The following is a 57,671-nucleotide window of genomic DNA, read 5'->3' as shown; positions in this document are numbered from 1 at the left end:
AACTTCTGCCCGAACTGCGGCGCGAAGAATGAAGGGGCGAACTTCTGTCCGAATTGTGGGCAGAAGCTGAGTTGAGTTGCAACGGTAGTCTTTCTAGTTGCACAACATGAGGATATGATATGCGAATTCACTGCAGACAGCACCTCTGCTCATTGAGCGGGGGTGCTGTTCTGTATGGTCGCTAACTTTCTACTATTATATCTTTCCGTCCTGATTTATCCTCCGACTGTCCTGAGTCTTATGTACTCCATCCGCAATTTATATTATTCTATAAATCTATTCATTAATGTAAACGCATACTTATTCATGGTATAATGCATCTAATAGATTAGGCGATTTTAGTAATTTGGGGTTCTTATAATGTCGTAAATCTGGCCTGGGGGTGTTGCGAGGATGAGAAGGTATAGCGTGTGGCGTCCAATTATGCTAATTGCGGTGGCGCTGCTTACGAACAGCTTGGTTACGAATTTGGCTGGTGTATTTGGCATGACGCCGGAGTCGGCAAGCAGTTTGGGTGTAGTCGCCATGATTATTGCCGGATTAATTACGTATAATCGCATGATGAAGTCCCGTCGCAAATGAATAATCATTCATAACGTTCATCGAAATGAGCAGCATGTTGTAAGCACCTTGCCGAGGTGCTTTCTTTCATAAAGCGCTATTATTTTTTTCCAAATGGAAGGGTCTGATCACTTGCGCGCTTGGCGTATCACACTCACTGTAACTCCCATGTTATCTATAAAAACCGTGATATCAACAGCGTGTTAACTGGGGGTTCCTATATCTACTAGAATTGGAATAAAACATGTCTTAAACGTTTCACCGCGGCACAGATGCAGTTTGACAGATTCACCCAAATTTATGTTGAAAAGGGTCTGTTTTATTAATATATTGTAAATAGCGCGAATCTAGTATTCGGGCATATATACCTAGGAGGGTTATCCTTAATGAAAAAAGGGGTCATATCTTTAATCAGTTTGGCGTTATCTGTCACAATGCTGGCAGGTTGCGGCGACAAGCCAGCGTCGGAACCAAGCGGTGGCGCAGGCGGCGACGCACCTAAGGCAAACTTCAAGGTAGGGATGGTTACGGACGCAGGAACCATTGATGACAAGTCGTTTAACCAAGGAACATATGAAGGTATCGTGAAGGCCAACGAGGACTTCAAAATGGAGTATAAATACCTGAAGCCAGCCGGAACGACAGAAGCCGACTATTCAAAAGAGATCGGGAACCTGTATGATGCCGGATTTAAGTTCATTGTAACCCCAGGCTTCAAATTTGAAACAGCCGTGTTTAAAGCACAAGACAAGTATAAAGATGCTAAATTCGTTATTATTGATGGAACGCCTCATTCCGGCGACAGCAATCCAGTCGTTAAGGAAAATACCGTATCCATCTTCTTCGCTGAGCAAGAGTCCGGTTTCCTGGCTGGCGTAGCGACTGCGCTTCATGTGAAGGATGGACAAGCTGGATTTATCGGCGGCATGGAAATTCCTCCTGTACAGAAGTTCAACTGGGGCTTCCAGCAGGGTGTAGCTTATGCCAACGAGAATCTCGGCACGAAACTGGTAATTAACAAAGAGAACGTTGTCTACCAAGGATCTTTTGACGATGTTGCAGCAGGCAGCCAATTGGCGGCTCAAATGTATGACCGCGGCGTCAACGTTATCTTCGCAGCAGCAGGCGGCGTGGGCGTTGGTGCGATTAACGAAGCGAAGACTCGCGTACAGAACGGATCTGAAGTATGGATCGTTGGCGTAGACGTTGACCAGTATCAAGATGGCGTTTATGAAGGCGACAAATCCGTTGTCCTGACTTCGGCCGTGAAGAAAATCGACCATGCGGCTTACGATATGATCAAAGCTGAAATGGAAGGTAAATTCCCAGGCGGACAGACACTTACGCTGGATGCAACTAATGACGGCGTCGGTCTTCCTGAGAAGAACCCGAACCTGAGCGATGACGTTCTTAAGCAAGTGGACGAAGTGTTTGGCAAAATTAAAGCCGGCGAAATTAAAGTAGCCGCTGAGCAAGGCGATTTGATTAAGTAATCCAAGATACCAAGGTCATCTACGACGTGGATAGACTTACTTGAAAAGCAGCGATACCGCATGAAAAAAGACGGATTCCCTCCGTCTTTTTTTAAGGTATTAGAATTTATAAGTTATTTCAGCGAAGCGTAAGCAATTCTGTAATTGCATTTATATGTTTTGGGGCCCCCGCAAAGTATTTGGAACAAGCATCGAATCATAGGCTCCACTTTGTGGGGCTATTTTAGGTATCAGACCGTATCACCGGCGCAAGCGATTGCATCCTGATATGGAATGTAGAATCGATCTATGTAACTGCGTTCTGGCTGTTTCGAAGTGAGTCGATCCGCGTTTTTTAAAGCAGTTTATGCACAGGAAAATATTCAACACAAAAGAAGGAGAGGACCCAAAACCATGGACTATGTTGTCGAGATGGTGGGCATCCGCAAGGAATTTCCCGGGATCGTGGCCAATGACGATATCACGATTAGGCTGAAAAAAGGCGAGATTCATGCGCTGCTCGGTGAGAACGGGGCGGGCAAGTCCACCTTGATGAGTATCCTGTTTGGCATGTATCAGCCTGACCGTGGCGTAATCAAAGTCAACGGCAAGGACGTGAAGATCTCGAATCCGAATGTCGCGAATAAACTCGGAATCGGGATGGTGCATCAGCATTTTAAATTGGTCGAGCCGTTTACCGTGACCGAGAATATTATTCTGGGCAGCGAGACACGCAAGTACTTCTTCGGCTTGGACGTGAGATCGGCTGCCAAACGGGTCGAGGAGCTGTCCAAGCGGTACGGCCTCAATGTAGACCCTTATGCCAAAATCGAGGATATCTCGGTCGGGATGCAGCAGCGCGTGGAAATTCTCAAAATGCTGTACCGCGATGCGGAAGTGCTCATATTTGACGAGCCTACCGCGGTTCTGACCCCTCAGGAAATCGAAGATTTGCAGGGCATTATGAAGAACCTGGTCAATGAAGGCAAATCCATTATTCTGATCACCCATAAATTGAAAGAAATTAAAGCGGTTGCGGACCGCTGCACCGTCATCCGCCGCGGCAAGACGATCGGCACCGTTGAGGTGGCAGACACGAGCCGCGAGGCTATGGCCGAAATGATGGTGGGCCGCAGCGTCTCCTTTAAGGTGGATAAGCAGGAGAGTCGCCCGGGCAAGACCGTTCTCGAGATTAAATCGCTTACGGTAAAGAACAGCAAGAAAGTCGATGCGCTCAAAGGCTTTAGTCTGGACCTGCATGCCGGGGAGATTGTGGGTATTGCCGGCGTGGATGGTAACGGTCAATCGGAACTAATCGAAGCCATTACCGGACTTCGCGAGGCCGAGAGCGGAACGGTGAGCTTGAATGGTAAAACGCTCAACGGTCTTTCTGTCCGTCAACGGAATGAAAGCGGAATCGGCCACATTCCGGAGGATCGTCAAAAGAGGGGACTCGTGCTGGACTATACCATTGAAGAGAATTTGATCCTCGAGGTGTACAACCGCCCACCGTATTCCAAGAACGGGTTGCTGCAGCCAGCAGCGATCCGCAAGCATGCGGAGCATATCATACAGAGCTTTGATGTGCGTTCCGGAACGGGCGGCCGGTCGATCGTGCGTTCGATGTCCGGCGGTAACCAGCAAAAAGCGATCATCGGCCGTGAGGTAGAGCGCGATCCGGATCTGCTTATTGCCGTTCAGCCGACCCGGGGCCTTGACGTAGGCTCGATTGAATATATTCACCGTCGTCTGATCGAACAGCGGGACAAGGGGAAAGCCGTTCTGCTGGTTTCCCTGGAACTTGATGAAGTGCTGAATTTGTCGGACCGCATTGCCGTTATCAATAACGGTGAACTGGTAGGTATCGTTAAAACCTCCGAAACGAACGAAAGAGAGCTCGGACTAATGATGGCCGGGTATCAAAAAGAGGAGGCACCACATGAATAACAGCGTAAAATCGTTGCTTGCCGTCCTGTTCGGACTCATTGCGGGGGCACTGCTTATGGCGCTGACCGGACATAATCCGGTAGAAGGGTATAAGTATCTCATCCAGGGTGGACTCAAGAACCCGGAGCGGATCGGAAATACGCTGGCGACGGCGACTCCGCTTATTTTGACCGGTTTGTCTGTGGCATTTGCCTTCCGTACCGGACTGTTTAATATCGGTGCCGCGGGCCAGATGCTGTTCGGTGGCTTTTGCGCGACGGCTGTCGGCCTCTCGCTGGACCTGCCGCGAGCTCTGCTCCTGTTGATCATGGTACTGGTCGGGTTTATCGGCGGTGCGCTATGGGCGGTTGTCCCCGGTTTCCTGAAGGCTAAATATAACGTACATGAGGTTGTATCTACGATCATGATGAACTGGACCGCCTACTGGACCGTGTATTATGTCATTCCGGGTTATTTCAAAGGGGCGAGTCTGGAGACGGAATCGCGTCAGCTTCCGCCGGAAGCCATGCTGCATCAGCAGTGGCTCAGCGATATGTTCCAAGGCTCCTATGTCAATCTGGGCTTTTTTATCGCGGTCATTGCTGTTCTGGTCGTCGCTTTCCTTATTAACAAAACAACGCTTGGATACGAATTGAAGGCGGTCGGATTCAACCGTCACGCTTCCGAATATGCGGGTATCGCTGTCAAACGCAGCATCGTGCTGTCCATGTTCATCTCCGGCGGCCTCGCGGGCCTCGCGGGAGTTGCACAGTATGCGGGGAATGCCTCCAGCATGCAGATCGGCATTCTGCCGAGCCAGGGATTTGACGGGATTGCCGTCGCTCTGCTCGGAATCAACGCACCTATCGGTGTTTTGGTATCGGCGCTGTTCTTCGGGATTCTCTACTCGGGCAGAGGGTTTATGAATGCCATGACAGAGATTCCGCCGGAAATCGCCGATTCGATTATCGCCATCATTATCTATTTTGCGGCAACCAGTATCTTGATCGAACGACTATACCGTAAATTGAAGCTGCGTCGCGCGGCTAATAAAAAGCAGGGGGAGTAAGGACATATGTGGACAACGATTGAACAGATTTTTCCGTATGCCATCGCTTACACAATCCCGCTTTTGATTACCGCCCTGGGCGCGCTGTTCAGTGAACGAAGCGGGGTCGTCAATATCGGCCTTGACGGCTTGATGATTGTCGGTTCTTTCATCGGAGCCTTTGTCATATTCAAAATGCAGGCCCAATGGCCCGGCCAATCGTGGGTATTATGGGTAGGACTATTGGCAGCGGCTGCAGCGAGTGCGCTATTCTCGCTATTGCATGCCTTTGCCAGCATTAATCTCAGTGCAAACCAGATTATAAGCGGTACGGCGATCAATATGATCGCGGGTGCCCTGACGATTTTCCTTGCCCGTAACATTACGGGGAGCGGAAAGATCAGCATCACGAATGGTTTTGCACCGTTTGATTTCCCGGGTCTGTCCAAGATTCCGATCATCGGGGATTTATTCTTCACGAAAACCTATGCCACGACGTGGTTGGTTCTGATCTTGCTTTTGGTAAGTGCATTTGTACTGTACAGAACGCCGTTCGGTCTGCGGCTCCGGTCCTGCGGCGAGCATCCGCACGCGGCCGAAGCAGCAGGTATTAAGGTGCAGTCCATGAGGTATGTCGGCGTCATGATCTCGGGTGCTTTTTCCGGACTCGGGGGGGCAGTAATTCTGTTAACGTATTCCGGTGAATTTACGGGGAACGTAGCGGGACTCGGGTTCCTGGCGCTGGCGTCCTTAATTTTCGGACAATGGAAGCCGCTCGGTATCCTGCTGGCCACCTTGTTCTTCGGATTTGCCACGACGGTAGCCAACGTATCACAGGTCATTCCGTCTTTGGCGGTAATCCCGCCGGTCATTCTCAAGATATTCCCTTATGTAGTTACACTGATCGCGCTCGTGATTTTCTCCAAATCCTCGAATGCGCCGAAAGCCGTAGGGGAGCCGTTCGATTCAGGTAAACGGTAACGTATTGCGCAAGTTGATGTAAGACAAATAGAACCTCTGATATGCCTATTCAGCTTTGGGTTTAGGTCTATCGGAGGTTTTTTTACATCTAGCATACTTTAGGTTAGAACTCCCAAAACATATCTGGTATATATAGTAAATAAGCTAAGAAAATTTAATAGAATAGAGGAGTGAAAACCTGAATGCGCATTCGATTACATCGGTGCCAAAGACCGTTAAGCATGCTTCTGGCAATCGTGATGCTTCTGAGTATCATCGTTCCTTTCAGCCCTGTAAAGGTGGCGGAGGCTTCCCCCCGGCATGACCAGATTGTGATCAGCCAGGTGTACGGTGGCGGCGGGAATAGCGGGGCCACGTATACGCATGATTTTATCGAATTGTTCAATCCGACTGGCAGTCCGGTCGACCTGACAGGCTGGAAGGTTCGTTATGCAAGCGCTAGCACAGGTGCATTTAACAACACGACCTCTTTAACTGGTACCATTGAGCCTTATGCTTATTATTTGATCCAAAACAGTGGTGGCACGACGGGTGCTATTCTACCGACACCTGATTTTCAAGGATCATTGAGCTTAGGCGGCTCTAACGGCATAGTGGACCTGGTGAACACTGCTGGCGACCGCATCGATCTTGTTGGCTATGGAACTGCGAAAGTATTCGAAGACTCGCCGACAGCAGCTTTATCCAACAGCACGGCTGCGATCCGCAAGGAATTGACCGTTGGTCAAAATGATCGCGGCCTCGACACGGATAACAATGCGGCGGATTTCACAGTTAACACACCGGAACCTCGGAACAGCTCGAGTCCAGCTACGCCGGTCACGGCTGGCTCGGGCTTGGGAGCCGTAACGGCCAATCCGGAGCCTAATGCCTGGCCTGCCGGAACAGAGATTACGCTGAATCCGCCTACGGTGGGCGCTTCCGTTTATGCGGATGTATATCTGTCCAGTGGAAATTCGGGATATCAGTTCGTGAACGGCCCGATCGAGATTAACGAGCCTACGCGGGTGGATGCCTATGCAGTCCAGGATGGTTTACCGGATGGACCGGTCTCCTCGTTCCAATATGATATTTTAACGCAAACGTCCGTCGCTGAAGCCCGCAGCAAGGCAAAAGGCGAGCATGTGTGGACGGAAGGTATTATTACCCATATCGAAGGCAGAGAAACCTACATTCAAGATGACACGGCCGGTATCGTGCTCTATGATTACCCGCTTAATGCCAGCGTTGGCGACCGGGTGAGCGTGGCCGGCGTGATGGAGATTTACAACAATCTGCAGGAGATCAAACCGCACGCCCTGCTGCCCCATGACGTAACGGGTGCAAATGCAGGAGTGCCGCAGGCTCTTCAAATAACCGGAGCTGATTTATCCTTTCCTGCAGGGGAGGCCTATGAAGCAAGACTTGTCTACCTGGACGATGTCACCATCAAGTCCGAAAACAGACCTGGGGAATATACGGCCGAGCAAGGCGGTCATGAATTCATCATCTATTCCGGATTGTCCAAGCTGAAGACGGTGAAGACCTTCAGCCGCGTCACGGGTGTGGTGAAGCAGTTCGGCAACATCTATGAGCTAATTCCTTTAGGCGAGAATGCCTTAATCGAGGACATGTTCTCTGTGATCGCAAGTCCGGGTGCCGGACCGATAATCATCGGGGGAACGGTGACGCTGTCCAGCCCTACGCAAGGGGCAAGCATCTATTATACGCTCGACGGGTCAGTCCCGACGACAGCAAGTACACAGTACAGCTCGCCGATTCAAATTGACCGAGATACGACCATCAAAGCAATCGTTGTCTCAGGTAATGATGTGAGCAAGGTATACGAATTTGCTTACAAAGCTACTCAGCAGCCGCGCATCGCGGATATCCAAGGCGAGGACCATACGTCGCCGTATACCGGACAGACGGTAAGTGATATTGAAGGCGTTGTAACCCAGTACGGATACACGTTCTCTAACGGCAATATCAAGGGATTCTACATCCAGGATCCGCAGCCTGATTCCGATCCGGATACCTCGGACGCCATTTTTGTGTATTCCACGGATCCAAACCGGCCTCAAATCGGAGATTTGGTGAGCGTAACCGGTAAAGTGGCCGAGTATAACGAGGGAAGCTCCAGCAACCTGACTTCCACTCAAATCGAGCTGCAATCCATCAAGAATCTGGGTCAGGGTCAACAACTGCCAGACCCTGTTACCTTAGGTAAAGGCGGGCGCCCGATTCCTGCCGCCATAATTGATAATGACAGCATGACAACGTTCGATCCGGAGGAAGATGCCATCGACTTCTACGAATCTTTAGAGGGCATGCTGGTCAGACTTCCGCAGCCAACGATCATTAGTCCGTATTGGACAAGCGGCGGCACCTACAACATTGCGACCCGTGTCGAGAACGATATCGCGGATGTCATTACGCCAGCCGGCGGACTGGTTCTGAAAGAGCAGGGCAATTTCAATCCGCAGCGTCTCCTGATTGCTTACGGCAATCCGGGACAAGAAGTGGGCACAGGCGATACATTTGCCGATGATGTGATCGGCGTGATCGGGTATAACGGCGGGAACTTCAAGGTGATCCCTGCCAAAGATAGCTTGCCTGCAATCCACAGCAGCTCTTTTAAGCAAGAGGTATCCACCATCGACGTGAATGCCGAACAGCTCAGAGTAGCGACGTATAATATCGAAAATTTCTATCCGGGCGTAAACTCCGCCAAAATCAATAAGCTGGCGGAGTCGATCGTAAACAACATCAAGTCGCCGGATATTATCGGTCTCGTAGAAATACAGGATAATAACGGAGAGCAGAACAACGGAACTACCGCTGCTGATCAAAGCTACCAGACTTTGATTAACGCCATCAAGGCAGCTGGCGGACCAACCTACAACTTTACCGACATTGAGCCGGTGAATAATAACGATGGTGGAGCTCCCGGAGCCAACATCCGGGTCGGATTCCTCTATAACGCCGATCGTGTCCAGTTATCGGACAGTGTAAACGGCAAGAAGGGATCGCCGACGGAATCGGTTGCGTATGATGGGGCAAAGGATCAGCTGACTCTGAATCCGGGCCGGATCGAACCGCTGAACCCTGCATTCAACGCATCGCGCAAGCCTCTGGCCGCGCAGTTCGAATTCCAAGGGGAAAGAGTGATCGTCATTGCGAATCATTTTAACTCGAAATCCGGAGACCAAGGACCATTCGGCAATACCCAGCCGCCGGTTCTCTCCAGCGAAACCCAGCGCCATCAGATCGCAGCGGTCGTGAACGGATTCGTGAAAAGCGTTGTGTCTGCTAACCCTGACGCTAACGTCGTCGTTCTGGGGGATTTGAATGATTTCCAATTTACCGAGACGGCGAACATTTTGAAGGGCAACGAGCTGGACAATCTGATCGAGACGCTTCCGCCCGCGGAGCGGTATACCTACACGTATGACGGGAATTCGCAGGTGCTGGATCATATTCTCGTCAGCAAGAACCTGACTCGTTCTACACAAGTCGATATCGTGCATCTGAACGCCGACTTCCCGGCTTCCAAGGGCCGCGTATCGGATCATGATCCAGTCGTAGCCCAGATTGACCTAAAGGGAGTGGCCGTAAACGGCTTCCCGCTGACCATTTTGCATACCAATGACACGCATGCCAATCTGGACACCGTAAGCTCGCCGGATAACATTGCCCGCCGGGTTACGGCAATCAAGGAAGCCAAAGCGAATGCGGTCAATCCTTTGCTCGTGGATGCAGGGGACGTATTCTCCGGCACGCTGTATTTTAATCAATATTTGGGACTCGCCGATCTGGAGTTCATGAATTTGGTTCAATATGACGCCATGACCTTCGGTAACCATGAGTTCGATAAAGGATCCGAGGTGCTGAACGATTTCATCGAGCATGCGGAATTCCCATTTGTTTCCTCGAACGTGAATTTTTCGGCTGATGCTTTATTGAGCCAGAAATTCAAGAATGAAGTGACCCGGGATGCCAAGGATACAACCATCTACCCGGCCATCATCACGGAGGTAGACGGGGAGCAGGTTGGCCTCATCGGACTTACAACCGAAGACACGGCCAACATCGCTTCGCCTGGAGACGTCACCTTCGATGATGCGGTGCAAAAGGCAAAAGACACTGTAGCAATGCTGCAGAAGGAAGGCATCAACAAAATCGTCGTACTGTCGCACCTCGGTTATGATGTGGACGTCAACCTTGCGAAGGAAGTCGAGGGCATCGACATCATCGTGGGCGGCCATAGTCATACCAAGCTGGATGAGGCGGTCGTGGACCGTTCGGACAGCGAACCGAAGCTGATCGTGCAGACAGGTGAAAAAGGTCAATTCTTAGGCCAGCTTGAGGTCGTATTTGACGACGAGGGTGTTCTGCAAGAGTGGAACAGCAGCCTCATTTCCGTTGATGAGAAAGATAGCGCTGGCCAATACGTGGTACAGCCAGACCAAGAGGCGCTTCAAATTCTGAATACCAAATATAAGCCGGGCGTAGAGCAGTTAAAACAAACGGAGGTTGGCACGACCGAAGTGAAGCTGAACGGCGTCCGCGCCGATGTCCGCACGAAGGAAACGAATCTCGGCAATCTGATTGCCGATGGCATGCTGGATGCGGCGCAAGCCGCCGGAACGAATGCGGTCATTGCCTTGCAGAACGGCGGAGGCATCCGCGAATCTATTGAAGCAGGCAAAATCACGATGGGTGACGTCATGACGGTGCTTCCGTTTAACAATGATCTGGTTACGATCACGCTGACGGGCGCCGAGATTAAAGAAGCCATGGAGAACGGGGTTTCCAAGACGCCTGCTGCGGATGGCCGCTTCCCGCATATCGCGGGTATGAAGTTCTTCTATGATTCGACCAAACCGGCCGGGCAGCGGGTGCTCCGCATAGAGGTGAAAGGCAAGAACGGATACGAACCGATCGACATGAACAAATCGTATGAGGTAGCGACGAACGCATTTACCGCTAAGGGCGGCGATTTCTATGCTTCGCTCGAGAAGGCCTATCTGGAAGGGCGCGTGAACCTGCTTTATAAGCCTGACTATGAAGTATTCTCGAATTACGTGAAAAAAGTAGGCACTATCACGGCCAAGACCTCCGCTGTCGAAGGACGGATTACGGACTTGAAGGGAGCGCCGCTTCCGGGTGGTCCGGGAGAGCCTGGGCCGGGCAACCCTGGAAATCCGAGCACGCCTGGAACTCCAGGTCCGACGACACCTCCCGTGAATCCTTCCAACCCTGGCACGACGCCACCGGCGGAACCAGGCAAGATCAAGGTACCGGTTAAGGTGGAGAACGGTGCGGCAGCAGGCAGCGTGACCGGAGCGGCCATGAAGGAAGCCCTGAAACAGCCTGTTGACGGAAAAGTCACCGTGGAGGTAACAAGCACGCAGCCAATCTCCTCTTCATCCGTTACCATCGAGAATGAAGCGCTGCGGGCGTGGCTTGATCAAACAAACGCACAAGTACTGGTAATAGCAACGCCTTACGGAAGCTATGAGCTTCCGAAGAAGGAGATCGATCTTCAAGCGCTGGCAGACCAAGCCGGCTCGGACATTAGCAGCCTTCAATTGGTCATTCAGCTTGCTATCGATGAGGATGCCCTTAAATCAGCGGCTTCCAAAGGATATAAAGCGCTGCAAGCCGTGAGCTATACCGTGGCAGTGAAGTCCGGCAATAGCAAGACTTTCACGCTGGATTCATTCCGATCGTATGTGAAGCGGTCTCTGAATGTCGACAAATCGCATGCTTTGACGGACATCGCGGTTGTTCGAGTGGACGGTAACGGTAATGAATACACGCCGGTACCATTCAAGGTGAACGGCCAACGAATCGATATCTATAGCCAAACCAACAGCACATACCTGGTGTTGCAGAACCCGGTAACGTTCCAGGACATCGTATCGCATTGGTCGAAGGGTGACGTTGAATCGCTTGCGGCCAAAATGATCGCAGCTGGGCGAACGGAGCAGACCTTTGTTCCGAACGCTCCGGTCACTCGGGCCGAGTTCGCAGCGCTTGTAGTTCGGGCGATGGGCCTTACTGCAGATGCTGGATCAAGCGGATTTAAAGATGTAGCATCATCCGACTGGTACGCTGGAGCGATCCAGGCAGCAGTCGATGCTGATATCATTAAGGGCTACACGGACGGCACTTTTAAGCCGAACCGGACGATCACGCGCGAAGAGATGGCCGTGATGGCCTACAACGCACTGGAGTATGCCGGATACAATCCAGTTGACGCAGCAAAAGCCCATTTTGCCGATGCGTCCTCGATCGGCGCTTGGTCTCAGGCAGCGGTGTATGAATTGGCGGCACTTGATATTCTGAACGGAGATCCGAAACAGCAATTCAATCCTAAATCGAATGCCACCCGCGGCGAAAGCGCCGCTGTGCTCCATCGTTTGATGCAGGATTTGACGTACGTAAAATAAACAGGATCTATAGAGGCTGATGCATGCTAGGTTAGCATTTTTGTGATATACGAGTGGGACAACAGCAAATCTGCGTGAAGAATGCTCCAGCTGATCAAAAAGTAGAAAATAGAAATGGCGGTGCTAAGGATCACATCCTTAGCACCGCCATTCTTGCTTTTTCGGTTCGTTAAACCGTTTCTTTCGTAAATGGGGAGGAACGATTCGTACACGGAGTGTCTCCTAACAGGAGAAGGAGATAGTCCCATCTATTGGGCCCCCCTCTTTTTTTAATCCGAAAAACTTAAAAACAAAATGTGACCGATCCGCGTCCATAACTGTGTTAAGGGTAAAAGGAGGTCTACAGGCGATGCAGATCGATTCGCTCCGGCCGGGCGGAGATATTACGGAAACCTATAAATTATATGGCGATATGCTTTTTAAAATAGCGATGGTGTACCTTGGGAACAAACAGGATGTCGAAGAAGCCATTCAGGAGACGTTCATTAAACTGATATATAAAGCGCCCGACTTCCGGGACCAGGAGCATAAGAAAGCTTGGCTCATTCGGGTGATTACCAACCACTGCAAGAACATGCAAGGGAGCCTGTGGCGCAAGCGGGTAACCAAGATGGAGCATATGAACGATTATTTTGTCGAACCGTCGGAACGGACCCTGATGGACCACGTCATGAGTTTGCCGTTCAAGTATAAGTCGGTCATCCATCTGTTTTATTACGAGGATTATTCCGTTAAGGAAATCGCCGGGATTTTGCAGATTAACGAGTCTGCGGTCAAGATGCGTCTTCAGCGGGGCAGGAAGCTGCTGCGCATGGACTTGGAAGGAGAGGACGATTGATGAATCGGAATGACTACAAATCATTGATAGATCGAATAGAACCTGATAAAGGATTGGAGGAGCGGATTATGAAAGGAATGAAACAAAATCAGCGTCAAACGACAAGAAGGAATCGATGGGGTATGGCCGGCGTAAGTATGGCTGTCATGCTGGGGATAGTCTTGGTTATTTCGATCATAATAGATCGTAAAGATACTCCCGCATTAACGTATACTCCGCAAACGCAAGGGATTGGGGACAATACCCCGCCGACCGCGAAGGTTGGTCACGATCCGGTAACCATTCCGAAAATCGAGCTTCCGGGCGAGAGCAACGTCAAAGCCGACATGATCGGTTTGGTTGTATACCAGGGCAATATCTACACCCAAACTAGTACGCAAATCTCGCCGGAAATCGCCAAGCAGCTGCGGGGCGACAAGCTCGGACGGTCGAAATCAGGAATTACGGAATGGAGCTCCTCCGACGATTATACGGAACTTGCTTCGACGGTCGGCGAAATGGACATCTTCACGGTTAAGGGATATGACGCCGATTTTAGAATCATGTCCTACATGGAGCACGACGGGGAAGTCTACGCCGAATTGTATGAGCATCTAAACGGGATTACGGTGGCTAAAGGCGAGGATATCATTGGTAAGCTGAATCTGATGAGGAACATGACTTCGGTCAAATGGCAGGATTTCGACAGCTGGAACATGGGCGAGAACAAGCTGCGCGAGCTTTCCGCCGATGCGGAGGTGCAAGCCTTCGTTGAGGCTTTATATGAGGCAAAGCCGGTAGCGGCGGATGCTTTGTTTGAGCAAGGGATCTACGAGACCGGGTCGGGCGAGCAGAAGTTTCTGTATATCCAACTGCAGGACGGGACGGAAGTCCAGTTAAGACTGTTTAAAGGCGGCCGATATGTGCGATATGCCAATGCGCCTGTGTTCTTTCAATTGGAAGGTGCGGCATTCATCACGCTGTGGGAGCTAATGGAGGAGTAGGTCGTCCTACCGTTTAACGCAACGAAAAAAAGATAATGTAAAAAGACTAGAGGCTATCCCTAATCGGATAGCCTCTTATCGTTTGACGTAGGATCGCTAATGGCGATACCTTTATCGTTTATCGTATGGAGGTTCCGTGTTATTCGCTTGTACTCGATGATGGGCGGTTCGCTTTCACGAATGCGCTCGGCGTCATTCCGAAATACCGGGTAAAGGCGCGGGAGAACGCAAACAAATCCGAGTAACCCAGGGATAAAGCGGTCTGCGTGATGCTGGTTCCCTCGGCGGATAACAGGCGGGTCGCTTTCTCCATGATTAATTGCTGCATGTAGCGGGACGGAGAGATGCCGTATCGGCGGGTAAACGCGCGGGTGAAGTGGCTTCGATGCACGCCGGCCCAGGCGGCAAGCTCCTCGCCCCGGCGATTATGCTAAAAAGCCCCGGGAACCGGGGCTTCATCATGTGTTGTCGACAGGTGTCCGCAGATTCAAGCAGCTAAGACCCTTAAAAAGGATTCAGCACATGGTAGAACACGTTCGGCGAAGCCATGCGGTAATAATGGCTGCACCAGCCGACACCCTTGTGATTGCTGCGGTTGGTCGTGCTGAATACCAGCCGTTCCTGCTCAAGCTCCTCAATCCGTGCCGTCCGTCCCTCAACGTAATCCAGAATGCGGAACGATGCGGTATCCAGGCGGGTGATGACGCCGCCATAGCGGATGTCGATGACCTCCCAGCCAAAGGGCTTAAACATCCGGTGCCATTGCGTGCGGTGGGCAATGCGCAGCTCTTGCACGGCTTTGGAGATGGCAGGGAGCACGTTCTTGGCCATATGCCTTAAGGTGTCGGCGTCCTTGGCATCATAGGCTTGCTTTAGCAGAATGCCGATTTCGCTCTTTCGTTTGAGAACGGCGCTGAGCTTCTCCGGCATCTCGAACAGATAGTCCAGCTCGGCGGTGCTATCGCGCTTCGCGTGGAGGTTTTGCTCCAGCTCGGCATAGTGGTTCGAGAGGTCCAGGCCTTCGATCTGTTTATCGAACATCCCGAGGAGCACGTCCTGATACAGCAAAAATTTGGATGGGTTGCTCTGCTTGGCGTTGTTCGGCTCCTGGCCGGGAATCTCGTCCAGATCCTTCAGTAGGAGGAACGTATCCATATCGATGCCCGTACAGAATTTCACCCGTTCTGCCAACTGAACCGGGGAAGGCTCCTGTTCCGAGTAGGCATGCTCGGCATAAAGTTGCAGACCGAGCAGCGCCGCGAACGGATTTCCTTCGTTGCCGTCGTCACCCCACATCGTGGCGTATACCTCACGGATTCCTTCCTGCTTGCACACTTGAAGCGCAACATTCGAAGCGTTCAGGGACAGCCCGTAGTTGACGCCGAATGTGTTGAAGATCCAGACGGCTCCCGCAAACACGAGGTTGCAGCCCAGCGTACGGTGATTGGCGATCAGCTTCTCATAGTCCTCCGGCTCCATATGGGTGTAGTCCCAGTACACCATGTCCACATCCTTCGGGATGCGGCGGGCCATATCCTCCGGAATCGAGGTGTCCTTGTCGTAATACGCCGCATCGCCGCCTCCGCCGGCAGCGAGCTTCAGGAACATGTCGCTCCACATCATCGGCTTCAGGCCGCGCTTGCGGACGGCAGCCAGGACTTTGTCCAGATGGGCGATCATAATGTCGAAACGGCTCACATAACCGTTGTGATCCAAATATTTACCTCGTCCGAGCTCCTCCGCTTCGTCCATCCCGATATGAATCTTGTTGCTGCGGAACGGAGCGCTGGCAGCCTCGATCATCCGTTCAATCAGGGAGTCGGTCTGCTCGCTGCCGACGAGCAGGGCACCCTTCGTATCGCGGTAATGCTTGATGGGCTCCCATTTCAGAAACTCCTCCAGGTGCGCCAAGGTTTGGATGCTCGGAAAAGCCTCGATGCCAAATTGATCGGCATAATCGTCTATCGCTTTCAGCTCCGCCTGCGTGTAGCGACCGCGCATATAACCGAAATACGGCTCGTCTTCGATCTCGTAAGTATCCTCCATGTATAACATCACGCTGTTCATTCCCATCAGGGCCATCTTGTTCAGCATGAGTTTGAAGCTGTCCACGGTGAGCACGGCGTTGCGGGACAGGTCGAACATCGGGCCGATCTGGTCAAATTGCTGGCGTTCCTGTAGGAAAAACCTATCGCTTTGGCGGCTGTGTTGAACCAGCAAGCCGAGCCCCCGGAAAAATTGATGTTTTCGACCGTAACGAATATAGGCGTGGTCTCGATCCCTGCCGACCTCCAGATCGCCTTCGGACAAGGCTAACTCAACGGGGATGCCGTCTTCCCCAAGCTCGACGCCAAGCTCATCCAGCAGCAGCTGAATGCCTGCCATAACATCCGTAACAGTGCCCTCGAAACGAAATTTCATATGAAATTCCCCTGCATCAATGATTTTACGAACATTAAACATTATATCATTATAATGTTTAATGTTATGGGAATCGTCGCGGGAAATCAATCTTTTGTTTGCAATACCCGCTTGAGCCGCAACATTCATGATGAAAACAGGTCAAAATGTGGTTGACGAGAAGGAGCCTCGATACTACAATTAATGATGCAAACGTTTCCATTGTAATCGCTTTTATCTATATTGGTTTCATTCTATATTTCGAACATATTCTCTAATCATTGTCAGTAATTGTCGTACTTTACTTGATGGAAGCTCAAACCTGTTTATGCAAGCGTTTGCGCAATGAGTGGCATCAACATCGTAACAGCTGCACCTAATCCAGGAACAGAAGGAGGCTATTTGTTTCATGAGAATGACGGTTTCAAGCAAACGAACGTGGTCCATCATCATGATTGTTTCGCTGATTTTCTCCATGCTCGGCATTCCGCAATCAACGGCCGATGCCGATAGCGCGCCAAGCCAGGTTACGCTGGTGGGGACTCTGCAATCCGAACTAGGCCATAGCGCGGATTGGGATCCGGCGGCCGCCGCGACAACCCTGCACGATATGGGGAACGGAGAATATAGGTTTACCGGCAGCTTGCCCGCGGGATCGTACGAATACAAGATCGCGATCGACGGCAAGTGGGACGAGAATTACGGCTCCGCCCATTATTCCAATCCCAGCGGAGCAAACAAGGATGGCAACATCCTCATAACGCTCGCCCAAGATTCCCAGGTTACCTTTTATTACAATCATGGGACCCACCGGATCGCGGATTCTACATACTATGCTCCGATCGAAGCGGATAAGCTTCCCCGAGTGATCGGCAGCTTCCAATCAGGCATCGGCGAAGCGGCCGACTGGTCGCCTGCGGATGCGAGATTAATCATGCAGGATTCCGATTATGACAACGTATACACGGTGACGGCCGACGTGTACGATGGGGAGCATGAGTACCAAATCGCATTGGGCAGCGAAGCGGCAAGCCCGGTTCACCCCGCTAATCGGAAAGCACTTCAGCTGCCGCAGGACGTGAAGGTTACGTTCAGCTACGATGCGGACAATCACGGCGTTGCCGCTCATTTTACGGTACCCGCTGATCCGGGAACACCGGTGCCGGCTAACCATCTGCGCGTCCATTACAACCGGGCGGACGCGAATTACGGCAGCATCGGACTGTGGATATTCGATGACGTTGCATCCCCGTCCACCAATTGGCCGGCAGGCGCAACGCCATTCCCTGGCGGGCAGCAGGACGCCTACGGGGCCTTCGTCGACATTCCGCTCAAGGACGGCGCCCAAAAAGTCGGCATCGTCGTTGTCGATCGCATCAGCGGCAATAAAGACGGCGGCGACAAGAAATTCCCGCTAGCCTCGCCGGACATGAACGAAGTATGGCTCAAGGAAGGCTCCGATACGGTATACAGCTTTGAGCCTGTTGACCTGCCGGCGGATACCGTGCGCATCCACTATCAACGGCAGGATCAGAACTATGATCCGTACGGTTTGTGGATATGGGGCGACGATGTCGCTGCGCCTTCGAAAGACTGGCCGACGGGGGTTACCATGTTCCCTTCAGGCCAAACCGACCGATATGGCGCTTATGTGGACATTCCAATGAAGCCGGGGGCCCAGAAGATTAACTTCCTCGTGCTGGATCCGGCCAAAGGAGACGCCGGCAAAGACGGAGGCGACAAAGCCTTCACCCTGGTAGACCGATACCAGCATCTGTTTATTCAAGAAGGCGACAACACCGTCTACACATCTCCGTATGGGGAAGTGCCTACCGGGTTGGTCTCGGCCGAGGTATTGGCTCCCGGAAAGCTCCAGCTCGGATTTACCATGACCGATGGTTTGGAAGCGGATACGATGAAGAATGAGCTGCAGATTAAGGATAAGGACGGCCATCCGGTTGCCATTCAAAGCGTAAAGATTACCGGAAACACGACCATCGAAGTGTCGGCATCATTTCAACTGGATCAGATACCGCTAAGCGTAACTTACGCCGGAAAAACTGTATCAGCCTCCACCGGCTGGAGAATGCTGGATGAGATGTACGCTTACGACGGCGATGACCTCGGGGCGACTTATCAGGCTGGAGGAGCCGAGTTTAAGCTGTGGGCACCGACGGCGACCGAAGTCACCGCAAATGTGTACAGCAAGGATGATGCCACGCAGTTTATCGGCAATGTCGCTCTCCAAAAGGGGGATAAAGGGGTATGGTCGGTTCAGTTGAAGCCGGGAGACCTCGGTATCCAAGATTTTAGAGGATATTTTTATCAATACGAAGTGACCAACAACGGCGTGACGGAAACCGTGCTGGATCCATATGCCAAATCCATGGCGCAATTCAGAGTGAACACCAAGGGTGAAGTTGGACCGGACGGCGATTCCGTCGGCAAAGCCGCGATCGTCGATTTGAGCCAAACGGATCCCGCCGGATTTGATTTTGCGGACATTCCGGGCTACGAGCAGCGGGAAGACGCCATCATCTGGGAGATTCACGTCCGGGATTTCACGTCGGATCCGACAATAGAGAACGACCTGCATAACGCGACTTGGGGATCCTACAACGCGTTCAAAGAGAAGCTCGAATACATCAAGTCCCTGGGCGTTACCCATGTTCAGCTGCTGCCCGTGATGGCTTGGTATTACGGTGACGAAGCGGCCATGAAGAACAGGGAGCTGGATTATTCGGCCAAAGACAATGAGTACAACTGGGGGTATGACCCGCACGGCTATTTCTCACCTGACGGTGCTTACTCCGAGGATCCAACGGATCCCGAGCTTCGCATCAAAGAATTGAAGGCGATGATCAACGCCATTCACGAGGCCGAAATGGGCGTCGTATTGGACGTGGTCTACACTCATATGGCCAAGGCAGATCTCTTGAATGATATCGTGCCGAACTATTATGCGTTCCAGGATGCCAATGGCAATTTCATCGGCGGCTTCGGCAACAATCTGGCGACCAACCACAAGATGGCCGAGAAGCTGATGGTGGACTCCGTGAAATACTGGTTCGACGAATACAAAATCGACGGCATGCGCTGGGACATGATGGGCGACGCCACATATGAAGCCGTGCAGAACGCCTATGATGCCGCTGCAGCCATCAACCCGAAAGCGCTGTTTATCGGCGAGGGCTGGGTCACGTTCGGCGGTCATCTATCGGATCCCTCCCTGGCAGGCAAGGGCGCGGACCAGAATTGGATGGATAAAACGGACGACGTCGGCGTTTTCTCCGACGAGTTCCGCAACGAGCTGAAATCCGGCTTCGGCAATGAAGGCGAGCCGCGATTCATTACGGGCGGCGCGCGCGACATCCAAACCATTTTCAACAATATCAAGGCGCAGCCGAGCAACACGAAGGAAGATGATCCGGGTGACATGGTTCAATACATTGAAGCCCATGACAATCTGCCGCTGTACGACATTATTGCGCAGTCCATCAAAAAGGACCCGTCGATTGCAGCGAATAATCTGGAGATCCATAAGCGCATTCGCCTAGGCAACCTGCTCACCTTGACCTCGCAAGGAACGGCGTTCCTCCATGCAGGACAGGAGTACGGGCGGACCAAGCAATGGCTGGGCCCAGGGGTTCCCGAGCAAAAATACCATGAATTAGAGGACGAGGCAGGAAACCGTTTCGGTTATTTCATCCATGATTCCTACGACTCTTCCGATGCCATCAACATGTTCGATTGGGAGAAAGCGACGGATGAAGCCAAATATCCGGAGAATAACAAGACGCGGGAATATACGACCGGACTGATCGAGTTAAGAAAATCGTCCGACGCTTTCCGCCTCGGCGATCAGTCCATGGTGAATTCGAACGTGACGCTGCTGCAGATTCCCGAAGTAAAGGCGCAGGATCTGGTCATTGCATTTAAGAATAAAGCGACGGACGGAACCGGCCATTATTATGTGTTCGTTAATGCGGATAACCAGTCGAGAACGCTTACGCTAAGCGAAGATCTGAGCTCCGGCACGGTGGTAGTCGATAACGATGAAGCAGGCACGACCGGCGTCAAAGCGAAGTCCGGCTTCACGTTAACCTCCGGCTCGATCACGCTTGAGCCGTTGATGGCCGTTGTGATCAAAATGAATGCTAAGACTGAAGGCGGCGGGAACGGCGGCAACCCTGGCAGTGGAAACGGAAACGGAAGCGGAGGAGCAGGCGGCAATCCGCCAACCGATCCGGGAACGAAGCCAAATCAGGGTCAGCGGATCGTTAACGAAGAATCGCTGCTCGGCGGGAAAGAGAAAGTGACGATTCAGCTCGGTGCTGAGGATATCGAAGTTCTCCTGCCGCTGACGGCAGGGGATATCCTGGGGACGAAGCCGCTGGAACTGAAGCAGGACGGCGTGATGGTACAGCTTCCGTCCGCGCTGCTCAAAGCGCTGCGCCAGCTCGTACCGGCAGGGCAGACTAAGGATGCGGTCATCTCGTTTAAGCTGGAGGAGGTCGGATCGCAGACAGCTGCCTCTCTCGTAGCCAAAGCAGCTGCTGCCGAGAAGGCTAAACTGAAGCAGGGCAGCAAGATGTATGGTTTCCAGCTATCCGTCCGCACGAAAGACGACAAGGCATATAAGCTGGAGCATTTCATAACACCTGTAACGATTGGCTTTGCTGTCGACAGCGCCATTCACCGCAATCTGGGCGGCATCTACCACATCACGGATACGGGTCAATTGAAGTATGCCGGCGGCAAGCCGGTAAACGGGCAACTGACGGCTGAAGCGAGCCATTTCAGCTACTACGTCGTGTTGGAATACGACAAATCGTTTGCCGACCTTGCCGGTCATTGGGCGGAGCAAGCGGTAAAAGAGCTGGCAGCCAAGCATATTGTGAATGGCACCAGCGATACGAAATTCAGTCCGCATCAGCCGCTGACACGTGCGCAGTTCGCTGCGATGCTCGTTCGTGCCCTGGGCCTTGAAGGCACGCAAGACACGACCTTCACGGATGTGGACGGCGATGCATGGTATGCTTCGGCGGTCGCAGCGGCTTTCCAGCACGGGCTGGTGAACGGCAGAGGCAAGGGCACGTTCGCACCGAACGTGGCCATCACCCGCGAGGAGCTGGCGGTCATGCTCTACCGTGCATATGGAACCAAGGGGGACGCCTCTCCTTCACCGGAAGCACCGGGTATGAAGGATAGGAAGCTAATTTCTGCATGGGCACTTCAAGAGGTGAATGAAGCCTTGGCCCTTGGCTTGATGAAGGGGGATGCCAATGGCACGTTTTCGCCTCAAGCCAAGACCACCCGTGCGGAAAGCGCGCAGGCGGTGCTTAATCTGTTGAATCAACTGAAGTAGCACCAGATATTCTTAAGCAAGTAGATTTAATAAGGAAAAGAGCCCTGGATGATCCCGGCGGCTCTTTTTACCGTCATACGATAGCATTTGCCTTTTTTCTTATTCATGCGCCTTATAAATAGAAAGTATGTACTCCCTGCCTACCGCCGACTTCAGTAAGGGAACGTCACCGGCGTCGTCACCCGAAAGGCCAAATACGACGAGCTGGTGGAAAAGTACGGCTCCTTGAACGTCAAGACGCTGACGGATGCGATAGCGAATAACGAATTGGCGATGGGTTACACGGATCCTTTTGCCAGCTCCACGGGTCTCAACTTCCTGATCACGGCCCTTGAAACGTTCGACAGCGACGACATACTGGGTGAGAAGGCGGTACAGGGCTTCGAGAAATTCCAAGCGAACGTTCCTTTCACGGCTTCCACCACGATCCAGATGCGCGATGCGGCGAAGTCCGGCATGCTGGATGCCTTTGTCCTGGAGTATCAGACCTATGTCAACGCGGCGGATATGAAGAGCGGTTACGTCTTTACCCCGTTTGGCGTAAGGCACGACAGCCCTTTGTATGCGCTCGGGAAATTGCCGAAGGAGAAGCTGGAGATCATTAAGAAATTCGCGGCGTTTGTCGAGCAGGACAAATACCAGAAGTTGGCCGACAAAAAAGGGTTCAACGGCCTGAATGATTACCAATCCGAGCTTGAAGTTGTTGACAGCAGCCTGCTGCCGTCTGCCCAGAAGCTGTGGAAAGAGAAGAAGGACGGCAACAAGCCGGTTGCGGCTGTGTTTGTGGCGGACGTGTCGGGGAGCATGGACGGCGAGCCGTTAAACCGCCTCAAGGAGTCGCTGTTGACGGGACAGAAATATTTGGGCAGAGACAACAGCATCGGCTTTGTATCGTATTCCACGGACGTTACGATCAATCTGCCGATCGGCAAGTACGACTTGAATCAGCAGTCGATGTTTGTCGGGGCGATTAACAGCCTTGAAGCCAGTGGGAATACCGCGACCTTTGACGGCATTGTGGTGGCGATGAAAATGCTTCAGGACGAGATGGCGGTGAATCCGGACGTGAAGCCTTTGATTTTTGTGCTGAGTGACGGGGAGACGAACGTCGGGCACTCCCTAGACGATATTTGGGAACTGATCCAAACCTTCAAAATCCCGGTATATACGATTGGTTATAATGCCGACATTCAGGCGCTCCAGAGCATTTCCAGCATCAATGAAGCAGCCAGCATCAACGCGGATACCGACGATGTCGTATACAAAATCGGCCAGCTGTTGAATGTGCAGATGTAGCATCATTACAAGCGTTATAAGAGTTACACAAGAAACTTGTAGGAGGGGTTATTTTGTCATTTACGATGGAAGTCATTAGTCCCGAAGAGATTAAGACGGCGATTGAAGAGCAGGTGAAGCCTGAGCCGGAAGAAGTTACGCAGCTGAAGGAGCTGGCGGCTAATAATGTGCAGGCCATCATGGAGCTGGATATGGAATCGCTCGAGAAGCGAAGACAGGTGCTGCAATCCATTGAAAGCTTTGGCATCAGCACGATGAGATCCTCCTCGGAGAAGAATGCGCTCCTCCAGGTTCAGGTGGGGAGATTATCGAAAACCGGGGATGAAGGCGGTCAAGTGGCCAAAGGGTTAACGGAGCTGCAGCTGCAGCTGAAGGATCTGGATCCGAGCGTTGTGGATTTTGCGAAAAGCGGACTGCTGGGCATGGTATTTAACCCGCTGCGCCGATATTTTGCCAAGTTTCAAAAGGCGGATGCCGTCATTTCGGATATCATCATTTCTCTTGATAAAGGAAAAACCGTATTAAAGAATGACAACACCACGCTGGAGATTGAACAGCAAACCCTCCGCGAGCTCACCAAAAAACTGCAAAAGGAAATTCAACTGGGCATGCTCATGGACGCGGAGATCGAGTCCCAGGTCGAGGCGGCCAAAATCCGTCAGGAGTCGGAGGACAAAATCCGGTTTATCACCGAAGAGGTGCTGTTTCCGCTGCGCCAGCGCGTGATGGACCTGCAGCAGATGCTGGTCGTGAACCAGCAGGGAATCATGGCTATTGAAGTGGTTATTCGGAACAACAAAGAATTAATTCGCGGCGTGGATCGGGCGAGAAACGTAACGGTAACGGCGCTGAAAATCTCGGTAACGGTGGCTAGTGCCCTGTACAACCAGAAGATTGTCCTGAAGAAAATCGAGCTGCTGAACGAAACCACAAACAATCTGATCAGCGCTACCTCCAAAATGCTGAAGGATCAAGGCGCGGCGATCCACAAGCAGTCGCTGGAAACGAGCATTTCCGTCGACACCTTGAAACAAGCGTTCACGAATGTGCTGTCGGCGCTTGATTCCATCAGCACATACAAGCAGGAGGCTCTCCCGCGGATGCGTGAGACGATCCATCAGTTCAGTGAGCTGGCGGTCACGGGCGAGCAGCAGATCCAGCGCCTGGAGCGGGGGCAGAAGCTGGGCTTGTAGGGGAAGCCAGGGATATCATCAAAAAAGAGTGTGCAGTCGTGAGGCTGCGCACTCTTTTTTGATTTGGCCCGAGCCTAGGCTCGCAAATAATTGAGCAGAATGTGCTTGAGAATCGCCAACTGCTTCTCCGGCGCGAGGTCGGGCTCAACCACCAGAATGTTTTTCTGAAGGGACAGCTTTCTGGCAAAAATGCCGAACGTATTCACGATGGTGGACAGCGTCTCGGAAATCGGAAGATCGGCTTGAAGCGATCCGTCTTCAATGCCTTGCTCCACAATGGTCGAGAATACCTGGGATATGTTCCGATAGACGTCGTTAAACAGCTCGATATCCTCAAGGGGCTCCGTGAACTGTGCGGCATAACTCTCGAAGTTCTCAAGCAGCTTGACGTTCGAGCTGGCCGGCTGCTCCAGCAGGGAAATGAAGTGGTCGAACAGCAGCTCCAGCTTCTCCATGCAGGAAATCGGCCGTTCCGCGATGGAACGGAAGGTTTCGAGAACGGTCTCCAGGTTTTTCGTAGCGACGGCAACGACGAGTTTCTCCTTACGCGGAAAAAATCGAAATATGGTGGCTATGCCCATTTTGGCCTCGGTGGCGACATCCTGCATAGTGGCTGTTTCAATGCCTTTATGGGTAAATACGCACTCTGCTGCTTCGACGATGCGTTGGGTTCGGGCATTTCGGGTTTCGGGATTCATAATCGGGCCTTCTTTCAAACATGACAATGTAGTCTATCTCTCCCGTATTATATCCTCCTGCCATTTGGTCCACAACAACATATACATCAGCAGAAGAAGCGACCCGTAAATGGTCGCTTTTTATTACGTTATTTCAATGGAGTATTCTTTGATAAGGGACGTAAGCTCTTGAAAGGTGAATTTGTGATTAACCATATCGACCGTGAAATTCTCTGCTTGTTTTTGATCCATGATAAATCGATATCCGTTATAGCGTAAAAATAGGAGAAGAGCCGTGAAGGCGGTTCTTTTATTGGCGTTTTGAAATGGGTGATTTTGTCCCAGTGATTCAAATAATGCAGCTGACTTTTCCCAGATAGATAAATAGGCGTCCTCTCTAAAAGCTGACGATTGAGGCCGACGGAGGATCGACTCAAGCAAATGCGGATTCTTTACACCGATATGCTCGCCGCCACTATATTTCTGTATCATAGCGACGTTAATGGCGATAATCTCTTGGGAGGGTAGATAACGTATAGGGTTCATCGATCTTTTAACCCTTTTAGGGTCTGGTCGTATTCACTCATGATCTCAGACAGAGTATCCAAGAAATCAGGGCTGATGCCGTCAGGTAGGGAGACTTTGTTAGCTTTTTTAATGATGATCTCACCATCTGTTTGATTAACATCTATTTGTACCGTATCGCCTAGTTCTAGACCAATCTGTTTGAGGGCATCCGTCATTGTAATGCCAAGGCTGTTGCCAAACTTAGTGACTTTCCGTTCCATTTCGTTCACCCTGCTCATATAAAGTATTCCTCTTTTATTATATTATTCAACTGTTATAACAATTATATATAGACTGAGAAATAAGATAAATCTCGATTCTTGTAGTAGCGGTTAAATGCAGGAGCCGGCTATCCATATGCAGAAATCAATGATCAGTGAAATGTTTGATCATCCGGATGATGAAGGGAGGCGATGCAATTGGAACGAAGAAGGGAACTTATGGCCGCCGCTGTAAGCAGGTTCGGACTTTTGGAGCGGGATAGACTTCAGACGCATTTTTCCGAACACAGCCTTGTCTGTTCTTATCGAAGGGGTGCGGAGACCGTGTATGTACGCTTGACCGACGAGTCCCATAAACCGTATGCAAAGATTGCAGGCGAGGTGCAGTGGGTGGAGTTTCTCGGGAGAAACGGCGTTTGCGTTGCGAGGCCGCACTATTCGGTGGCAGGAAATCTTGCGGAGCGGATTCGGTCGGAGGATCATGACTATACGGCGGTCTGTTATGAGGAAGCCAGGGGGCGTCCGGTCGGGGAGAACGATGCCAATGAGGGCTTATACAGGCGAATGGGCCAATTCATGGGGCGCATGCACGGCATCACCAAGAGGTACATCCATCTGGAACCCGTCACAAAACGTCCTGATTGGTCGGATGAGGCGGAAAAAGTTCGACGTATTGATTTACCGCCATCCGAGAAGGAGATCACCCTTCGTTATCAGAGATTGCTCCATTATATATCGGAGCTTCCGATTGCTGCGGACGCTTATGGACTGATCCATGCGGATTTTCATTACGGCAATTTTTTCGTGCATGAGGATTCATTGTGTCTGATTGATTTTGATGCGAGCCGTTATTCATGGTTCGTTGATGATATTGCGGTGGCCGCGTTTTTCTCGGGTTTAACGGAAGGTGCGGATGCGTTGCCGGATCAGTTTCTGATCCCGTTCCTGGAAGGATATCGTCTGGAGCATCATCTGGAGGAGAAATGGTTTCGAGAAATCCCGTATTTCATGAAGCTGAGAGAAATGGGTCGGTATATCAAGCTGTTCCATGCCTGCGGCGGAGCATTCGACAAGCTCCATCCGTGGGGACAATGGTATATGAAAGGGCGTAAGGAAAAGATTCTAAAAGAATTCCCACCTGTTTAAGAAAAGAATTGGACTGTCGCTCAGATGGCATAGATCGAACGATCAGAAATGTAGTAAATAAAAATCGACCTCTCTTAAGGTCGATTTATTTATAATTTATAATTTATAAATTTAAGCTCTGCTTCTATTATAAAGCAATCATTTCACACTTACTCCAGAATCCGCATAATGCAATCCCAGCTGATAAGCTCGTTCGAGTAAACTCTCCATATGCTCCGGTCTGGCCTCCAGCGTATCATAGAAGAATTCCACACGGGAATTCTTGATTCCGGAGTAGTCGGCCATTCCAACATTGAGGGAAAGGGATAACATCTGATCATAGCCCCTCTTGGCAAAATGATCTTCCGAAGCTCCCGCGAGCGCTAGCCATAACACCTGTTGGTGATGAAGCTTTGAGCCGCCGCCGTAAGCGAAGCCATGATTCCAGACACGGTCGATATACCCTTTCAGCATGGCAGGGACTCCGTACCACCATACCGGGAAGATATAGGCCAGCGCATCGTGCTCCTTCATCCGTGCGATTTCGGCCTCAACCTCAGGAGAATAGATCTTGGAAGGATCAGACCAATCGGGTTCGTCTGCCTCCCACAGGACCGGATCGAAACCGATGCGGTGGAGGTCCAGAATTTCCGCTTCATGCCCGGCGTCCCTAAGCCCTTGTACAAACTTCTCGGTAACTGCAAATGTAAAGGAATTTTCACGTGGATGTGTAACAACTGTTAATACCTTCATGAGGGTTCACCTTCTCTTTCTTCTCTTCGAATTTGAATGCCAAAATGTTCAATACGTGCCATTGCAGTTTCGAGAGGAACCAGCGTTTCCGGTAGATAGAAGCCTCCAGGAGCAGGAGGTGAGCCGTCCCAGCCCAGAATGCGCTCAATGGACAGGAGAATACCGAGGGCCGTAAAATGCGCCTGTCCCTTCGGATCGGTCAACGTGATTCTCCGTTTCGCGTAACGGCCGTCAAGAAGTACGCCTTCAAGGTCAATGTAGAGATCTTGGGATGCCCTGCCTCCAGCCCGTGTTCCTATGGAGTCATGGATGGCGAAGTCGAATCGAATATTAGGCGCTCCCGTAACAGCCGCGAGGCTTGGAACATCCAATAAACTCATGGGATGGCCTTCTACCCGGGAACCATCTGAAAGACTTATGCTTCTCGGATACTTCGCAGCCTCAACCCATTTCCATATCCCGTTTTCCCGGATAAGGGCACGGTTGATAAACCCTTCGGTTTCCTCCAGCGTCATAGGGCCCATCGGATCGCGTTCATCATAGTGACCCGCCAAGCCGATCGATTGGACGCTTTGGAAAGACTTCGCTTCCTGATACGCGACCAAGGTCAGGATTCCCGCTTGCGAATGTCCCAGAGGGACAATCGGTGCTTGAGGGGGATGGCTTTGCATAGTGAACAGCAAAGGTGTCAGCTCGTCGGTAAGCTTCGTGATCCCGATATGTGCGATTCCTTTTGCAAGGGCTTCTTGAATGAGGAGGTCGGCCGGATCCTGAATCGTAGAAACGATGAGGTCGACTTGATTGAGCTCAGCTGGAGACAGACCTTGGCGGATATCTAAAAAAGCGGTGCGGGCGTTCCCTAGCTCTTGCACTAATAAGCTCCCCTTCTCGGGATTCCTTCCGGCGAGTATAATCTCGGCATCTTGATTGATCGTTCGGATATGCCGGGCAACGGCACTCCCGATTACGCCATAACCTCCGGCAATGTAAATACGCTGCATGTTATTTCACCCCTATGTTTTTATGATGCAGTACTGGTATAAGGGGATTATGTAACATATAATGACGGAAAGGAAGTACGCACTTAATTGTTCTATAAGCACCTAAAAGTATCATTAGTACCCCAAAGTGCCTGTTGTCAGAGATATGCCACTTACGTTCAAAAAGGAGAGAAGTTCTTATGAATGGGGAGCGACAATACAATATTCCGTCTGAGGCGACCATGGACGTAATCGGCGGCAAGTGGAAGGTCATTGTGCTGTGTCACTTAAGTTATGGCCCCAAGCGAACGAGTGAAATTAAGAAGCAGATGCCGGATATTACGCAGAAAATGTTGACCCAGACGCTGCGGGAGCTGGAGGAGGATGGGATTATCACGCGAACGGTCTTTAATCAAGTGCCGCCTAAGGTTGTGTACGAGCTGAGTGAAATGGGCGTTTCGCTGCAACCGATCCTTGATCAAATCTGTGAATGGGGCGAGATGTACTTGAATGGGAAATCGAAGGTAGTTACACCTTGAGGACAGACAAAATAAAAGCTGCTGACCTAATAAAGGCCCTGCAGCTTTTTTTATTTTCCAAATAGAGTGTTGTCGCTCAAATTTCTCATAGGGCAGAGGATAAGTCCAGATACCCGCAGAATAATTTAGTTCTTTAGACTCATCTCAGTCCGGGAGCGTTCGAACATTTCTGTGTTTTGTCGAGAAATTGAATAGCTACTAAAGATATAATGTGGATATGGTGCAGGGCTAGGAAGCCGCGGGAATAAAAATTGCTTTCACTGATATGCACCGGGGCGAGTCACCGTGAATTAATAGAAACGTTATCCGCTAGGAAACGTATGATCTTCATAGGACTTAAGAATTACATACAAAAGGGGTGTGTACAGCTCAGATGGTCGGCAATTATAACTATTATATTGTTGGGCTCTCAATTGCGATTGCTATACTTGCTTCATACTCGGCTTTAAATATTACGTCCAAAATTTCGGATGCGAACGGCAAGTCCAAGTTTTTTTGGCTATTCGGCGGGGCCATGGTCATGGGAAGCGGCATTTGGTCCATGCATTTTGTCGGCATGCTGGCGATGCACATGAATATGAATGTGAGGTACGATGTCTTTTTGACCATCATGTCGATGCTTGTCAGCGTGGTTTCCTCCTTCATCGCGTTTTATATTACGATGCCCAAAAATATTAACTGGTTCAAAATCGCCATTGGCGGCTTCATTATGGGAAGCGGCATCGTTACCATGCATTACACGGGAATGGAGGCCATGGTCATACATGCCGAAATTAGTTATGATCCCGGCATTTGGGTACTGTCCGCCATCATTGCATTGGTAGCCTCCTATGCGGCTTTATTATTGTTTCTCCGTTTTCGGAATCATCCCAAGTCCAGCTTTCCCAAGTGGGGTTCGGCGGTTGTTATGGGATTCGCCGTATGCGGGATGCATTATACAGGAATGAAAGCTGCACGGTTTGAGGCTCATGCCGGTATGCTCACGCAGCAGCCGCAGTCTGTGGATTTTCTGCTTCTGTATGGTGTAACGGTCGCGATTTTTGCCATCCTGCTGATCTCCTGGGGGGCGATGTTCTTTGATCGGCATGTGCTGGAAAAGCTGGCCTATCAGGATACGATCACGGGATTGCCTAATCGCAATGAAATGAACCGATTCTTCGAGACGAATTCCGAGACAGAGCAGATTACGATCCTGTTTCTGGATTTGGATCAATTTAAGGCGATCAACGATACGCTGGGTCATAATGTTGGGGATTTGCTGGTCCAGGAAGTAGGTAAGCGCCTGCGTCAATTCATTGGAAGCGGCCAGCAGGTATTCCGGATCGGCGGGGACGAATTTCTGATTATTCTGAAGCAAAGCGACCCGGTATATGCCCAGCATTTAGCTGATGATATACTCCAACAAATAAAAAACGTGTACTATATCGACGGTAACGAGTTGTATGTGACAGCGAGTATCGGAATCAGCATTGGCTCCGTCCATAGCTCTGACCGTACAACGCTGCTCAAGAATGCGGATACCGCCATGTATAAAGCGAAGGGACTCGGCAAGAATCAGCAGTGCCTCTATGACGAGGAGATGGGTCTTCAAGAGGTTCGCAAAATGGAATTGGAGAAGGACCTGCAACGAGCGCTTGAACTGAAGGAGTTCTTTATTGTGTATCAGCCCAAATGGAATGTGCAAAGTGATCGCTTGGTCGGATTCGAGGCGCTGCTCCGGTGGAAGCACCCCCGCTTAGGCGTGATATCCCCGCTTGAATTCATTCCGATTGCCGAAGAGACGGGACTCATTATTCCGATGACCCGATGGACGCTTGAGGAAGCGTGCAAACAGTGCAGAATTTGGCAGGAGAGAGGGATTGTCCAGCCGGTCTCGGTGAATTTATCGGTTCGTTTATTCCATGGCGACAATCTGCTGGAGCTTATTCAGAACGTGCTGGATAAGGCGAATCTGGAACCTCGCTTGTTAGAGCTTGAAATAGCGGAGTCCATGGTGCTGCACGATGTCAATGATATTATCCGCCAGCTTGGGAATATCAGGTCCTTGGGGGTTAAGGTCTCCATGGATGATTTCGGAACCGGCTATTCCTCGATTGGGCTCCTGGACCGGATTCCGATTGATGCTTTAAAGCTGGACCGACAGTTTACCAATGATTTGGACACGCCCAGCAAGCGCGCCATCGTTAACGCCATCGTCCTTATGGCAGAGAATTTGAACCTGGATGTCATTGCGGAAGGTGTAGAGAACAAGGAGCATATCGACTTTTTGACCGGACTTGGCTGCCATGTCATGCAGGGTTATTATTACGGGAAGCCAATGGATATCAATGAGATTAAGGTTTGGATGTACGACCAAGATCACAAGAACGAAGAGCTCATAACCCTGCGATGAAAAATAGATACAGATCATACGAATAACGGGCACCGTGAGGTGTCCGTTATGTTGTCATTGGAGACATATAATAACCGCCTGGGCCCCTCAAGTCTCTGCAATTAAACAAAATAGGCAATTTTCGCGCGTGGGAAATATTCTTGGATCCCCTTCTCGAACAATTGCTGGAACTCCTCGACGGTTTCGGCCTTATAGACGTATTTGAATTTTCCGTACCTTCCCCATTTTAACTGCCGATCTTCCTCGTCCATATTCAGTTTGGTTTTGGGGTAACGTTTTAAAATCGTGTTTTTGGCCGTTTTGGTAAAGCGGTGCTGAATGAGCTCGAACGTCAGATCCTTGACCTCCACATGGCTCAATCGCTCATGAAGCTTCTCTAACAAATGCCAGTATCCCTCCTGCCATCCGTCATATTTGACGATCGGGGCAATGATGAAACCTAACGGATATCCGGCTTCGGCAATTTTACCTGCAGCTTCAATTCGTTCATCGAAGGTAGAGGTACCCGGCTCAAAATAACGGATCACATAATCGGAATTGATGGAAAAGCGTACCCGGGTATGACCGCCGTGATGGATATTCAGCAGGGAATCGATGTTAGCGAACTTCGTCACGAACCGCAGTCTGCCGTATTCCTGCTTGGCCATAAAATCAATGTAATAGGCCAGTGCTCCGGTTAAATGCTCAAGCGATACGGGGTCACCAGTACAAGCCGCCTCGAATCGGGTGATTTCCGGTGCTCGCTCTCCGATATACTGCTTCGCCCGATCCAGAATTTCATCCAGGTTGACATATATCCGGACATAAGGCTTCGAGCTCATAGTGGTTTGCAAATAGCAGTAATGGCAATGTCCCGCACATCCTGTGGTTAGCGGGATGGCATATTCCGCTGACGGCTTGGAGGTATCAAAATCCAATGTTTTCCTGATCCCGACAACCAGGGTTCTCTTGGCGTTGCGGTATTTCTCCGTTTCTGTTTCTCCTGGAATGCCAGTCACTCTATTGTGAGAGGTAGTCATTTTAATGGGGGTGCCTAATTCTTCAAACCATGCATACAGCTTCTTTCCAAGAGGATACTCTAATGCGTCCGGCTCAAAAAAGACCAGTTCCGGGTCAAAACGCTCCAATAATCTGACCTCCCGCTAAATAAAGAATATGATGTATAGGATTGGCAGTGGGCATGGCAATCATGCATTGTCGAAGTAAGCAAAAGGTTTGACGGCTGCACAGTCTTAAACATGATTTTGAAAGCCCTTTCTTGAAACTGTGATATACTACGACAAAACAGGTATACCATTTATAACAACCTATATTTTCCTATATCAGCCCCATACTTTCACAAGCAAAGGAGATTTTCTGATGTTAAATGTTCTTATTGTTGACGATGAGTCCGTTCAAAGAGAAGGCATTAAGGATTTGATCTTTCAGTACCGCTTCCCCTTTCAAGTATTGGAAGCCGAGAACGGAATAAGTGCGAAGCGTATTCTGCTGCAAAACGCGATTGACATTCTTATCACCGACGTCAGAATGCCTCTTATGGACGGACTGGAACTGAGCAAGCAAGCCCGAAAGACCCAGCAGGATTTAAAAATTGTCATCTGCAGCGGGTATGACGAATTTGAGTATGCCCGCAGCGCTATCCGATTAGGCGTGGTAAATTACTTGCTAAAACCGCTTGTCAGGGAAGAGTTTCTGCAGGTGATGGAGGATATTACACAGATCAGTCCTTATGGCGGGGAGCTTGAACAGGGAACGATCGAATCGAAAGTCATCCGTCAGGTTAAAGACTATGTGAAGGATCATCATCAGCGGGATATTTCGTTGTCGGATGCAGCCCAGGATGTGTACCTGTCCCCGGGGTATTTGAGCATTTTATTTAAGAAAGAAACCGGGGAGAACTTCTCGAAGTATTTGACCGACTACCGCCTGCAGAGGGCAAGCTATCTACTGAAACACTCAAATATGAAAGTCAATGATATTGCAGGAGCGGTTGGTATAGACAACCACTCTTATTTTGCCAAGCTGTTCAAGAGCAAGTTCGGCGTAAGTCCCTTACAATACAGAGAGTGCGGGGTGCTCCATGATCGGATGGATAAAGAGCAAGTTCAATGATATCCGGTTCCGCAACAAGCTGCTGCTGTCCCATCTGGTCATTGCGCTCATTCCGATTTTGCTGCTCGGGCTGCTCTCCTTCATTCAGTCCTATCGCATTCAGATGAAGGAACTCCGGAGCGAGGCTGAGGCCAGCCTGGAACAGGTAGCGAACATTATGGACTATAAGATTAACCGGTATAATACGCTGAGCGAGTTCATGGTGCTGAATCGGGACTTATCTCAAATTTTCATTAAGGATTACGAAGAGAACTATTTTAACATGTACCTGGATTTTCGAGACATCCTGGAGCCGTTGATTTCGAATATCCGGCTGATGGATGACGACATTGAGGCCATTACCTTTTATACTTCCGGCGAGCTGCTGGGGATTCGCGATAATATTTTGCCGATCGGGGAACTCAAGAGCAAGTCTTGGTACGATGGATTTCGGGGAAGGCGCTGGATTGTGGACGGGGAGAAGCTTTATCTCGTCCAGGAATTGATCAGCAATCCCAAGGACAGCAATTTCATGGTAATTTCCATTCAGCATGACAGCATCTTTGCTGATATGGACAAACTGTCGGAGCATGTAGCGGTTCATATCGAGGATGCTGAGCAGCGTGTGATTTTCAAGGAAAGGAAGGAGTCCGATGCTTCAGCCGATTTGGAGAGTGGGGAGACGGGCGGTCTGAACTTAAGCCGGTCGCTCGCCAATAATGGATGGACGATTCACTATAATCTGCTGAATACGAATGCATATGCAAATGCGCTGGGTATTTTTCAAATTACGTTGTTTGTCATGATCCTCAGCTTGATCATTACATTTCTGCTCATTTATGTGATCTCCAACAACTTTACACGCCGAATTATCCATATCAAGAACAAGGTAGACAAGGTGGAGCAGAACAACCTCGAGGTGATCATCCAGAGCTCTTCTCGGGACGAATTCGGCGAGTTGACCAATGGCATCGGCAAAATGCTGAAACGGATTAACAGTCTCATCTCCCAGGTGTATCAAGCGGAAATCGCCAAGAGGGAAAGCGAATATAACAAGCTGATTAATCAGATTAATCCGCACTTCCTATACAATACCCTCTCCTTTATCCGGTGGAGGGCCGAGAAGAAAGCGGATATCGAGACGAGTTATATGGTATCGGCATTGGCCCGGTTCTATAGAACGACGCTGAATCAGGGGAGGCAGTTGGCTACGATCAAGGATGAGGTGCAGCATATCAAGGCTTACCTCGATTTGCAGCTTATCATGAACGATGGCCGATTTGACGTGGATTACTTTATCGATGAGGAAGTATTAGATACCGAGATCATTCATTTTATTCTGCAGCCGATCGTGGAGAATGCAATCAAGCACGGTTTTGTGGAGCCTGAAGGAGCAGATTACCAAATTCACATTGGGGTTAGCCGGGTCGAAGGGGGTATTAAACTAATCGTCAACGATAACGGGGTAGGCATGACTCCCGCGCAGGCGGCGAGGCTGCTGGCCGGAGAGAGCGGCGGCTGCGGCGTTCGGAACGTGAACGACCGGATCAAGCTGTATTACGGACTGGATTACGGACTCGATATTCATAGCAAACCAGGCAGCGGAACGGAAGTATCCATGGTCATTCCGGCTTCCTGAACAGCGAGCGTTATTCCATCCATTATTCATAGCGTCGTTAATGAAAGCGGTGTGCTGAAGCAGCCGCTTTTTTGGGGTTTGAAGTTGAGAGCAAAGAAGGTCATGAAAAAAGTGATACATATCCAAAAAATGTTGCATATACGCCAATTATGAAACCGCATACAATTTGGTTATCAACCAAAACGAGAAAAAAGGGGATGACAGGATGAACAAGCGTAAAAAGATGGCTTCGCTGCTGCTCGGCTGCATGATGCTGACTGTATTCAGCGGCTGCGGCGGGAGTGCGGGTGACAGCGCACAGCCGCAAATTTCAGAACATGACTATGAGCCTTACGGGAAATACGAAACACAGGTAGAATTTACGATTGGCCGGAATACCAATCATGTGAACAACCTGCCTCCCGGCGATACGATTGAGGACAATTTGGCTACCCGCTATGTGGAAGACCGGGTGAACGTAAAAGCCAAGGTGGCTTGGGAGACGGACGATATGGATCAAAAGCTGTCGCTATCGATGACAACGGGTGATCTGCCGGATGTTATGCTGGTCAGCCGCGATATCTTCAATCAGCTGGTGGATAACGACCTGATTGCCGATATGACGGAGGTGTACGAGAAGACCGCATCCGACGGCGTCAAGAATATCTACGCTTCTTATGGCGACTTGCTGCTGGACCAAGTCAAGGTGGATGGTAAAATCATGGGCCTTCCGATGACGAATATCGGGAACCAGCACCAGCTGCTGTGGGTACGGAAGGACTGGGTGGATAAAGTCGGCGCACAGATGCCGGAATCTGTTGAGGATGTATGGAATCTCGCCAGAACGTTCGTAGAGAAGGATGCCTCGGGAACAGGCAAAACGGTTGGCATGGTGATGGATTCCAATGCCATGAACTTTACACCGGTTTTTGCTGCACGCGGTGCTTTTCCAATGAATTGGATCGAGAAGGATGGCCAGGTTGTGTATGGATCGGTTCAGCCCGAGATGAAGCAAGCGTTGGCAGAGCTGAGCGCCATGTACAAAGAAGGTCTGATTGATAAACAGTTCGCTGTCCGAACGAATGAAGAGAAGGAAGCGCTTGTGATCAACGGGCAGGTAGGGATGCTGTTTAACCCATGGTGGATCGGCTACACCAACTACAAGGATTCCATCAAGCAGGATCCCGATGCTGTCTGGGTTGCCATATCGGCACCCGTGGATGAGAACGGCAAGTTCAAGACAATCCGTCAGGATCCGGTGGGCGGCGGTATCGTCGTAGTAAAGAAGGATTTCGCCCATCCCGAAGCAATCATGAAATCGGTCAATTTAACAACGGATTTCCTGTACTCCTTAACCGATGATGCGGTCAATTACAAGAAAGAGCACCCCGATGAGATGCTGACAGACGCAAGCCGCTGGAATAATGATCCGACACAAATTCCGATGCAAGTGGATTATGACGATGTGTTGAAACGTTATTACGAGGATCTTATGAAGGCGGATGAATCCGGTGATGCTTCCTCCGTGCAGGAAGATCGGGTGGTGTCCTTCAAGGCGTATCAGGAATTCAAGGAAAAAGGAAATGCCATCGACGTGAACACATACGGCGAATACCTCTCCCGTATCGAAGGCCAGCGCGAAGCGAACAATCCGAATCTGGAAGTGATTCCTGCCGGCTTTTATGGAACCACCGAGACGATGAAGCTGAAGTGGGCCAACCTCCAAAAGCTCGAAGAGGAGACCATATTGAAAATCATTATGGGACAAGCCCCCGTCGATGAATTCGATAAGTTCGTGGACACCTGGAAGCGTACCGGAGGCGATGAGATTACGGAAGAGGTCAACCAGATGAGCAGCAGATAAAGATAGCATGGCCATGGCGCGGAGGGCTATTGGTGGTCAGCCGCGCGGGCTTTTTTATTCGATAAGGCTTGTCCTGACAGGGACATGATGGAGGTGGAGCGGACGATGGCTCAAATGGAAACAACCGTCAATCAAGAGCCGGAAGTAAGATACCGGAGGAAAAAGAAACGTAAAACCTTTGACGAAATGACCTATCATGCGATGCTGCTGCCTGGCATGGCCATGCTGTTTATTTTCTCGATTGTGCCGATGTTCGGGGTGGTCATGGCTTTTCAAAAGTTCATCCCCGCGAAAGGGATACTCGGCTCCGCATGGGCAGGTCTTGACAATTTCACGTATATGTTTCAACTGCCGGATGCCAAGCAGATCTTCGTCAATACGCTGGTCATCGCGGTCGGGAAGATTGTTCTCGGATTGATTGTGCCGATCGTATTCGCCCTGCTGCTTAATGAGGTGCGTCTGAAGCTCTTCAAAAGCACGATTCAAACCATTGTGTATTTGCCGCATTTTATGTCATGGGTGGTCCTGGGTACGATGCTGACCATGATCTTTTCCTTTGACGGCATGATTAACAATTTCCTTGAGTTTCTGGGGCTGGAGCGGATCATGTTTCTGGCAAGCAACGACTGGTTCAGGCCGCTGCTCATCGTGACGGATACCTGGAAGGAATTCGGCTACGGGACGATTGTGTATCTGGCTGCGTTGACGGCGATAAATCCGGCTTTGTATGAATCCGCCGCAATGGACGGCGCAAGCCGCTGGAAGCAGACCCTGAATATCACATTGCCGGGCATGTTTCTGACGATCATCCTGCTGGGCACGCTGAGTCTCGGCAATGTGCTGAATGCGGGATTTGACCAGGTGTTCAACTTGTATAATCCGCTAGTCTATGAGACGGGTGATATTATCGATACATTTGTGTACCGTATGGGTCTGATCAATATGCAGTATTCGTTCGCAACGGCAATTGGACTGATGAAGTCGGTCATCAGCTTTGTTCTGATCGTTATATCCTACAGGCTGGCCTCAAGGTATGCGGGGTACAAGATTTTCTAGGAGGGTTAGCATGATTCAATCCAAAACGCTGGGCTCAAGGCTGTCCCGCCTGATGATTATGCTCGCGCTCGTTCTGATTACATTTGTGTCGCTGGCCCCCATCGTCAATACGATTATGGTGTCCGTCAGCAGCAGCACGGCTGTGAATGCTGGCCGGGTCTACTTTTTTCCGGTGGAGCTGAACTTCTCATCCTACGGGCAGATACTGAATGACACGAAGTTTTGGAAGGCCTTCTTCATATCGGTGGAACGGGTGCTGCTTGGGGGCGCAATCAACATGATTTTGACCATCCTCATGGCCTATCCATTGTCGCGGAGCGTTGCGCAGTTCCGATCGAGAAACAAATATATGTGGATTATCGTATTTACGATGCTCTTCAGTGGCGGGATCGTTCCCTGGTATATAGTGATCAGCAAGCTGGGGTTGATCAACAGCATCTGGGCGCTGGTTCTGCCGGGTGCGGTTCCTGTCTTCAATGTGATACTCCTGATGAACTTCTTCAAGGGCATTCCGAAGGAGCTGGAGGAGGCTGCATTCATAGACGGTGCCGGTCCGCTGAAAATCCTGCTCAAGATCTTCATCCCGATCTCCATGCCCAGTCTGGCGACCATTACGCTGTTTGTCATCGTCGGTCACTGGAACAATTTCTTTGACGGGATCATCCTGATCAATGACAGCGAGAAAATACCGCTTCAGACTTATCTGCAGCAGCTCAGCCTGACGCGCGACCAGATGCAGAATCTCTCGGTCGAACAGCTTCAGCAGTTTAATAAAATCTCCAACACGACACTGAACTCCGCCAAAATTCTGGTTTCCATGATTCCAATTCTGCTCATCTATCCATTTTTGCAGCGTTATTTAATCCACGGAATCGTCCTGGGGGCCGTGAAGGAATAGTTCAATAAACGGAGTAGGTAGTCGACAGAGGAACAGCGCTTCTGCATGAATCTTTCGGGGCGAAAGATCTTGCGGCGCTGTTTTGTCATGAATGGGATTGTTTAAAGGGAATGATGATATGATTATTTTTCTAAGCGGTTATCCGCGCAACATGGACAAATTAAATATATCATGTTATATTGTTATATAAATCAGCATGTTTTGGAGTACCGTTGGAGGGATATCAATTTGAAAGACGCAGCTTCCGCAAAGCCGATGTATGAACAGATTTTTAACGAGATGAAGCGAAAGATCTCCACGCATATTTTCCGCATTGGCGATAAAGTCCCTTCGGAGAAGGAACTCGCGGACGAATACGGAGTTAGTCGAATCACAAGCAAGAAGGCATTAGATATGCTGGCAGCTGAAGGTGTGATTGTGCGTAAGCCGGGCAAGGGATCCTTCGTAGCTGACCCGGATGAGCCCGTGGCACAGAGAGAATCATTTTCCTCAGAAGGCGGAAATGTCAGAGCAGCCAGCCAAGAGAAGATGATCGGTCTTGTCATTACTGACTTTTCTTCAAGCTACGGAACACGCCTTGTCTACAGTATGGAGCAGTATTCGAGAGAGAATGACTGTTTTCTGGTACTGCGCAGAACGTTTGGAGACCAAGATAATGAGGAATTATCCATTCAGAAGCTGCGTAATCTCGGCGTGAATGGTCTCATCGTTTTTCCCGCTCAGGGGGAATATTTCAATGCCGAAATATTGAAGATGGTCATCGCCCGTTTTCCGCTTGTCCTGATTGATCGCAAGCTGAAGGGAGTTGCAGCCGCTTCCATCAGTACAGATAATCTGGGAGCAGCCGTTCAGGTAGTGGAGCATTTATTTGATTTGGGACATCGTCATATATCCCTGCTGTCTCCTCCGCCGAGAGACACGACAGCGGTTGAAGAGCGGATTGAAGGGTTCGTGCAGGCTCATGCCGCCCGGGGCATCGCATTTGATAAGGAGATCTGGATTAGTGACGTGACGGCTACTTTGCCTAATGCCTTCCACGAGAGCAATATTGAACGGGAAATCCAGCGGATCGTGCAGCACTTGCAGGATCACCCGGCAATTACTGCCTTTTTTGCGATCGAATATAACATTGCTTTGCTGGCCAAGGTCGCGGCAGAGCGCCTCGGTCTGCGGGTGCCGGAGGATCTATCTATCGTGTGCTTTGACAGTCCCCAGCTAAATATCGGTGAAGGCTATTTGTTTACCCATATGCGGCAGAACGAGGAAGAAATGGGGAGGCTTGCGATTGAGACGGTGCTGGGCATTATGAATCACGATGATGTAGCAGTTGAGAAGCGATTGCCGGCGGAATTGGTGGTTGGAGCATCAACCGGGCCTGTAAAGAGTTTGTGAAGGCGATATATTTGTATCCTTGTCCGCTATAAGTGTACAAGAACAAACCATGCGCTCGCGTAAGTGTGAGCGCATGGTTTGTTGTTTTTCTTTTGAATGGATGACGGATTCGATATTCAAGTGGAGTTTGCAGATAATATGATATAACATTTCGTTGTTTTATATATTTACTCAAAGAAGAGTTTGTTTTCAGCACCCATTGGGCAAATGTTCTGGCTGGTTTTCCTGTTATTTGTCCAACTGTAGGCAAAAAAACGTATATGAGCTTTCGGGTGAATTCTTTGCCATTCCTATGAAATCTGGCGGAGGCACAAAGGCGAATTGAGAAATACATACGATTTATAGCCGAAGACGACCACAGCGGAAATTAAACAAACTGACGCTGGTAGAGTACCGACGCCAGTTTGCAGCCTAGGTGTTTTTCAATGTCTATTAAATGGGGCTTGACCAGTTATCTCCGGCTGGTTTTTTGTTATAGAGTTATTTGTTTAAGTTCTCCTTATTAATTTCTGTTTGATAATAGCTAATTTTGTCATCAAGATTGTCAAGATGTTCTAGCAGTTTTACGGTTTTCTCTTTGAGAACGACCCGATGTTGAACCAGCATTTCCATCCTCTCTACCAAAGTGGTATCGCCTTTAGCTCGAAGCTCGGCGTACTTCTGGATTTCCTTGATTGGCATACCTGTGTCTTTCAAACGTTTAATAAACTGTATCCATGTAATATCGCCATCGGAATAACAACGTCTACCATTCTCTTTTCGATTCGGAATAATTAGTTTTTCTTTCTCATAGTACCGTAAGGTGTAAATGCTAATTCCGGTAATCGCTGAAAACTCACTAATTATATATTCCATTAAAATCACTCCTAAAATACTCTTGACTTAGAGTTAACTCTACATTATAGAGTATAACCATATCATATTAAGGAGGCTGTACAAGTGGAAAATAACAAAAAATATACAGTGATAACAGGGGCTAGCTCTGGAATTGGTTATGCAACTGCAAAGGCTTTTGCGAAGCGAGGAAAAAACCTAATTATTGTAGCCAGGCGCAAAGAGCAGCTTGAACATCTGAAAAAAGAGGTTTTGGAATTTAATCCGGCTTTGGATGTTGTAATAAAAGTATGCGATTTGTCTATACTTCAAAACGCCTACCATCTTTATGATGAGCTAACAGAATACTGTATTGAAACATGGATCAACAACGCTGGTTTCGGAGATTACAGCAGCGTTTCACTAATGGATTTGAATAAAGTCGGAACCATGCTGCGACTGAACGTTGAAACCCTGACAGTATTAACCTCTCTCTATGTCCGGGATTACAAAAATGTAGAGGGAACACAGCTTATTAATATTTCTTCCGGGGGCGGATATGTCATTGTACCCAATGCCGTAACCTATTGCGCCACTAAATTCTATGTGAGCGCTTTTACCGAGGGGCTGGCGCATGAATTAAAAGCGGAGCAAGCTAAACTACAAGCGAAAGTGTTAGCCCCGGCAGCTACTCAAACAGAGTTTGGGCAGACTGCTAATAATGTTCCCGAATACGATTATGACAAGAATTTTGGCAATTACCATACCAGTGTACAAATGGCAGATTTCTTATTAGAGCTGTACGACAGCGATCAAACGGTAGGTGCCATCAATAGAGATTCTTTTACATTTAGTTTACGAAGCCCAATATTTGATTACGCTGGAAATTCAAAAAATAATCAAAAGCTCATAAATGATTAAATAATGACGAACATGAATTATGCCCCTCCTGAGCCATTGTTCCTATCGGGGACGCAAGGCTGGCAACGCCTTCAGCGCCTCATTAAATTTACGCCTCGCATACGCCTAGCACCCGACCAAAGTGACGCCGGATACTTTGTTGTAGCCGGAATAACCATCTACGTGCAGTTATCCGGTAAATCCGGCATATGTCATTATTTCTCGGGAAATAGCATCTGTTAGCGAAATGTCCGAACTAAACAATAGTTTCGTCTAAAATAATTCCACTAAAATAGGCCTGTTGAATCAACATTCCAGGGGGATAACATATCAGATGCGCGTAGTACAGCTACATGTGCAGAAGACACCGGCAGTGTAATAATTCCGCATATCGACCTTAAAGCGACAGCAAGAGCGTCTGAAGGTTAGCGAATTCCTTCAATACTACGCTCCTCTCTACGAGGCGAAGCTGGATATGGATTTGTTATTGAAGCGGCTAGGGCTTGCAGAGAAGCGGCATAGCCGGGTGTCGCAGCTGACTTCATCGGAAGCCCTCTGATTCCTTCGTCTTTAGCTCCAACAATGTTCGCCTCACATTCGCACCCATAGTATTTTCATTTCTATTCTTCTACTTCAATATCGCTCAAATGAATAGCTCTTGTATGCTTTGTAGGATTCCAATTTACGTTCTTCATCGTGATTAGTGACCAAAGGAACAGGGGTACGTATGTTAGATTGAAGAAGTACAGGTATGCATAGCTCCGAAAGAGGCTTACTTTATTTTTCGAGTCGAGAAACTGTGCGTATCCTACGTAAATGAATTGGAATAACAAGCACATCATCCAAACTTGCCAAGGAATCAAATGATGAGCATCTAATAAGTCGGTAGCCATAGACATGATAACAAGGAGGCCTGTTGCTGCACTTAAGACAATCTTGCCAGGATTAATAAGGTACATGAAACCATCAAAAGCTTTGAAGTCCAGCTTGCTAATGAATCTCCAAATTAATTTGTGAGCGTATTTGAAGCAGACATCCCAATGCCCTCTTGCCCATCGGAGACGTTGAATGCAGGAAGATTTAAAACTCTCCGGCTTTTCATCGTACACGCGCGCAAAGTGACACCATTTAGCTGGTACCCCTTCAAGCAAACACTGCATAGTAAACTCAAGGTCTTCCGTTAAGGATCGAGCGGTCCAACCGATGGTTTTGAATAGAGTCGTGTCTACGCAGAACCCGGTTCCACCGATCGCGTTTCCTAAGCCCAATCTGGACTTGGCAAGCTGCCATGAGCGGTTCATGAAAATGTAGCTCACGGAGTAACCTATGGTCACCCAGTTGTCATCTGGATTCTTGGAATCCAGGTAACATTGTATTAATTGATCCCCGTTTAACAAGTGGTTATTCATTTCCCTTAAGTAGTTCAACGAAACCAGGTTGTCCGCATCGAAGAAGGCGATACCGTCAAAATCATCGATTAACCTGTCGCCATACTGCTCAATTGCGTATTTGATTCCATAAGGTTTCCCTTTTTGCTCTCCTGGCAGGTATGTATGTTCAATAACGGTAGCACCGAGTTTTCCAGCGATTTCACTTGTTTTATCCTTACATCCATCAGCAACAACGCACACTTCATAAAGCTCCTTCGGGTAGTCCATGTTATGAAGATTCTCTACAAGGTGTCCGATAACCGCTTCTTCGTTGTGCGCAGGAATCATCAGAAGAAATCTTTTCAAAGGCTTATGTTCTTTCAGTCTCTTTGGTTTTCCAAAGCCGAAGAGACTGATAAGCATCCAATATGCCCAGAAGAACAGTAGGAGGTATTGAATAAAGGTTAATCCAACACCCAACACATCCTCAAAATTCATTACTTGCTCCCCCCCCTTTTTTACTGAAAAAGGCAACCCCATTCGCCCCCATGTGGCGATGAGATTGCCTTGGCTGCCAATTAATCGAACTTGATCACTCCTGTGGTATGAAGCAGCACCAAAAATACGAGTACTGGTGCGATATAACGGAGCATGAATAGCCATACCCGGAACCAGCCGGCTTTCAGACCGGCGGCATCTGCCGCCTTCTTCCAAAAGTATCCTGCAAAGAGGGTGGTGATTAGCCCTCCGACCGGAAGCAGAATATTGGATGTGATGAAATCCAGCCAATCGAAGAAGTTTTTACCGCCGATATCGGTAAGCCCGGGTACGATGCCGAATGACAACGCCGAGGGTAGACCGATCAGCATAACCAGCGCGCTAATGACAACTACGGCTTTGGTGCGTCCCCAATTCCAGCGGTCCATGACATACGAGGTTGGGACCTCCAGCAGTGAGACGGAGGAGGTTAATGCGGCGATGGCTAGAAGAACGAAGAACAATCCCCCGAAAAAAGCACCCAGCGGCATGGCCGAGAAGGCAGCCGGCAAGGCAATGAAGACAAGAGAAGGGCCGGCATTGGGCTCAATCCCGAAGGAAGCGGTTGTTGGGAATATAATAAGTCCGGCAATAAACGCATAAATCAGGTCTCCGGCGCCGATGGCAAGGGTTGCCGGACCCAGAGATTGCCGCTTATCCACGTAAGCGCCGTAGGTCAACAGAATCCCCATTCCCAGCGAGAGGGAGAAGAAGGCATGTCCCAACGCGACCAGCGCCGCTTCCGGGCTCAGCTTCGAGAAGTCAGGATTCAAGAAGAAGGATACGCCTGCTCCGGCCCCTGGCAAGGTTACCGCACGGATCATTAACACAATTAACAGAATGATCAGGCCTGGAATCAGAACCTTGTTGAATTTTTCGATTCCGCCGGAGATGCCTTTAGCCACTACCCATCCTGTGATCGCAATAGCGACAATTTGCCATATGATCGGCATGTAGCCTTCCGTAAACGTAGTAAATTGACCACCGAAATCAGTATTGTTGTACAGATTGCCGCTAAACGACATAACGGCATAATGAAGCGTCCAGCCTGCCACAATGACATAGAAGGTCAGAATGAGAAACGGAGCAATAACCTGGAGCAATCCAAGCTGCCCGAAGACTTTCGGTCCGCCCGCTTTAACGAAGGAAGTTGCGGCACTCCCGCGGCCGGCTCGTCCGATGGCAAGCTCCGCCAGGAGGACGGGCAAACCGATCACGATGAGACAGATGATAAAGAGCAGGAAGAATGCTGCGCCGCCATGTTCTCCCGTAATGTAAGGGAACTTCCACATGTTTCCGAGGCCGACAGAACTCCCGATCGCGGCCAGAATAAAACCAGCAGAGGAAAAACGATCATTTTTCCCGGTTGAAGCTGGGTTGTTGAGCTGAGATTTCATAGATGTTCCCCCAGTTGATTAAAGTTAAGTTCCTCTATTATATTTCATGTTGTGCCAGAAAGGCATAAGTAATTTTTCCTAAGGGATGAGGACCTGCATTTGTATTATGCTGCGAGCACCAAGTTTTCAATACTAACATTAACCACGATTTGTAAATAAATAAACCTTAAACACCAATTTTAAGGAAATGAAGAGACTTTGGGTAGGGAAAAAATCACAAATGCGCCTGTTGATAATGAAAGTTGGCAGGGGTTGACAAATATATTAGATTGATATATCTTTATATTAAGATAATTAACGAATCAAAATCATACGGAAAAGAGGGATATCATGATTCAAAGCTTAACCCGGATTAATGAATTGGCTAAAAAACAGCGGGAGGGCGTGCTCACTGCCGCGGAAAGAGCCGAACAGCAAGTTTTGCGCACGGACTATCTGCGTGAAATTCGCGGACAGGTGCTAAGCACCTTCTCGGGATTAAGCATCGTGGATCCCGCCGGAAATGACGTGACACCTGAGAAACTTCGTAATGAGCAGAAGAAGCTGAGAGAAAATTAAATTTCCGTGACTGTGTAACGCCCTTACACAATATGATGAACATAATGAAACAAGAAGAAGGGATCGCCATGTATCATGGTAATCCCTTCTTTATTTTAAACATAGATACGTGGGGGCTCCTCTATCCAAACCGCTCCGTCTTGTACCACTTGGACTCCCTGCCCGTGATTTTATCCACGATCAAGGAGTAGAAGGCCTTAACGGATATGACGAGGAACAGCTGGGCGTAGGTGAAGTACGACACGCAGGATAGAATGAAGTTGCGTGTGTTGCTTTGGCCGATGTCCGTTGCAAGTGCCAGGTTAACCTGCAGGACGTAGATGTAATACATTAAGGCCCAGGCAATAATGAGATACATATAGACATCGCCCTCGAACCTGAAGGGAGAGACGACGGCCGGATTAAACAGCGCGATGATCTGATACACGATATTGGCCACAAATATAATATCCGAGATGATGATGGCAATCATAAACCAGAAGTAACTTGCTGCGTAATACAGCACATGCAGCTTAATCCGCCAGCTTGTCCGATCGAACAAATGATGAATGTTATCCGTAACGACGCTGTAGTTGCCTTTGGCCCAGCGTTCGCGCTGCTTCATGTATACCTTCAGATCCTCGGGCTCTTGCTGATAAGCTTCGGCTTGGGGTGCCAGCGCAATCAGCTGCCCTCTTGTCAGGATCTCGAACGAAATCGCGGTATCTTCGGTGATCGCATGCTCATCCCATCCGCCGATGTCCTGAATGAGCGCGGTTTTCACGATAAAGTTCGTCCCGGGAATGGTACCCAGCTTAAACAGCTGCCATAACCCGGTATGATGCACGCGCTGAATGGTCACCAGCTCCAGATTGATGCAGCGGGACAGAAAATTCTGTCCGCGGTTCCGAGCCTTGTTGCGGCCGAAGACGGCCCCATAGCGTTGGGGCTGCTCCATCGCTTTCTGCGTCAGGAATAACAGCGCATTTTTCTCGGGTGCGGCATCCGCGTCGTAGACACAGATCCATTCGCCTGTTGCCTGCTTGAGCGCATCGTTCAGGGCGCCCGATTTGCCGCCGGTTCCGGTTCTCTCCAGAATAAGAAAGTCGCGGTCCAGGTAACGTTCATTGGCTTTCAGCGCTCTTAAGCGCTCGGCCGTATGATCTTTGCAATTGTCAGCGATGACAATCACCTGCATTTTGTGATGCGGGTAATTCATCTGCAGAATGTGCTCCACCGTTGCCTGGATGACCAATTCCTCGTTATGCGCGGGCACCATGACCGTCACGGTGGGGAAATTCTCCAGATTGCTCGGATTCACCAGCTTAAGCCGGTTTTGTTTATGAATGAACACGATGGCCCCGGCCATAATAATGATCGATTCCAGCACGGCAATCCATATACTGATAATGGAGATGACCAGGAAAAAATCAGTCACTGAACTTCCCCCGATCGTATTTTCGTTTAACTTTTGAACGGAAGCTTAAGGTGGCTATCGTTAGAATAACGATGGCTATGGAGAACATGATGCTGACCCCGATGCACAGAGGGATAAACCAGTTGGTATACGACATCGGCTGGAAGCCCTCCTTTTGATGGATGGTGGCAACGTAACTTGATTAAATATATTCCCCGATGAGGTCGGTTTCGGTATTCCGTTCTAATGCAGAGATGACGTCATCGATATTTTCGTATCGGCTGAATTGCTCCTTCTGGAACACAAGGCCGCCGGCACGGACCACAAGCTTGAGGGACATGCCTTTCTTGTCACGGAAGGGTACGTTCATCATGGCGACTTTGATGCGCTCCATAAGGCTTTTGAGATATTCCGGCTTGGTGAGCGGGCACAGAATGATAAAGCGTCCTTCTCCAATAGAGAATTTATAGTCTTCGTAACGAATCTGCTTCTGAATCGTGCTCGACAGTTCCGTAATCAGCTTGGCAAAACGGTGTGATCCGACAGACTCCCTGGTCAGGGGGAGAAAATCGAGCTTAAACATCATGATGCAGAAGCTGTACTGATCCGCATACCGATTGGCCAGATTGGCTTGTTTCACCAGCGTGCTTTCAAAAGCATCCTTGCTGCCAAGCGAGGTGTCGATATCGATATCCGGGTTGGTTTTCCTCAATTGCTCGAGACGCCGGATGAACCTTCGGCTTCGCACCAGAGCCAGCTTGATGAAGATGGCAACGGCGGTATTGGCGGGCAGGAGCAGAATCCAGGATAGGGTGAGTGCATTGACCGGGGCTAGCGTGGACAACCATACGAAGTAAGTGACCAGATACACAAAAACGGCAACCGTCGAAACGCCTACCGGAAGAAAGAAACCGATCAATAAGGCGGCTAGTGTACCAACGCTGAACAAGAATTCCGTGAAAGTATAACTTTGGTTTACATAGATGTTCCAGAATATGAATAACTGCTGGACCACGGCGAGAGCAATCAGCAGAAAATAACCGAGTTCGACGCGACGTAAAGGGGTGGATTTTTTCATGTTTTACCTACTTTCTAAACGCTTCAACCTTTTATCGCTGTAGTTAAGCCATTCCATATGGTATTTAAAAATTACCCAAATGTCGATAGATTTATCGAATGTTATCATAATCTACATATTGGATCACGAATGTAATGCCCATTGACCCTGAAATTCTCCTGTTCAACTGACCCTTTCAGGAATCAGGATATATAGGATAGAGTAGAAGGAGGGCTTTGGCACACTAGGTAGAAAAGAGTTCTCCTCTAATCATACCACTTGTTATGAATGTATTTAGGAATAGTTCAACAGTAGAAAGGATTCTGGTATGCCCTATAATGCGTCCTGATGTCACAGACGGTGTCGCTCATCTGTCTTATAGGTGCAGCTGTACATGCCGAAAATATACAGAGTAAGAAGGTGTGCCTGATGTTATTGGATCAAATTTATACAGAATACAAACCGATGATGTTCGGCCTGGCCTATCGGATGCTGGGGAGCGCGGCGGATGCGGAGGACATCGTACAGGATGTTTTTTCTCAATTCGTGCAGATGGATCGGGGAGAAGTGCTGAATGAGAAAGCGTATTTGGCCAAAATGACAACGAACCGCTGCATCAACCTGTTGAAATCGTCCAGACGCCAGCGCGAAACGTATACCGGTCCCTGGCTGCCGGAGCCGATGCCGGACTATGACATGCTGACGCGGTCCGATCCTGCGGAACGCCGCGAAACGATTGGTTATGCCTATCTGGTGCTGCTTCAACGATTAACGCCGCTGGAGCGCGCCATTTATATTGCTAAAGAAACATTGGGTCTGGAATATCATAATATCGCGGAGATGCTTGGAAAGACGGAGATCAGCTGCCGTAAGACCTTCAGCCGTGCCAAGCAGAAAATGGGGCAGGCCACGGTGAGGCCTAATGGAGAAACCGCCCGGACCGAAACGCAGGAACGCTTCGTTGAAGCATTCCTGCGGGCGTCCGATATGGGCAATTTTAAGCCGCTGTTATCATTCCTGAAGGAAGAGGTTACGCTGCTATCGGATGGCGGCGGCAAAGCAAAGGCAGCCATCAACCCAATACGGGGTATAGAGCGGGTACGTGCATTTTTCGAGGGGTTGTCTGCCAAAGGCTCGTTTCGGGAAGGCTTTGAGCCTGTCTCCGTAAACGGAGAGCCCGGCTTATTGCTGAAGCGGGACGGCAGGGTCTCCATGGTGCTGACGGTAGAGTGGGAACCCGACTTATCCTGCATCAGCCGGATTTTTCTTATGGTAAATCCGGATAAATTGCAGCTGTTTAATCAAAACAGCCCGGGAACAGCCCTGTAGCGACGCCGATCCGGTTCCAGGCATTGATCGTTGTGATCGCCATGACCAGATCGACGAATTGCTTCTCGTCAAAATGCTTGCGCACGCGCTCGTATACCTCGGCCGGAACGCCGGCCTCGGACAGCTTGGTCACGTATTCCGTTAATTCGATAACGGCCCGTTCCTCTTCGGAATAAATCGGGACTTCGCGCCACATCGGCAGAAGGAGGAGGCGATCCACGCTTTCGCCCATGGAGAGAAGATCCTTGGAATGCATATCCACGCAGAAGGAGCAGCCGTTGATCTGGGACGCCCGGAGCTTAATGATTTCGTACAGCTTGTGATCGAGTCCGCTTTTTTGGGCCGCTTGCTCCAGGGCAAGCAGCGTTTTGAAGGCTTCGGGATTGGCCGACCGGTAATTCATTCGCAGTTCCATGTTCAGTTCCCCTTTACGGTATGATTTTTGATGTTCACCCATATGACAGTTGACCTTCCAAAATTGTGACATGTTCAAACGGAAAAAAGAAAGAAACCCTTATAAGGTGGAGAACGAAAGACCGAATAAGGAACGGCGCTTCTTGGCAGAAGCGCCGCCCCGGGTAACGTTCATATTCATCCAAGGGGTTTCTTTGTCGTTTATTACGCTCTATATGTTACTTTCCGGCCTTAAGCGGAACGCGCAGGACATCGTCTCGCTTATGGGTGGTATAATTCGAAATGTACACTTCGAGCTCGGTCTTGTCAAAATTCTTATACACGTCCATATGTTTATTATTGTCATCTCCGAGCAGCCCGATCATGGCCGGCATTCCATAATTTCGGTCTTCGCCGTCAAGATAATAGGTTTGGTTGACGCCGCCGAATGTCGGATCGGAGCTTAAGGATTCTACGTAAAGATTGTTGTCCTTCAGGTAATAGGTCCATGTAATCGGATAACCTGCAATGCTGGAAGTTAAGCTTTGATGTTCAGCCGAAATGCCGGTCAAGCGGATCGGATTCTTGTCTCCGGCATATTCATCGACGCGGTGCTTGGCGATCAGAGACACCGGTTGGTTCGCCAGAGAGGCCGCCTTCAGCCCGGCCATTTCAAAGCGCAGCTCCGTCTTGTCGGATTGCCCAGGCACATGCCATCCGCTTAACAGCTTCCCGCCTACATCCAGCTGGTAGTCCATGTAAGGAACACGGATGTGTTTCTCTTCATGGGTTAGGATCAGCCGGACCTGGGTTGGTGTCACGATCATTTCACGGATCTTCGTTCCGCCAGGCACTTGATCAACAGGGATATTCAACGCTTCCTTGAATGTGCCGTTGTCCATTTGTTTCTTGGACAAGGCCATATTTAAGCTCCAAGTACCCTCTGCGGTACCGAGCGTGCGATCGTAAGCAAGCTGGAAACCAGTGCCTTCTGCACGCAAAAGGTCTGACTTGAATATTTGCTGACTTAAGTATTCTCCGGAGGATCCCGGAGTTCCAAAGACGGAAGGCCGGGTTTCCTTGATGATCTCTTTATTGTCATTGACGGCTTCCACTCGCACCCAGCTTCTGCTCTTCATCTCAGGATCCGTAAACGTAATGGCCGATCGGAGCAGTACCTCGCCTTCGGCTTGCTCGAAAGACTGCAGGGTCACGCTGTCAATGCCATTCTTCTGAATGGGAAATGCCTGAGTATTCGGGTCTTGTGGGTCGTAGTTGATCGACTGTTTTCCCTCACCGGTAAAATGGATATTCTCCATCATAAACTCGACATCCGCCATCTGGCCTTCAGCGACCCAATCGGTCTCAAAATACCCCTGGAATACGCCTACATCCTCATTCCACTGATGGGAATAACGGCCCTCGATGGAATGGCCCTCCTTATCTTTAAGCCCAATATGATCAAAGGCTACTTGTTCGCTAGCTCGTGTTGAGCCTGGATCCAGACTGTAGAGCAGGAAGGTCCGGTTCTCATCGATAAACGCCGTGTGCACCGTTAAGGTAATGCCGTCCCTCGTAACGGATTGTTCAATCGTCTGGCCAAGCCCCTGCTCCAATGCGGACTGGATACCAGCCCTGTAAGATAGAAGGTTGGACCAATCATAATTCAATGCTGCATAGACCGGCGTTGCCATCAAGGCGACGGATATTCCCGTGATGATCGCAATCCGTTTTCGTCTGCGCGGACGAAGCGGAACCGATTCACCCCCGGCAACCTTCAATTCGTTCTGCTGGATGCTGCTCCACATGCGGTCAAAATCAGGATAAGACACGTTATTCGCTGTTTTCATCTGGTCCTTCAGATTGTTCTCAAAACGTTCCAAATTGTTTCTCTCCCTTCAGCCAAAAGCCGTTATTCTGTTCGAGCTTTTTTCGCATGATTTTCAATGCTTTGTGAAGCCTTGATTTAACCGTCCCTACAGGGATCTTCAACGTTTCGGCAATTTCCGTCATCGACAGCTCGCCGATATAGCGGAGCGTCACAACGGCCATGTGCTTCTCCGGCAGCTGCCGCAGCAGTTTCTCCCATTCCGCCGCCACTGCTTTTTCCAATACGATGGTGTCTACGGATTTAACCGATGCCGTGGTCTGCTCGTGGAGCCACTCGACCTGGCTTTGCTTGTCACGCTGGGTCTGATTCCTTCTAAGCAAGTTCAAGCAATGATTCATCGCGATGCGCATGATCCAGGCGCGTGTATGCTCAACGCTTCTCCAATCCTGACGAAATACGGTGACGAATACGTCGTGGCAGAGATCTTCCGCATCTTGCGCGTTCCGCAGCATGTAGTAGCAGGTACGGTACACATCCTTGTTGTAAGAATCGAATAACTCGCGTTCCGTCAATCCAAGGCACTCCTTTCTTTGCGTTATGTCTAATAAACAAATGACCCTTGGAAAGGGTTCATCTTTTTTTGCTGCCGTAATCAGCGAAGGTCTGAGTCCGTCTCCGTAACGGTTAATTGATTTCATTCTAACAAAAAAGAACATCTGCTCACCGTATAAAACGAAGGGCAGATGTTCTAGATATCTTTGTAAGATTAGAAGCCGCTGACAGGCTCAATTGGAGCCTAACGATTAGGCACTTGCTTATAGGGGGTTATCGCTTTGGCTTAAGCTATGCGGAACCAGCTGATTTGCACTTCGCCTTTCATGATGAGGAAGACGTCAGCCCGTCCTGTTAATCCTGTCAGTTCGGCCTGAACCGTCGTCCAGGCTTGGCGTCCTCCGGTCGGCAGAACCTTGCAGCATCCGGCTGCAGGACCATCCGGGCTGCCGGTCGTAATGACGATTTCGCCGCCCTTAATATGCCCGCTCACCCTGGCCTCGAACATTGCCGGGGAATCGCCGAGATCCGCGTCATGGAAAGCGATCCATCCCGTTTCGCTGGTTAAACGAATGCTTTCGCCGCCTTCACGGCATTCATCCAGGAAGACACCCTGGTAATCGTCATAATTCACCGCTCGAACTGGCTCGCGCAGCGTGCGTGGAGGGATTGTCTCTCCTTCCACTTGAAGGGCTGCGGTGACCGGCAATTGGCTGGAGGACGGTCCAGCCATGAGCGTATAGGTCCCCTTTTCAACGCAATAGCGATCCCGGGTGACATCCCAGAAAGCCAGATCCTCCGCATTGAGCTCAAAGCTTACGTTTTCCGAAGCGCCCGGGGACAGATGGATGCGACGGAAGCCTTTCAACGATTTGAGAGGACGGATGACGCGGGAGGAGTCAGCCTTCACATACAGCTGAACCACCTCATCCCCGGCCAGCTGGCTCTCATTCCTCACGGCAACGGTGACGGTTACGCTGCCTTCAGCCGTGATTTCCGCCTGGCTTAGCGACAGACCGCTGTAATGGAAGCGGGAATAGCTGAGACCATGACCGAACGGATACAGCACATCCCCGTCGAAATATTGATAGGTCCGTTTCCCCTTGATGATGTCGTAATCCATAAGGTCCGGAAGCTGTTCGGTCGACTTATACCACGTCATGTTTAAGCGGCCGCCCGGATTATAATCTCCATACAGAACGTCGGCTATCGCATGGCCCAGCTCCTGTCCGGCGTGAGACGTAAAGAGGATGGATGGCACATGCTCCTGTTCCCAGTTCACGGCGAACGGATACCCGCCGATAATGACAACCACTGTATTGGGATTGGCTTCATACACCGCTTGAATTAAGGCTTGCTGGGCGGGCGGGAGGGTGATGTCGGGACGGTCAATCGTTTCCTTGCCGTTAATGAACGGACTGTTCCCCACGAATACCAGGGCGGTTTCAGCCGATGCTGCCGCCGCGACGGCTTCGGCGATGCCGTCCTGAACCGTCTCGATGGCAAATGGCGTTCCCGTATCCTCGATGCCGCCAACGACAAGCCGTCCATGCTCATCCAGCAGGATCGGTTTGCCTTCCCAATTCTTCATCATAAAGCTTCCATCCGGTAACGCCTCAAAGCTGAATGCCTCTTTCACGAACCAGCCGCGAGCCTCGTCAGCCGTTGCGTGCAGTCCCGTCTCGGTTTCGGTTACGAATTTGCCGCTGCTGGCGAGCCGGAGCGTGACGGAGCCCCAGCCCCAATCGTTCCGCTCGAACACCGCTGCTTCGGAGGGCTCAGCCGTGCTTGCAAACAGCCCGCCATCCTCTTCCGAAGATAGGGCTGCATATTGGCCGCTAACAGCAGAACGAAGACGTACCTGGTCTAATCCCGTATGAAAATGGACGCTGCGGTCCCCCATTTTCTCCTGCACGCCCTGAAGCGGCGTAATCCGGTATGGAGGCGTGCCGCTGTACCAATCCGTAAATGCTTCGTTAGCCAGGGGGCCGATGACAGCAGCGGATTTCAAATGATCACGCTGAAGGGGCAGCAATCCGTCGTTTTTCAGCAGCACAATCGATTCCCGGGCAGCTCGCAGAGATAGTTCGGCATGCTCGGACGCGCAGAGCTTCGACTCCGGAACATGGCTGTAAGGATTCCGTTCTACCGGATCGAACTCGCCGAGACGGAACCGGACACGGAAGGAATTGCGGATGGCATGATCGAGATCCTGCTCTTCCAATAACCCTTGCTCCAATGCGTCACGGAGCGCGCGGAAGGAGATGTCCTGGTCGTCGGTGATACTGTCGATTCCGGCTTTAACGGAGCCGGCAACGGCCTCTGCATAGGAAGAGACATAATGATGGTCCATAACGGTGCCCAAAACGTCACCGGCGTCTCCAACCACGAATCCGTCCATGCCCCATTCCTGTTTGACGATATCGTTTACTTCATGGTTCAGGTTGCACGGCGTGCCGTTGATGCCGTTATACGCGGTCATCATGGAACCGGCTTTCCCTTCCCGGAACGGTGCCTCGAAAGCTTTCAGATAATACTCGCGCTTGTTTCTCGGATCGATGCTTACCGAGGCGCTGCCGCGGTCAACTTCGTTGTTATTGCCGTAGAAGTGTTTTAGGGTAGCTACGGTTTTATAGTAGAAGGGATGGTCTCCCTGCATGCCCTTCACAAGCTCGGTGGCGAGTTCCCCGGTCAGATGCGGGTCTTCCCCGTAGGCTTCTTCCGTGCGTCCCCAGCGAGGGTCGCGTTCCAAATCCACCGTAGGCGCCCAGATGGTCAGTCCGTTGATGGCCCGGTCGCGCTGGTAATAGACGCGGGCTTCCTCCGCGATGACGGATCCGATCTCCCGCATTAGCTCGGGATTCCAGGTGCACGCAAGCCCGGTATTTTGCGGGAACACGGTCGCTTCGCCAAGCCATGCCACGCCGTGAGCGCCTTCGGTGCCATGTTTATATTTTTGCACACCGAGGCGGGGGATTTCCGCCTGGTATTGGCACATTAATTCGATTTTCTCGTCCAAGGTCAATCGGGATACAAGATCGTTAACCCGTTCTTCCAGCGGAAGATCCGGATTCTGGAATGGATATTTCATGGAGCAAAACCTCATTTCTATGCATAGTTGGAATGGAAACGCTCTCAGTTATACATGCGGTAAGTTCGTGCTTCTCTTAAAACCATTAAACCAACTCCATCATAGCGTGCAAAGCGGAGACGTAATACACCGAGAATTAGCACAGTTTTCATGTGAAAATTTCGATTCCTTCGGACAGCTGGTTTGACATCTCATCGCCTTCGCGCCTCAGCCGGTAACCTGGTGTTTGATGAGTGGGAAGGGCTCCAGGAAGCTGGAGGATGAACGGCTGCCGAGAATCGCCCTGTACCTTGTGTAACCCAGTCATTAGATTAAGCGTTTAGATTAATGAATGAAATGAATGGAGGAAGCGAAGGGGAGGGGTTGATTTTATTCCAAGAGAAAAGAAAATCATAATGGCCATAGCAGTGGTGCTCCTAGCAGTTACTATGGCGATTATCTATTATTCTGTTCGATTGCCTTCTAAAAGCGTCATTGCCCATTCTGCTAAAATAGAAAAAATCTCTTTTCTTTACCTGAAAGGAACTAACATGACACCTTACCTCATCGAATTCGGGGACAAAAATGAAGAGCTTAACCAATTAATGAGCATTTTGGATTCCGTTTCGTATACAAGATCGCCGAGATCGTTTTTCAGCAGGAACATAAGAAATGATGGGGGTCCTACGTTTGCATTCATTATCTTTTACCGTGATCGTGACGGAGAAATGAATGATTATTTTTTGGATATGAATCAAGGGGGCTATGTTTTAAGGGAAGGAAAGAAAATGTATAAGATGGTTGATAGGGAAAAGGAGGTTTTTGATCAGCTATCTACATGGCTTTTTGAAAAAGCTGTTAGAATGCCTGTAACTTAGAAGCTGAAAAAGATGAACCGCGGAATGAACGCAGGAAATATGAAACCTCTCTGATGAAAAGGGATGCTTAAGCGCCTTTCGTTTCTTCGTGAGAGGTTTCTTCTCTTTCGTCCGTTACATTCGGCAAATCTCTCTGGGACAGTCCTCGCAGTGGCAAATATTCCTTAAATAGTCGGGATCATTGAGAACGATGCGTCCCCGTTCGGTAGAAATGACGCCAAGATCCTTAAGCTCGTTCAATATCCGGTTAACGCTTTCACGGGTAGAACCAATCATCTCCGCCATTTCCAGATTCGTAATCCGCTTGCCGATGATGGCTCGTGCTTCCTTGTTTGTCCCGCTCGTCCCGTACATATTGTACAGCCGCAGGAGCAGAGAGCACAGGGCGCCGGATTTACCATGCAGCAGCAGGTCGCGTAATTTGCTTTGAGCGGTTCGCTGCATGAGTGCCATCCAGCCCATATATTCCACGGCAAAGTCACCGTTGGTGCGGATGACTTTATCCAGTTCGGCCTGCGGCACAATTCCGACTTCACTATCCTCCAAGGCTTTGGCTTCGAATTGATGAACGGCTCGTCCGAACGGATCGGGTTCACCGAACAGATCGCCGGGAATGTGAAGCGATAAGGTGGCCGACAATCCGCCTTCCAGCAGCTTGGATACCTTCAAGCTTCCGCGGTTTACAAAGTACAGCCGGTCTGCAGGATCGTTCTCCTGGTATAGATAATCGCCGGCAAACAAACGGACAGGCTCAGCCAATTCCCGGATCAGAGCGAGATGCGGTTGTGAATAGACGCAGGAAGTGCCTGCTGGAAACAGCCCTCCATTCCATGCATCGGAACTTACAGCATGATTCTGTTTCATACCATCTTCTCCTTCCATAAGTTTATTCGGCAAGCTGGTAATCGCCATTG

43 protein-coding genes and 2 pseudogenes (2 of these 45 running past the window's edge) are annotated in these 57,671 nt (G+C 50.0%); 25 read left to right on the top strand and 20 right to left on the bottom strand.

Annotated features, from left to right (window positions below; translation table 11 throughout):
- From ACQKPA_RS12530 to ACQKPA_RS12490, 9 genes are all read left to right on the top strand, one after another.
- On the top strand, nucleotides 1-75 hold the end of the coding sequence (locus tag ACQKPA_RS12530) for an SPFH domain-containing protein (RefSeq protein ID WP_427492615.1). 975 nt of this gene lie to the left of the window's left edge; only the last 75 of its 1,050 coding nucleotides appear in the window; its start codon lies off the left edge, out of view; the stop codon is at nucleotides 73-75.
- Nucleotides 76-393: 318 nt separating this feature from the next.
- Nucleotides 394-582 carry a hypothetical protein gene (locus tag ACQKPA_RS12525; protein ID WP_076322526.1) on the top strand — a complete coding sequence of 63 codons (189 nt, stop codon included), beginning with the start codon at nucleotides 394-396 and terminating at the stop codon, nucleotides 580-582.
- Between the two features lie 365 nt (nucleotides 583-947).
- Nucleotides 948-2,054, top strand: coding sequence for a BMP family lipoprotein (locus ACQKPA_RS12520; RefSeq protein WP_113059100.1), 1,107 nt, complete (start codon nucleotides 948-950; stop codon nucleotides 2,052-2,054).
- Nucleotides 2,055-2,447: 393 nt separating this feature from the next.
- Nucleotides 2,448-3,980: an ABC transporter ATP-binding protein gene (locus ACQKPA_RS12515; protein WP_427492613.1), complete on the top strand. Its 1,533-nt coding sequence runs from the start codon at nucleotides 2,448-2,450 to the stop codon at nucleotides 3,978-3,980.
- The gene (locus ACQKPA_RS12510; protein WP_216534982.1) at nucleotides 3,973-5,028 is read left to right on the top strand and encodes an ABC transporter permease; all 1,056 of its coding nucleotides are present in this window, start codon (nucleotides 3,973-3,975) and stop codon (nucleotides 5,026-5,028) included. Before ACQKPA_RS12515 ends, ACQKPA_RS12510 begins: the two co-directional genes overlap by 8 nt.
- Before the next feature lie 6 nt (nucleotides 5,029-5,034).
- The gene (locus ACQKPA_RS12505) at nucleotides 5,035-5,988 is read left to right on the top strand and encodes an ABC transporter permease (RefSeq protein ID WP_220686862.1); all 954 of its coding nucleotides are present in this window, start codon (nucleotides 5,035-5,037) and stop codon (nucleotides 5,986-5,988) included.
- 182 nt (nucleotides 5,989-6,170) lie between these two features.
- A complete protein-coding gene (locus tag ACQKPA_RS12500; RefSeq protein ID WP_427492610.1) occupies nucleotides 6,171-12,425 on the top strand; it encodes a 5'-nucleotidase C-terminal domain-containing protein in 6,255 nt (2,084 codons plus the stop codon).
- 349 nt (nucleotides 12,426-12,774) lie between these two features.
- On the top strand, nucleotides 12,775-13,263 hold the full coding sequence (locus ACQKPA_RS12495; RefSeq protein ID WP_427492608.1) for an RNA polymerase sigma factor: 489 nt from the start codon (nucleotides 12,775-12,777) through the stop codon (nucleotides 13,261-13,263).
- Between the two features lie 68 nt (nucleotides 13,264-13,331).
- Entirely contained in the window at nucleotides 13,332-14,246 is a 915-nt protein-coding gene (locus ACQKPA_RS12490) for a hypothetical protein (RefSeq protein ID WP_427492606.1), read from the top strand.
- 139 nt (nucleotides 14,247-14,385) lie between these two features.
- Here ACQKPA_RS12490 and ACQKPA_RS12485 read toward each other — a convergent pair.
- Both ACQKPA_RS12485 and ACQKPA_RS12480 read right to left on the bottom strand, forming a co-directional pair.
- Nucleotides 14,386-14,646 (bottom strand): annotated as a pseudogene (locus ACQKPA_RS12485) (helix-turn-helix domain-containing protein); the annotation flags it as partial.
- A 104-nt stretch (nucleotides 14,647-14,750) separates the two neighbouring features.
- Nucleotides 14,751-16,667, bottom strand: a complete 1,917-nt coding sequence (locus tag ACQKPA_RS12480) for a beta-N-acetylhexosaminidase (protein ID WP_427492604.1) — start codon at nucleotides 16,665-16,667, stop codon at nucleotides 14,751-14,753.
- A 388-nt stretch (nucleotides 16,668-17,055) separates the two neighbouring features.
- Between ACQKPA_RS12480 and ACQKPA_RS12475 the strand changes: the two genes are divergently transcribed.
- The 3 genes and pseudogenes from ACQKPA_RS12475 to ACQKPA_RS12465 all read left to right on the top strand — a co-directional run bounded on the left by ACQKPA_RS12475 (nucleotide 17,056) and on the right by ACQKPA_RS12465 (nucleotide 24,503).
- On the top strand, nucleotides 17,056-22,014 hold the full coding sequence (locus ACQKPA_RS12475) for a pullulanase (RefSeq protein WP_427492602.1): 4,959 nt from the start codon (nucleotides 17,056-17,058) through the stop codon (nucleotides 22,012-22,014).
- Nucleotides 22,015-22,173: 159 nt separating this feature from the next.
- A pseudogene (locus ACQKPA_RS12470) lies at nucleotides 22,174-23,310 on the top strand (VWA domain-containing protein); the annotation flags it as partial.
- 53 nt (nucleotides 23,311-23,363) lie between these two features.
- Complete coding sequence (locus ACQKPA_RS12465; RefSeq protein WP_427492600.1) at nucleotides 23,364-24,503, top strand: toxic anion resistance protein; 1,140 nt, start codon at nucleotides 23,364-23,366, stop codon at nucleotides 24,501-24,503.
- A gap of 74 nt (nucleotides 24,504-24,577) precedes the next feature.
- Here the strand turns inward: ACQKPA_RS12465 and ACQKPA_RS12460 are convergent, their stop codons facing one another.
- The 3 genes from ACQKPA_RS12460 to ACQKPA_RS12450 form a co-directional block, all read right to left on the bottom strand.
- The gene (locus tag ACQKPA_RS12460) at nucleotides 24,578-25,201 is read right to left on the bottom strand and encodes a TetR/AcrR family transcriptional regulator (protein WP_427492598.1); all 624 of its coding nucleotides are present in this window, start codon (nucleotides 25,199-25,201) and stop codon (nucleotides 24,578-24,580) included.
- Nucleotides 25,202-25,324: 123 nt separating this feature from the next.
- Nucleotides 25,325-25,726 carry a type II toxin-antitoxin system death-on-curing family toxin gene (locus ACQKPA_RS12455; protein WP_427492596.1) on the bottom strand — a complete coding sequence of 134 codons (402 nt, stop codon included), beginning with the start codon at nucleotides 25,724-25,726 and terminating at the stop codon, nucleotides 25,325-25,327.
- Complete coding sequence (locus ACQKPA_RS12450) at nucleotides 25,723-25,968, bottom strand: AbrB/MazE/SpoVT family DNA-binding domain-containing protein (RefSeq protein ID WP_427492594.1); 246 nt, start codon at nucleotides 25,966-25,968, stop codon at nucleotides 25,723-25,725. Before ACQKPA_RS12450 ends, ACQKPA_RS12455 begins: the two co-directional genes overlap by 4 nt.
- Nucleotides 25,969-26,166: 198 nt before the next feature.
- Between ACQKPA_RS12450 and ACQKPA_RS12445 the strand changes: the two genes are divergently transcribed.
- On the top strand, nucleotides 26,167-27,114 hold the full coding sequence (locus ACQKPA_RS12445; protein WP_427492592.1) for a phosphotransferase enzyme family protein: 948 nt from the start codon (nucleotides 26,167-26,169) through the stop codon (nucleotides 27,112-27,114).
- A 138-nt stretch (nucleotides 27,115-27,252) separates the two neighbouring features.
- Here ACQKPA_RS12445 and ACQKPA_RS12440 read toward each other — a convergent pair whose 3' ends face one another.
- Together ACQKPA_RS12440 and ACQKPA_RS12435 are read right to left on the bottom strand one after the other, a co-directional pair.
- Nucleotides 27,253-27,846 carry an NAD(P)H oxidoreductase gene (locus ACQKPA_RS12440; protein ID WP_427492590.1) on the bottom strand — a complete coding sequence of 198 codons (594 nt, stop codon included), beginning with the start codon at nucleotides 27,844-27,846 and terminating at the stop codon, nucleotides 27,253-27,255.
- Nucleotides 27,843-28,847 (bottom strand): hypothetical protein, encoded by a 1,005-nt coding sequence (locus tag ACQKPA_RS12435; protein WP_427492588.1) that lies wholly within the window; start codon nucleotides 28,845-28,847, stop codon nucleotides 27,843-27,845. The genes ACQKPA_RS12440 and ACQKPA_RS12435 overlap by 4 nt, the downstream gene beginning before the upstream one ends.
- A 179-nt stretch (nucleotides 28,848-29,026) precedes the next feature.
- On the opposite strand from ACQKPA_RS12435, the gene ACQKPA_RS12430 reads away from it, so the two are divergent.
- Nucleotides 29,027-29,365, top strand: a complete 339-nt coding sequence (locus ACQKPA_RS12430; RefSeq protein ID WP_427492586.1) for a winged helix-turn-helix transcriptional regulator — start codon at nucleotides 29,027-29,029, stop codon at nucleotides 29,363-29,365.
- A gap of 373 nt (nucleotides 29,366-29,738) precedes the next feature.
- Nucleotides 29,739-31,757, top strand: a complete 2,019-nt coding sequence (locus tag ACQKPA_RS12425) for a bifunctional diguanylate cyclase/phosphodiesterase (RefSeq protein ID WP_427492584.1) — start codon at nucleotides 29,739-29,741, stop codon at nucleotides 31,755-31,757.
- 101 nt (nucleotides 31,758-31,858) lie between these two features.
- Here ACQKPA_RS12425 and splB read toward each other — a convergent pair whose 3' ends face one another.
- A complete protein-coding gene (splB, locus tag ACQKPA_RS12420; protein ID WP_427492582.1) occupies nucleotides 31,859-32,884 on the bottom strand; it encodes a spore photoproduct lyase in 1,026 nt (341 codons plus the stop codon).
- A 232-nt stretch (nucleotides 32,885-33,116) separates the two neighbouring features.
- Here splB and ACQKPA_RS12415 point away from each other — a divergent pair, with 232 nt between their 5' ends.
- The 6 genes from ACQKPA_RS12415 (at nucleotide 33,117) to ACQKPA_RS12390 (ending at nucleotide 40,676) form a co-directional block, all read left to right on the top strand.
- A complete protein-coding gene (locus tag ACQKPA_RS12415; RefSeq protein ID WP_427492580.1) occupies nucleotides 33,117-33,869 on the top strand; it encodes a response regulator transcription factor in 753 nt (250 codons plus the stop codon).
- Nucleotides 33,838-35,487, top strand: a complete 1,650-nt coding sequence (locus ACQKPA_RS12410) for a sensor histidine kinase (protein WP_427492578.1) — start codon at nucleotides 33,838-33,840, stop codon at nucleotides 35,485-35,487. The genes ACQKPA_RS12415 and ACQKPA_RS12410 overlap by 32 nt, the downstream gene beginning before the upstream one ends.
- 205 nt (nucleotides 35,488-35,692) lie before the next feature.
- Nucleotides 35,693-37,330, top strand: coding sequence for an extracellular solute-binding protein (locus tag ACQKPA_RS12405; protein ID WP_427492576.1), 1,638 nt, complete (start codon nucleotides 35,693-35,695; stop codon nucleotides 37,328-37,330).
- Nucleotides 37,331-37,435: 105 nt separating this feature from the next.
- Nucleotides 37,436-38,386 (top strand): ABC transporter permease, encoded by a 951-nt coding sequence (locus ACQKPA_RS12400; protein ID WP_427492574.1) that lies wholly within the window; start codon nucleotides 37,436-37,438, stop codon nucleotides 38,384-38,386.
- A 10-nt stretch (nucleotides 38,387-38,396) separates the two neighbouring features.
- Nucleotides 38,397-39,284, top strand: a complete 888-nt coding sequence (locus ACQKPA_RS12395; RefSeq protein WP_427492572.1) for a carbohydrate ABC transporter permease — start codon at nucleotides 38,397-38,399, stop codon at nucleotides 39,282-39,284.
- A 228-nt stretch (nucleotides 39,285-39,512) separates the two neighbouring features.
- Nucleotides 39,513-40,676, top strand: a complete 1,164-nt coding sequence (locus tag ACQKPA_RS12390) for a GntR family transcriptional regulator (protein ID WP_427492570.1) — start codon at nucleotides 39,513-39,515, stop codon at nucleotides 40,674-40,676.
- 480 nt (nucleotides 40,677-41,156) lie between these two features.
- On the opposite strand, the gene ACQKPA_RS12385 is transcribed toward ACQKPA_RS12390, so the two are convergent.
- The gene (locus ACQKPA_RS12385; RefSeq protein ID WP_427492568.1) at nucleotides 41,157-41,531 is read right to left on the bottom strand and encodes a MerR family transcriptional regulator; all 375 of its coding nucleotides are present in this window, start codon (nucleotides 41,529-41,531) and stop codon (nucleotides 41,157-41,159) included.
- A gap of 84 nt (nucleotides 41,532-41,615) precedes the next feature.
- Between ACQKPA_RS12385 and ACQKPA_RS12380 the strand changes: the two genes are divergently transcribed.
- On the top strand, nucleotides 41,616-42,410 hold the full coding sequence (locus ACQKPA_RS12380; protein WP_427492566.1) for an SDR family NAD(P)-dependent oxidoreductase: 795 nt from the start codon (nucleotides 41,616-41,618) through the stop codon (nucleotides 42,408-42,410).
- Between the two features lie 599 nt (nucleotides 42,411-43,009).
- On the opposite strand, the gene ACQKPA_RS12375 is transcribed toward ACQKPA_RS12380, so the two are convergent.
- Together ACQKPA_RS12375 and ACQKPA_RS12370 are read right to left on the bottom strand one after the other, a co-directional pair.
- On the bottom strand, nucleotides 43,010-44,422 hold the full coding sequence (locus ACQKPA_RS12375) for a glycosyltransferase family 2 protein (RefSeq protein WP_427492564.1): 1,413 nt from the start codon (nucleotides 44,420-44,422) through the stop codon (nucleotides 43,010-43,012).
- Complete coding sequence (locus ACQKPA_RS12370) at nucleotides 44,338-45,693, bottom strand: sodium-dependent transporter (RefSeq protein ID WP_427492562.1); 1,356 nt, start codon at nucleotides 45,691-45,693, stop codon at nucleotides 44,338-44,340. Before ACQKPA_RS12370 ends, ACQKPA_RS12375 begins: the two co-directional genes overlap by 85 nt.
- A 330-nt stretch (nucleotides 45,694-46,023) precedes the next feature.
- On the opposite strand from ACQKPA_RS12370, the gene ACQKPA_RS12365 reads away from it, so the two are divergent.
- The gene (locus ACQKPA_RS12365) at nucleotides 46,024-46,251 is read left to right on the top strand and encodes a DUF896 domain-containing protein (protein WP_427492560.1); all 228 of its coding nucleotides are present in this window, start codon (nucleotides 46,024-46,026) and stop codon (nucleotides 46,249-46,251) included.
- A gap of 121 nt (nucleotides 46,252-46,372) precedes the next feature.
- On the opposite strand, the gene ACQKPA_RS12360 is transcribed toward ACQKPA_RS12365, so the two are convergent.
- From ACQKPA_RS12360 to ACQKPA_RS12350, 3 genes are read right to left on the bottom strand one after another with little or no spacing between them, the layout of a single operon-like run.
- On the bottom strand, nucleotides 46,373-47,668 hold the full coding sequence (locus ACQKPA_RS12360; protein ID WP_427492558.1) for a glycosyltransferase family 2 protein: 1,296 nt from the start codon (nucleotides 47,666-47,668) through the stop codon (nucleotides 46,373-46,375).
- Nucleotides 47,661-47,804, bottom strand: a complete 144-nt coding sequence (locus ACQKPA_RS12355; protein ID WP_213646286.1) for a hypothetical protein — start codon at nucleotides 47,802-47,804, stop codon at nucleotides 47,661-47,663. Before ACQKPA_RS12355 ends, ACQKPA_RS12360 begins: the two co-directional genes overlap by 8 nt.
- 45 nt (nucleotides 47,805-47,849) lie before the next feature.
- A complete protein-coding gene (locus ACQKPA_RS12350; RefSeq protein WP_427492555.1) occupies nucleotides 47,850-48,725 on the bottom strand; it encodes a GGDEF domain-containing protein in 876 nt (291 codons plus the stop codon).
- Between the two features lie 408 nt (nucleotides 48,726-49,133).
- Here ACQKPA_RS12350 and ACQKPA_RS12345 point away from each other — a divergent pair, with 408 nt between their 5' ends.
- Complete coding sequence (locus tag ACQKPA_RS12345) at nucleotides 49,134-50,033, top strand: sigma-70 family RNA polymerase sigma factor (RefSeq protein WP_427492553.1); 900 nt, start codon at nucleotides 49,134-49,136, stop codon at nucleotides 50,031-50,033.
- Here the strand turns inward: ACQKPA_RS12345 and ACQKPA_RS12340 are convergent.
- The 4 genes from ACQKPA_RS12340 to ACQKPA_RS12325 form a co-directional block, all read right to left on the bottom strand.
- Nucleotides 50,002-50,448 (bottom strand): carboxymuconolactone decarboxylase family protein, encoded by a 447-nt coding sequence (locus tag ACQKPA_RS12340; RefSeq protein ID WP_427492551.1) that lies wholly within the window; start codon nucleotides 50,446-50,448, stop codon nucleotides 50,002-50,004. The genes ACQKPA_RS12345 and ACQKPA_RS12340 overlap by 32 nt on opposite strands.
- Nucleotides 50,449-50,665: 217 nt before the next feature.
- Nucleotides 50,666-52,309: a DUF4179 domain-containing protein gene (locus ACQKPA_RS12335; RefSeq protein ID WP_427492549.1), complete on the bottom strand. Its 1,644-nt coding sequence runs from the start codon at nucleotides 52,307-52,309 to the stop codon at nucleotides 50,666-50,668.
- Nucleotides 52,296-52,829: an RNA polymerase sigma factor gene (locus tag ACQKPA_RS12330; protein WP_427492547.1), complete on the bottom strand. Its 534-nt coding sequence runs from the start codon at nucleotides 52,827-52,829 to the stop codon at nucleotides 52,296-52,298. Before ACQKPA_RS12330 ends, ACQKPA_RS12335 begins: the two co-directional genes overlap by 14 nt.
- 266 nt (nucleotides 52,830-53,095) lie before the next feature.
- Entirely contained in the window at nucleotides 53,096-55,900 is a 2,805-nt protein-coding gene (locus tag ACQKPA_RS12325) for a glycoside hydrolase family 3 C-terminal domain-containing protein (RefSeq protein ID WP_427492545.1), read from the bottom strand.
- Between the two features lie 395 nt (nucleotides 55,901-56,295).
- On the opposite strand from ACQKPA_RS12325, the gene ACQKPA_RS12320 reads away from it, so the two are divergent.
- Complete coding sequence (locus tag ACQKPA_RS12320) at nucleotides 56,296-56,757, top strand: hypothetical protein (RefSeq protein ID WP_427492543.1); 462 nt, start codon at nucleotides 56,296-56,298, stop codon at nucleotides 56,755-56,757.
- Between the two features lie 114 nt (nucleotides 56,758-56,871).
- Here ACQKPA_RS12320 and ACQKPA_RS12315 read toward each other — a convergent pair whose 3' ends face one another.
- Both ACQKPA_RS12315 and ACQKPA_RS12310 read right to left on the bottom strand, forming a co-directional pair.
- Entirely contained in the window at nucleotides 56,872-57,621 is a 750-nt protein-coding gene (locus ACQKPA_RS12315) for a Crp/Fnr family transcriptional regulator (protein ID WP_427492541.1), read from the bottom strand.
- Between the two features lie 22 nt (nucleotides 57,622-57,643).
- A protein-coding gene (locus ACQKPA_RS12310) for an FAD:protein FMN transferase (protein WP_427492539.1) crosses the window boundary here: on the bottom strand, nucleotides 57,644-57,671 show its end. It continues 1,037 nt past the right edge of the window; only the last 28 of its 1,065 coding nucleotides appear in the window; its start codon lies off the right edge, out of view; it ends in the stop codon at nucleotides 57,644-57,646.

This window comes from Paenibacillus sp. NPDC093718 (assembly GCF_050279985.1).
In the GTDB taxonomy this organism is placed as follows: domain Bacteria; phylum Bacillota; class Bacilli; order Paenibacillales; family Paenibacillaceae; genus Paenibacillus_AQ.
The sequence above is the reverse complement of the archived record's forward strand: the minus strand, read 5'-3'. Positions and strand labels throughout refer to the sequence as shown.

What these genes read in the sequence shown, in the direction of transcription:
- ACQKPA_RS12525 (WP_076322526.1), top strand. Translation starts at nt 394, where the DNA reads ATGAGAAGGTATAGCGTGTGGCGTCCAATTATGCTAATTGCGGTGGCG.
- ACQKPA_RS12520 (WP_113059100.1), top strand. Translation starts at nt 948, where the DNA reads ATGAAAAAAGGGGTCATATCTTTAATCAGTTTGGCGTTATCTGTCACA.
- ACQKPA_RS12515 (WP_427492613.1), top strand. Translation starts at nt 2,448, where the DNA reads ATGGACTATGTTGTCGAGATGGTGGGCATCCGCAAGGAATTTCCCGGG.
- ACQKPA_RS12510 (WP_216534982.1), top strand. Translation starts at nt 3,973, where the DNA reads ATGAATAACAGCGTAAAATCGTTGCTTGCCGTCCTGTTCGGACTCATT.
- ACQKPA_RS12505 (WP_220686862.1), top strand. Translation starts at nt 5,035, where the DNA reads ATGTGGACAACGATTGAACAGATTTTTCCGTATGCCATCGCTTACACA.
- ACQKPA_RS12500 (WP_427492610.1), top strand. Translation starts at nt 6,171, where the DNA reads ATGCGCATTCGATTACATCGGTGCCAAAGACCGTTAAGCATGCTTCTG.
- ACQKPA_RS12495 (WP_427492608.1), top strand. Translation starts at nt 12,775, where the DNA reads ATGCAGATCGATTCGCTCCGGCCGGGCGGAGATATTACGGAAACCTAT.
- ACQKPA_RS12490 (WP_427492606.1), top strand. Translation starts at nt 13,332, where the DNA reads ATGAAAGGAATGAAACAAAATCAGCGTCAAACGACAAGAAGGAATCGA.
- ACQKPA_RS12480 (WP_427492604.1), bottom strand. Translation starts at nt 16,667, where the DNA reads ATGAAATTTCGTTTCGAGGGCACTGTTACGGATGTTATGGCAGGCATT.
- ACQKPA_RS12475 (WP_427492602.1), top strand. Translation starts at nt 17,056, where the DNA reads ATGAGAATGACGGTTTCAAGCAAACGAACGTGGTCCATCATCATGATT.
- ACQKPA_RS12460 (WP_427492598.1), bottom strand. Translation starts at nt 25,201, where the DNA reads ATGAATCCCGAAACCCGAAATGCCCGAACCCAACGCATCGTCGAAGCA.
- ACQKPA_RS12455 (WP_427492596.1), bottom strand. Translation starts at nt 25,726, where the DNA reads ATGAACCCTATACGTTATCTACCCTCCCAAGAGATTATCGCCATTAAC.
- ACQKPA_RS12450 (WP_427492594.1), bottom strand. Translation starts at nt 25,968, where the DNA reads ATGGAACGGAAAGTCACTAAGTTTGGCAACAGCCTTGGCATTACAATG.
- ACQKPA_RS12440 (WP_427492590.1), bottom strand. Translation starts at nt 27,846, where the DNA reads ATGAAGGTATTAACAGTTGTTACACATCCACGTGAAAATTCCTTTACA.
- ACQKPA_RS12435 (WP_427492588.1), bottom strand. Translation starts at nt 28,847, where the DNA reads ATGCAGCGTATTTACATTGCCGGAGGTTATGGCGTAATCGGGAGTGCC.
- ACQKPA_RS12430 (WP_427492586.1), top strand. Translation starts at nt 29,027, where the DNA reads ATGAATGGGGAGCGACAATACAATATTCCGTCTGAGGCGACCATGGAC.
- ACQKPA_RS12425 (WP_427492584.1), top strand. Translation starts at nt 29,739, where the DNA reads ATGGTCGGCAATTATAACTATTATATTGTTGGGCTCTCAATTGCGATT.
- ACQKPA_RS12415 (WP_427492580.1), top strand. Translation starts at nt 33,117, where the DNA reads ATGTTAAATGTTCTTATTGTTGACGATGAGTCCGTTCAAAGAGAAGGC.
- ACQKPA_RS12410 (WP_427492578.1), top strand. Translation starts at nt 33,838, where the DNA reads ATGATCGGATGGATAAAGAGCAAGTTCAATGATATCCGGTTCCGCAAC.
- ACQKPA_RS12405 (WP_427492576.1), top strand. Translation starts at nt 35,693, where the DNA reads ATGAACAAGCGTAAAAAGATGGCTTCGCTGCTGCTCGGCTGCATGATG.
- ACQKPA_RS12400 (WP_427492574.1), top strand. Translation starts at nt 37,436, where the DNA reads ATGGCTCAAATGGAAACAACCGTCAATCAAGAGCCGGAAGTAAGATAC.
- ACQKPA_RS12395 (WP_427492572.1), top strand. Translation starts at nt 38,397, where the DNA reads ATGATTCAATCCAAAACGCTGGGCTCAAGGCTGTCCCGCCTGATGATT.
- ACQKPA_RS12385 (WP_427492568.1), bottom strand. Translation starts at nt 41,531, where the DNA reads ATGGAATATATAATTAGTGAGTTTTCAGCGATTACCGGAATTAGCATT.
- ACQKPA_RS12375 (WP_427492564.1), bottom strand. Translation starts at nt 44,422, where the DNA reads ATGGCTATTCATGCTCCGTTATATCGCACCAGTACTCGTATTTTTGGT.
- ACQKPA_RS12370 (WP_427492562.1), bottom strand. Translation starts at nt 45,693, where the DNA reads ATGAAATCTCAGCTCAACAACCCAGCTTCAACCGGGAAAAATGATCGT.
- ACQKPA_RS12365 (WP_427492560.1), top strand. Translation starts at nt 46,024, where the DNA reads ATGATTCAAAGCTTAACCCGGATTAATGAATTGGCTAAAAAACAGCGG.
- ACQKPA_RS12355 (WP_213646286.1), bottom strand. Translation starts at nt 47,804, where the DNA reads ATGTCGTATACCAACTGGTTTATCCCTCTGTGCATCGGGGTCAGCATC.
- ACQKPA_RS12350 (WP_427492555.1), bottom strand. Translation starts at nt 48,725, where the DNA reads ATGAAAAAATCCACCCCTTTACGTCGCGTCGAACTCGGTTATTTTCTG.
- ACQKPA_RS12345 (WP_427492553.1), top strand. Translation starts at nt 49,134, where the DNA reads ATGTTATTGGATCAAATTTATACAGAATACAAACCGATGATGTTCGGC.
- ACQKPA_RS12340 (WP_427492551.1), bottom strand. Translation starts at nt 50,448, where the DNA reads ATGGAACTGCGAATGAATTACCGGTCGGCCAATCCCGAAGCCTTCAAA.
- ACQKPA_RS12325 (WP_427492545.1), bottom strand. Translation starts at nt 55,900, where the DNA reads ATGAAATATCCATTCCAGAATCCGGATCTTCCGCTGGAAGAACGGGTT.
- ACQKPA_RS12320 (WP_427492543.1), top strand. Translation starts at nt 56,296, where the DNA reads ATGGCCATAGCAGTGGTGCTCCTAGCAGTTACTATGGCGATTATCTAT.
- ACQKPA_RS12315 (WP_427492541.1), bottom strand. Translation starts at nt 57,621, where the DNA reads ATGAAACAGAATCATGCTGTAAGTTCCGATGCATGGAATGGAGGGCTG.